Here is a 57671-nt window from a genome sequence, read left to right as displayed (position 1 = left end):
CTAAAGTTTCTGAATACCAATACAATGCAATGGTAGTGAAGCAAATTATATAAATAATAGATGATGATGTAATTATTGAAAAAGCTTCTTTCCTAGAGTTATCCGCTGCAAATTTTTGCATCAACTTATTGTATTTATCAGGATCAGTTTTTTCAATTTCAGAAAGCTTGTAGGTGTTGGTCCAGTCAACTTCAGGCATTGGAAGTTGCATTAGGCTAACGAGCCATGTAAATAAAATGGACGTAATTGCAAATACCACAACAAATAAATTTATATATTTTGATGTAGATGGATTCATAACTACATCGTAAATGACCATAATTTGAATAAAGAAAGAGCCTGCTAGCAACGTTATGATTAATAGTAAAAGTGTAAAGCCAAACAAAACGGTAATTAAATTAACTGAACCGTGCCAATGGGTAGATTTTTCATAACTGCGACTTGTTAAACCATCGAAGTAATCATCAATAAATGTGAATGAATAGAACTTTCTTACGCTAGCATCTGGAACAATCTTTTTTAGGCACTCTTTTCTTAATGCATCGATGTATTTTTGGTATGCAAGCAAAATTGCAGTTATGGGGGATATAGTTACAGCGAGAAACAAAAGTAATTCTTTATATGCTCCTATGTTTTTAAAACCGTATCCAAATATTTCAAAATCTGATTGATTAGAGTTAAGAGAAGCAAATAAAGACAGCATCAATAATGAATATATAATTCCAAGTTTGACGACAAACTTTGTTATATTCTGTGACTTATTTGTTAAATTTTCTACATAACTTTTGCTAAAGTATTCTTCAAATATTCTGTCGTTTTGAATTATTTTTGAAAACTCTTGAACCCTATTGGATAGATGTGTTTTCCATCTAATCTCCCGTAATGATTCTATTTCTTTTTTTGTCGTTTCGTTTGGCATCACAAGTCTGCTTTCTTATTAAATATTTATAGGCAGTACGCAATTCTAACACGAGGGTTAAAATTTATTAATTTTTAGAGTTATAACTACTTTTGATAAAGAAATATGGAGGTTATTAGATTATAGAAAAAAGAGGGCTTAATTTTATAAAAAACAAATAAGATTTGTTTCAATGTATAGGATTTTTTCGGATAGGGGGCTCACGATCCAGGGTACATTGTATTAAATGGTTATAAATTGGTCTTAGTGGTTCAGAATGGTTGAGGGTGTTGTTAAGTTGTTGATATTATTGAAATAAGTGGCTGTTAATTCGTATATCCCTGGTTCGAGTCCAGGTTGGGGAGCCAAATTCTAAAGCCCTAGTCGCAAGACTGGGGCTTTTTTGTTTCTGTCTAGTTTGTTTTAAAGCTTATAAAGCTTTTGTCTTTATTTTACCAGGCCTGGTAAATCTGAATATAAATCTACAATCAATATATAACAAAAGAAAAGTATATAAATACTTAATACTTTACACAGGTGCAACTTACACACATCTTGCAATTTTTAAGGCTTTTATAGGAATAAGGGTGTTTTAAGATGTCACTTAAGATAAGTGATTGGTACGACCGAGTGGATTCGAACCACCGACCCCCACCATGTCAAGGTGGTGCTCTAACCAACTGAGCTACGGTCGTACAATAGAGAGGTACAAGTAAATGTGGTACCAGTGGGCGGACTCGAACCGCCACGCTATCACTAGCAACGGATTTTGAATCCGTCATGTCTACCAATTTCATCACACTGGCATTAACTTGTGGTCGCGAATTATAGGGCGTTACACCAGGCCTGTCAAATTTAAATATGGGCTTGAGTGTGTATTTAGATTCTTAATTGTTACTGTTAATAATCTATTCTGTGTAAAACGTTTTTTATCTTGTAGTGTTAAAAATACGCTTAGAAGTGGTGGTGTTATAGTAACTGGATAATATTAGGCATTTGTATTTTTATGTGCTAGATAAAAAAAGCTGTTTTGACGTGGTAATAAGAATAATTGATACTCAGCCCCCATATAAATTTATCAACAGGTGTTATTACGTGAATAGAGTCTTTAGACGAGAAGATGCCGTTAAACAATTAGTTCGATCGTTATCGTGGTCTATAGTGATACTTTTAATTTACGTATTAGCGGATTTTGCGGCAACAAAAGCTATGCTACATGGCTTTGATTGGCTACTTCCTATATTTGCTTCAATTGTAATTGGGGTAGGTTTTGCTTTTTTAGTAAAGTATTTACGTATCAGGTTTCATGAGCATAATATTTTTAAGGCTGTGGTTGATTTATCTCTAGAGTTTACCTATGTGAGATCTTTGGCGGGTCATTATGAGTATGTGTCACCTGCAGTATTGCCTCTTACGGGTTATACACCACAAGATTTTTATACTACTCCCAATTTTATGGACGCGATTATTCATCCAGAGGATAAGGCTAACTGGATACATCACGTGCATTTAGTGAATGACGATGGTGCTCCAGAAAAGGTTGAGTTTAGAATTATAACTAAGCAAGGTGAAGTACGTTGGTTGGAGCATTTGTGCGGCCCTTTTCACGATAAAAATGGCAAGAATATCGGAGTTAGGTCAATCAATATTGATATTACTGAGCGTAAAATGGCGGCTCAAAAAGCTGAAGACCTGGCTTTGTATGATCCCTTAACGAATTTGCCTAATCGACGTTATCTTAACGACTATATGAATAAGCTGATTAAACAGAGTCATATTAGGGAAGGGGAAGAGAGTTTTGCCGTCTTTTTTATTGATTTGAATCGTTTTAAATATGTGAATGATGCACACGGTCACACCGTTGGTGATGAGTTGCTTAAAGAGGTGGCGAGGCGTTTTAAATCAAGCTGTATGGACTCTAAAATGGCGATGATTTCTCGCTTTGGGGGTGATGAATTTGTTGTTGTAACTCGTAATAGTGTTACCACAGAATCGGTACAAGATTGTGTATTGCACATGAACCATCTATTGGAAAAGCCATTTAGAATTCATGGGCATCGTTTAAGTATTGGTGTTACCGCAGGGGTGGCACTTTATCCGCGTGATGGATTAACGCCAGAAGTACTGATTAAAAATGCCGATGCAGCCATGTTTAAGGCCAAAAGCCAAGGGTTGAGTATGGAGTTTTTTTCTCATGAAATGACGGCTCATGCAACAGAGATGGTTGACTTACAAAGTCGTTTACGTGGGGCATTGACACAAGGGTTAATTAAGCCTTATTACCAACCTTTGGTTGATTTAAAAACAGGTAAAACAATGGGGGTTGAGGTGCTTGCTCGTTGGAAGACTAAGGACGGCAGTGATGCACCATCGCCAGCGGTATTTATTCCAGTTTCAGAAGAGACAGGGCTGATTTGGGCGTTAAGTGAATCCATGATTAATCAGGCAGGCCAGGATATTGTTGCATGGCAAAAACAGGGTATTCAAATGAAATACTCTATTAATGTCTCTGCACGCCAGTTTGCGGATGATAACTTTTGTAGCCAAGCAATTGCTCAATTTGAGCAACTTGGGGTTGACCCTGGAACAGTTCAAATCGAGTTAACTGAGAGTGTGTTGCTTAATAATACGCAACGTAGTTTAGCAAAGATTCAGGAATTAAAATCGAGAGGCTTTATGATTGCCCTTGATGATTTTGGAACGGGGTTTGCCTCTTTGCATTATTTAACCTTGTTTCCATTTGATACTTTAAAAGTAGACCGTGCTTTTGTGATTAATATTATTGAAGATAAACGTCAATTTGCGATTGCAAAATCGATCATTAATTTAGCTCATGACTTAGATTTGGTAGTGGTCGCAGAAGGTATTGAAACAGAAGAGCAACGCCAAGTTTTATTTGAATTAGGTTGTGATATTGGCCAGGGTTATCTGTTTAGTCGTCCTGTTGCACCTGCTAGCATAGCGGCTTTGATGGTTGCCTAACACTCAATAAGACTAAATAGGTTGTTTATTATTGCAGGCTTATTGCTAGGTTCTGTAATATAACAGCTTGAAAATAAAGACACAATCAGCGAAAATAGCGCCCCTTTATTCTATGGATAAATGGGCGTTTTTTGTTAGTGCTATTCAAGAAAACCGCTGATTTAATAAATTTGTGAAACGACAAGACTTCTTTTTTGACCTGCCAGAAAATTTAATTGCTCAACAACCACCTAAAAAAAGGCGGGATAGCCGATTGTTGGTAATGTCTGATGCTTCATTAGACCATCAGTTGATTGATGCCAAATTTCCAGACTTACTCTCTTATTTACAGCCTAACGATTTGCTGGTTTTTAATAATACCAAAGTGATTCCTGCTCGTTTGTTTGGTCAAAAAGCCTCTGGAGGCAAAGTGGAGTTGTTAATTGAACGGGTGGTTGATAATAAAACTTTATTGACCCATATTCGTTCTAGCCGTTCTCCAAAGCCAGGTACGATCTTAACCATTGAAGATGCGTTTGATGTTGAAGTAATAGGGCGTCAAGATGCGCTATTTATTGTGAAAGTTTTGGCTGAACAAACCGCATTAGAATTGGTAGAAGAGCATGGGCATATGCCTTTGCCGCCTTATATTGAGCGTAAAGAAGATGAAGAGGCGGATAAAGAACGCTATCAAACCGTGTATTCTCAAAAACCGGGTGCCGTCGCCGCACCAACCGCAGGGCTGCACTTTGATAATGAATTGATGGCCGATATTAAAGCTAAAGGTGTTGATATTGGTTTTGTTACCTTACACGTTGGAGCAGGCACTTTTAAACCCGTTCAGGTGGATGATATTGCAGAGCATGTTATGCACTCTGAGTATTTAGAGGTTTTACCAGGCCTGGTAAAACAAGTTGAAACAGCACGTAAAAAAGGTGGCAGAGTCATTGCAGTGGGTACCACCTCTGTGCGTTGTTTAGAGAGTGCGGCTAAATTTAGTGATACCGGTAAAATAGCTCCTTATCAAGGTGAAACCGATATTTTTATTACTCCAGGTTATGAGTTTAAAGAAGTGGATGTATTATTAACCAACTTCCACTTGCCAGAATCCACCTTGATTATGTTGGTTTCTGCATTAGCGGGTTATGAAAGAACAATGGCGGCTTACCAGCATGCGGTGGAAAATGAATATCGCTTTTTTAGTTATGGTGACGCGATGTTGGTGTTTCCACAGAACAAACAATAACTTTAGACAGAATCAAAAATTAGACAGAATCAAATAGGAACAATAATGGAATTTGAATTAGATAATACCGATGGTCGAGCACGCAGAGGGCGTTTAAAGTTTAAACGCGGTGTGGTTGAAACACCTGCATTTATGCCAGTAGGTACTTATGGTTCTGTAAAAGGTATGACGCCTGAAGAAGTGAAAGAGACCGGTGCTCAAATCATTTTAGGTAACACGTTTCATTTAGCATTACGCCCAGGAACAGACATTATTGAACTACACGGTGATTTGCATGATTTTACCCATTGGGATGGTCCAATTTTGACTGATTCGGGTGGCTTTCAGGTTTTTAGCCTAGGAAAGATGCGCAAGATTAAAGAAGAAGGCGTTACTTTTAATAGCCCTGTAAATGGTGCCAAAATCTTTTTGGGACCAGAAGAGTCTATGGAAATTCAGCGTAAGTTAGGATCGGATATTGTGATGATATTTGATGAGTGTACGCCATACCCAGCAGATCATAAAACCGCACGTGAATCGATGGAGCTATCCATGCGTTGGGCCAAACGTTCAAAAGATGCTCATGGCGATAGTCCATCTGCCTTATTTGGAATTGTGCAAGGCGGCATGTATGAGGATTTGAGAATTCAATCCATTGAAGGTTTAAAAGAGATTGGTTTTGATGGTTATGCCATTGGCGGTTTGTCAGTAGGTGAGCCAAAAGATGAAATGATGGCAACCCTTGATTTTACTGAACCTCATATGCCAAAAGACAAACCTCGTTATTTAATGGGGGTAGGTAAGCCAGAAGATTTGGTTGAAGCTGTTCGCCGTGGTATTGATATGTTTGACTGCGTTATGCCTACTCGTAATGCACGTAATGGCTTTTTGTTTTCAAGACAAGGCGTGGTTAAGCTACGTAATGCAAAACATAAGGTGAGCTTAGACCCTATTGATAAAGAGTGCAGTTGTTATACCTGTCAAAACTACACCTTATCTTATTTGCATCATTTAGATAAATGTAGAGAGATCCAAGGGGCACGTTTAAATACCATCCATAATTTGCACTATTACCAAGATATTATGCAAAGTATGCGTGATGCTATTGCCGAAAATAGGTTAGAAGAATATGTTAAAGAATTCTACGATGGTATTGGGCACCCAGTACCCCCTTTAGATTAAAGTAGATTAAAGTAAATTAAAGTGGATTAAAGCTAGAAGTAGTCTGTTTTATAGTAAATAACTGAGTGCAAAATTAGATAAATAGAAAAATACCCTGTGCTCATAAAATATAGCTGGCCACAGGGCATACCAGGCCTGGTAAATTACCAATTTAATAACTAATTGGCTTAATATGGCAAAGACAAATATATTGAATCTTGATTCAATCGTTACATAATCGTTACTTAATCAATATTTAGGCGTATTTAGCTTAGATTTTTTATTCTAGCTGTGCCAAAATACCTTGATTAAATTTTTTTGATATTAGGAGTTACAACTATGAGTTTTTTTATTAGTGATGCAATGGCAGAAGGTACGGCAGCGGCACAAGGCGGTGGATGGGAAGGTATTATCCCGTTAGTTCTTCTATTTGTTGTATTCTACTTTTTACTAATTCGTCCACAACAGAAAAAAGTAAAAGAGCACAAAGCTTTGGTAGAAGCTATCAAGAAAGGCGATGAAGTCGTGACTTATGGTGGTCTTGCAGGAAAAATTCGTGAAATGAATGACAACTTCTGTGATGTTGAAATTGCAGATAACGTTATTGTAAAAGTTGAACGTCAAAATATTTCACGTTTACTACCAAAAGGTACTCTTAAAGGCGAATAAATCGCGTTTAATTGGAAAGCAAAGTAAATTGCTTTCCTCAAGGGGTAATTAGAACCAGTTAAGGTTTTAATGCCCCTTTTGTGCTTCTAGGAGAGGTGCATTTACCTCTCATTGAATTCTTTTTACCAAAGACTGTTTGGTAAAAAGGATTCACACAATTTCAGAAAATTGGAATCGAACTTATGTTTCAAACTCAACAAAAGCTCATAGCAAACCGTTATCCAACATGGAAATACCTATTGTTAGTTGTGGTCACGGTAATTGGTATAACCTTTGCCATGCCAAACTTATTTGGCGATGATCCTGCTGTTCAAATCTCTCCAGCCAAGTCGGTCACTTTTGATTCAGAGACTCAAACCCAAGTAGCCAATGTACTTGATAAAGCGGGTCTAAAAGTTAAGTCATCGGTTTTTGAAAACGGGGCATTTCTAATTCGTTTTAACGACACCGAAGATCAGCTAAAAGCTAAGTCTTTATTAAAAGAGAGCTTAGGGCGTCAAGCGGTAGTGGCATTAAACTTAGCACCAGCAACACCTATGTTTTTAAGAGATTTGCATGCCGCTCCAATGTATCTTGGTTTAGATTTACGTGGTGGGGTTCATTTCTTAATGGATGTTGATATGGAGGCGGCAGTCTCTAAAGCCTACTTACGTTATGTGGATGAGATTAAAGCATCATTACGTCAAGATAAAATTCGTTATCTTTCAGTTGAGGTAGAAAACGGGGTTTTAGATATTCAATTTAAAGACAAGCCTACTTTAGAAGCAGGCCTGGCAAAATTAAATGAACAATATGGTAATCGTTTTACTATTACCAGCGATGACACGACTTCGGCTCCTAAAGCGGTTTTGACTTTATCTAAAAAGACAATCGCTGAAACCCAAAAGTATGCTTTACAACAAAACATTACCACTCTGCGTAACCGTATTAACGAACTAGGTGTTGCCGAACCAGTTATTCAGCAACAAGGTGAACGCCGTATTGTTGTAGAGCTACCTGGTGTTCAAGATACCGCTCGTGCTAAAGAGATTCTTGGTGCAACGGCTACTTTAGAGTTCCGTTTGGTAGAAGAAAAGGGTGACGCTTACCGTGCAGAAAAAACGGGTTATGCTCCTCATGGCTCAATTATTTATCACTTCCGTGATGGGCGTCCTATCTTATTACAACGCCGTATTATTGTAAGTGGTGATAATGTTATCAACGCCCAGTCAGGAATTGATTCTCAGCATGGTTCAGCCATGGTTAACGTTACCTTAGACGGTGCAGGTGGTCGCAAAATGCTAGAAACCACCAAGCAAAACGTGGGTAATCGTATGGCTGTAGTCTATATCGAAAACCGCGTAGAAACGGTTGAAGAAAACGGGCAAAAAGTCAAAAAACGCATAATTACCAAAGATGTTATAAACGCTGCGGTTATCCGTGGGCAATTTGCTAATCGTTTTCAAATTACAGGTTTAGATTCACCACAAGAAGCACAAGATTTAGCTTTGCTATTACGTGCAGGGGCTTTGGCCGCTCCAATGGAGATTGTTGAAGAACGTACCGTTGGTCCAAGCTTAGGGCAAGATAATATCAACCAAGGATTTATGTCTGTTGTGGTTGGTTTCCTATTAGTGCTGGTCATTATGGCTTGGCGTTATAAGGTCTTTGGAATGGTAGCCAATGTGGCTTTATTACTAAACCTAATCATCATTGTTGCTGTGCTTTCTATGTTGCAAGCCACGTTAACGCTACCAGGTATTGCGGGGATTGTATTAACCGTAGGTATGGCGGTAGATGCTAACGTGCTGATATTTGAGCGAATACGTGAAGAGATGCGAACCAGCTCAATTCAATCGGCAATTTATGCGGGTTATGAAAAAGCTTTTGTAACCATTGCGGATGCCAATATCACCACCTTATTGGCGGCGATTGTACTGTTTAGCTTTGGTACAGGGCCAATTAAAGGCTTTGCAATTACGCTAACGATTGGGATTATCACCTCAATGTTCACTGCGATTCTTGGAACTCGTGCGATTATTAACCTGCTGTATGGCAATAAGCGTGTTGAGAAGATCTCAATTTAAGGTGACCCCATGAGTAATATGAGTAAAGAAATGCAAACAACAAATATAAACTTTATGGGGCAACGCGGCATCGCTGTGGCGTTCTCTATTTTTATGATCATTGGTTCTTTTGCTGGTTTATGGATGAAAGGATTAAATTTTGGTATCGACTTTACCGGTGGAACCATTATTGAACTTTCCTACCCAAGCCCAGTTGATTTAAAAGAGTTACGTAGTGATTTAACCAAAGCCAATTATGGTGAAGCGGTTGCTCAGCATTTTGGGTCAGCAGAAGATGTGTTGATTCGAATTGCTCCTCGTGAAGGCTTAAATTCAGCACAGTTAAGTAACCAAGTTTTAGATGCTTTAAAAGCCTCTGGAGAAGATGATATTACTTTACGTCGTGTTGAATTTGTTGGCCCACAGGTGGGTGACGAGCTTACCCAAGATGGTGCTTTAGCGGTACTTTATGCTCTATTTGGTATTTTGATTTACGTAGCTTTACGTTTTGAGTGGCGTTTTTCTGTGGGTTCAGTACTGGCTTTGGTACACGATGTTATTATCACCGTTGGGGTCTTTGCTTGGACTCAAATGCAGTTTGATTTAACCGTTTTGGCTGCCATATTGGCGGTTATAGGTTATTCATTAAACGATACCATTGTTGTGTTTGACCGTGTACGTGAAAACTTTAGAACCATGCGAGATACAGACCCTGTTGATGTGACTAATGCGGCGGTTAACCAAATGTTAGCTCGTACCATTATGACGTCAATGACTACCTTGGTCGTATTGCTGGCTCTGTTCTTCTTGGGTGGAGAAATTATTCACGGCTTTGCTGCGGCATTGATTGTGGGTATTTTTGTAGGTACTTTTTCATCTACTTACGTAGCCAGTGCAATTGCATTATGGTTAGGTGTTTCTAAAGAAGACTTAATGAAAGCACCATCTGAAGGCGTTGATCGTGAAGCTCAAGAAGCCGAGCTACAACGTGCCTTTTTAGAAGCCGAAGCCAAGCGTGAAGCTAAGTTAGCTAAGCAAGGTAAAAAATTAGACGAAGACGAACTTTAGTTCTTTTCAATAAAATAATCTGGCTGGTTTTTTAATTTACCAGGCCTGGTTATTCTTTTAAGCCAGCGTAATGCTGGCTTTTTAGTTTATGGCTTTTATTTTGCTGATGGATTTCTGAAAAAGCTTTAATTGCGATTGGATCAAGTGAGAAAAATACAAATAAGAGAAGTAGAAAAAAGCTCTAATGGAAGAGAAATCCGCCCAATGAGAGTGAGCGGATTAAAGATTTAGTTACCATAATATATGTCTAGCAATAACAAAAGTGACATACACCTCAATAGCTAAATCGGGCTGGTAACCAGGAAATGAAGCAAACCTTTTATACCAGGCTGGAATTTAACGTTTAAGCGAACAAAAAATATTTAATTCCAGCAATATTAGAATAATGCGATCGTCGATATTTGTCTAATCAATTAAATTGAACAAGTTGATAGTTTTTAACTAATTAATTTTGGACGTTTTTTCACTTGAAAATTACAACCTCTCTCTACTTGGTTTTTTGCGTTAACAGCACACAGCTTGTATAATCGCCCCACATTTTAACGAGATTACTTGGACAGTTATGTCATTACAACTTGAAAGCAGCAAACGCCGCACATTTGCGATTATCTCCCACCCGGATGCCGGTAAAACCACGGTAACTGAAAAGCTCCTTTTATACGGTGGTGCCATTCAGATGGCTGGTGCGGTTAAAAGCCGAAAAACCGATCGCGGAGCCACTTCTGACTGGATGAAAATGGAGCAAGAACGTGGTATCTCGGTTGCCTCATCGGTGATGCAGTTTCCATATAAAGATGTGATGATTAACCTATTGGATACTCCAGGGCACGAAGACTTCTCTGAAGATACTTACCGTACTTTAACAGCGGTAGATTCGGCTTTAATGGTTATTGATGTGGCAAAAGGGGTAGAGGACAGAACCATTAAGTTAATGGAAGTATGTCGTTTACGTACTACACCAATTTTAACGTTTATCAACAAGTTAGACCGCGAAGGCCGTGACCCAATTGATTTAATGGATGAAGTTGAAAGCGTGCTTAAAATCGATTGTGCTCCAATGACTTGGCCGATTGGTATGGGTAAACGCTTTAAAGGGATTTATCATTTATACAATGACACGATTCGTCTATTTGCTGTAGCAGATGGTCAAAATGCCTCTGCTGGTGAGTTGATTGAAGGTATTAATAATCCTCGTCTAGACGAGTTAATTGGTGACCAAGCAGAAGAGTTACGTGAAGAGATTGAGTTGGTTCAAGGGGCTAGTCACGAATTTGATTTGGATGCTTTCTTGGCAGGTAAATTAACTCCTGTGTTTTTTGGCTCAGCGGTCAATAACTTTGGTTTGCAAGAACTGCTAGACGGCTTTGCTAAATATGCACCTACTCCGATGAGTCGTGAAACTGAAACGCGTACTGTTAAGCCAGATGAAACCAACTTAACTGGTTTTATTTTTAAGATTCAAGCTAATATGGACCCCGCTCACCGTGACCGTGTAGCTTTTATGCGAATTGTCTCTGGTAAATATGAGAAAGGCATGAAGCTAAAACACGTACGTATTGGTAAAGAAGTTAAAATCGCAAAAGCGATTACTTTCTTAGCTAATCGTCGTGACCAAGCAGAAGAAGCTTATCCAGGTGATATCATTGGTTTGCATAACCACGGAACCATTAAAATTGGTGACACCTTTACCCAAGGCGAAGAGCTTAAATTTACTGGGATTCCAAACTTCGCACCAGAGCTTTTCCGTCGTGCACAGCTAAAAGATCCAATGAAAATGAAAGCATTGCAAAAGGGGTTAACGCAGTTATCAGAAGAGGGGGCAACTCAGTTGTTTCGTCCTGTAAATAACAATGATTTAATTCTAGGTGCGGTAGGGATTCTTCAGTTTGAGGTAGTAGCGCAACGTCTTAAAGATGAGTACAACGTAACCTGTATGTTTGAACCTGTTAACGTAAATACCGCGCGTTGGGTGATTGGCGACAAAGCTGAGATTGAAAAGTTTACCTCTAAGGTTCGTGAAAACGTTGCTTATGATGCGGCTGATCAGTTGGTTTATATTGCACCAACTCGCGTTAACTTGGCATTAACAGAAGAGCGTTGGCCAAACTTACAATTTGTTGCGACTCGTGAGCACTAATTTTTAAATTTAGTTATTTCTTTATCATTAAGTTTAAAGCAAAAAAGCCAAGCAATGTTAATTGCTTGGCTTTTTTATTGGCTAAATTTTTAGCGGTATCTTTAATGCTGTAATTTTTTGTTTTCAAAATTACCAGGCCTGGCAAATAATGATTTTGCAGGCCTGGTAATATTAAAACTATTACATTTCGCTAATTAAGAATGTCACGCGACGGTTTAAACGTTTGCCTTCAGCTGTTTGATTGCTTGCAATAGGACGCTCTTCACCATAGCCGTAAGTCACGATTCGGCTAGATGCAATTCCGTTATCTATTAAATAAAGGGCTACATTCTTGGCACGGTTCTCAGACAGTTGTTGGTTGTACGCTTTGGTACCATCTGAATCGGTGTGACCTTCAACATACACCTTAGTGTTTGGGTGACGACTCATTGTATCTAAAACAGGTTTTAGACGACTTAATTCATAAGGTTCTAATTGTGCTGAGCCTGAACGGAAGTTAACGTCTTTAACCTGTACCTGAACGTATTCTTGATCACCAATTTTAACTGCAGAAACATCTGTGTTTGGATCATTAGCAGTTCCCGCTTTTACATCACCATAAACCTGCCGAGCTGTATAACCTGCTAAAGCCCCAACCGCGACTTTACCTAAGTTGTTATCAACTCCCATCGCATTAGCAGCTAAAGCCCCAGCAACGGCAGCAATACCAGTAATAACATTACGTTCTTGTTCACGCTCTTCAGTAGGGCGGCTTGGATCATTGGTACAACCTGCTGTTATAGAAATAAGTGAGGCTGTTGCAATGGCGGCAATAAATTTTCTATTCATGATTCCATCTCCAATAGAGGGATTAGTTATTGTTAATTGTAGAGTACACATGAAATATGGAAAAAAAAAGGAAGATTTAAAAATGACGTTTAATTTTTTATTTTGATGGTATCTCTTTTGAGATAGATCAAATTCAATCTGCTTTTAACCATAATTGACTTTAAAAGGTCATTTATATCACTGACTCTACTTTAGTAAATTTGTTTTATTATTAGGTTAGTTATAGTGGATATTGTTTAGACTTTCAAGTAGGTCGATGGTTAAGCAAGTATATTTTCATTGTGTGTATATGGGTAGTTTGGCTATGTTTGATTTAGTCTATGCTTAAATAAAATAGATATCCACAGGATATACCCAGGCCTGGTAAAAAAGAAAATAAATTAGATATGAATAAGGAATCAATAAGCTTAAGAGGCAATAGACTAAAGGAGAACAATAGTTGCCAGACCAAGGAAAACAAAGAAACCTAAGGAGTCGGTAACCGTAGTGAGCATGAGTCCAGAAGCTAAAGCGGGATCAATTTTTAAGCGCTGCAACATAATCGGTATCATTGCTCCTGCAAATGCAGCGGCTAATAAATTAATCATCATTGCGAAAGCAAAAATCAAGCTTAACTCTGTATCGTCAAACCAAAAAAGTACCCCAATACCAGTTAATACCGCCCAAATTAGGCCGTTGAATAAACCAACAGTCGTTTCTTTAATTAACAGTGAGCGACTGTTGCTGCGAGCCAGTTTACCAGTAGCTAACGCCCTAATCACAATGGTGGCCGTTTGAGTACCTGCAATACCACCCATGCTGGCAATAATTGGCATTAATACAGCTAAGGCCACGACTTTTTCTATTGAGGAGTCAAATAGGTTGATTACTAAAGAGGCAAAAATAGCGGTAAGTAAATTAATTCCTAGCCAAAATGTACGGCGTTTAGCTGCACGTTTTGCAGGTGCGAAAATATCTTCATCTTCATCAAGACCGGCACTTGCCATTTGAGCATGCTCGGCTTCTTCACGAATAATATCAACCACGTCATCAATGGTTACACGGCCAAGTATTTGGTTGTTTTCATTCACAACTGCAGCAGATAAAAGGTCATTTTTTTCAAATATGTGTGCCACTTCTTTGGCTGAAGTTAAGGCTCTGATACCTGGAATACGAGAATCTAAAACATCTTGTACTAGAGTGTCTTCATCATGCGTCAGTAAAACGGTTAGTTTTAAAATACCAACAAACTTACTTTCACGGTCTCTAACAAATAGTTCTGCGGTTGATTCTGGTAAGGCTCCTAATGAACGAAGATAACGTAACACTACGTCTAGAGTAACGTCTGCACGAATGGTGATTAAATCGGTACTCATTAAACCACCAGCCGTATTTTCGGCATAGGTCAGTGCTGTTTCAACAGCGGCACGGTTTTCTTCACCTAATGAGGCAAGTAGAGCTTGTTGATCTGATGAGTCTAACGATTGGGCAATGTCGGCAATATCATCGGTTTCTAGATCTTCGGTAATATTGACAATTTCGTGCGTTTTTAATGATTCAAGTAGGTTAGCGGTTACTTCGTCATTGGTATGGGTAAGGATTTCACCCTGACGATCTTTATCAATTGATTGCCATAAAATTAGACGCTCTTTAATCGGCGTCGATTCTAAGATTTCGGCAATTTCTTCGGCAACTAAATGAGAAAACAGCTCATTGATTTGAGCATGATTTTCAGATTCAACGGCGGCAAGTAGCTGGTCGATTAGCTTGGCTTTATCAATGGCAGAATGGTTTTGTGTCATAGCCATCTCCTTGCAGCTGATGAGAAAATCTAAAAATGATTGAATCTATTTATTTGAGGTTGCATTAACGGATTGTGATTATTCGCTTATTTTGAGAATACAAAACGAAATTTACTTAAGAACCTATGAAAGATATTGTAGCAGTAGATTTTTAAAATTTGGGTTTAAAAGATGCTTTTTTCAGGCACAAAAAAACGCCCTGAACTGACGTTAGGGCGTTTTATATAATTAGCAATCTAGATTAAGCTTCTTCAGCAGGCATGCTTTTTACTCCGCCAGACTTTCTATTATGGTCGCTAATTTTTTCTTTGTGTTTCACAATTTGACGATCTAGCTTATCTATCAGGCCATCGATTGATGCATACATATCTTCAGTGTCATGCTGGGCAAATAAATCTGTACCTGCACAGTGAACAGTGGCTTCAGCTTTTTGAGACTGTTTTTCTACTGTTAAGATTACATGAGTATTTGTTACATGGTCAAAATGTCTAGAAAGTTTACTCATTTTTTCTGAAACATAATTACGAAGAGCATCAGTAAGATCGATGTGGTGGCCAGTAATATTAATTTGCATAGTATCGCTCCTTTATATTGTGTCATTGCGATTCTGTTCAGGTTTGGGCTGGGTAATTTCATTGCCTGTGAATGAATTTTAGAGGTTAACTTTAGCTAAAATTCCCTGAACTCGATTTCAGTATAACATCAAGATTTTAAAATGGGAGTAGGTAATGATTAAGAAATTTTGAAGAAAGTAAATAAAATGAATAGATACAAATAGATGGCATTTAAAAATTTTTTTTTATAGTTTTTAAACTCGGTTGCAAAGGGGCGTCTTGTCTAAAACTTAGGTAAAGTCTTCACCCAGATAGACACGTTTTACTTCTTTGTGAGCTAAAACTTCTACAGGCGTGCCTGCCGCTAATATAGTCCCTGCATGCAGAATGTAGGCATAATCACACACACCAAGAGTTTCTCTCACATTGTGGTCGGTAATTAACACTCCAATGCCTTTATCTTTAAGATGAATAATGATGTTTTGTATGTCTTTTACTGAGATAGGGTCAACGCCAGCAAAGGGTTCATCTAATAAAATAAAACTGGGTTCCATTGCCAAGGCTCTAGCTATTTCTACCCTACGGCGTTCTCCGCCGGAAAGGGCTTGGCCTGGTTGCTCAAGAATGTGCCCAATTTGTAAGTCATCAATCAGGTTTTCAAATAAGATATTTCGTTGGTCGGTGGATAACTCAGGACGCATCTCTAAGATGGCCATAATGTTTTCAGTTACGGTCAGTTTTCTAAAAACGGAGGCTTCTTGTGGTAGGTAACCTATACCAAGTTTAGCTCTTTCGTGAATTGCGAGATTTGAGATTTCTTTATCATCTAAAAATATTTGACCATCGTCATTTTTTACCAGGCCTGTCATCATGTAAAAAGTGGTGGTTTTACCGGCACCGTTTGGCCCAAGTAACCCGACTACTTGACCGCTGTGAACATCAATGTCTACCGAGGTAACTACGTGGCGTTTTTTATAGCTTTTAGCTAGTTTGCGAGCATAAAAATGAGCCATTTTTTACGGAGCCTGCTTTTTAGATGGAGTTGAGCTATTAGCCGGTTTGTCTTTTTCTTTTACTGTTGCAGGATTAAGTGTAACGGAAATGCGTTTCTTTTCAGTGTCACTGCTTTGTGCTTTTAAGGTTTGCTGTTCAATATTGTAAAACAGTTTTGGCCCCGAAATTACGTGTTTGCCAGGTTGTTCGACCAATGCGTCACCCACCAAAAGTACGGTTTTATTAAGGGCGTTGTATTCGATTTTTTGAGCTCTACCTTTTAACCACGCCTGGTCAACTTGGCTATAACGTTTAAAGGTTGCGGGGTTGCCTGTGGCAATTACTGTTGTAAGCTGATTCTTTGGATGGGAAATATCGACGGTTTCGCCTTTTAGAGTTAAGCTGCCTTGGGTAATAATAACGTTGCCTTTATATATGCTCTTACCTGTTTTTTCACTAGCAATAAGGCTGTCAGCACTTATATTGACTGGCTGTTGCTCGTCTGGCAGGTTTGATTGTGTTTGGCAAATAGCTTGATTTGAAATCATCAAGCTTGTTAAGCCAAGTAGAGTCAATGTGATTAGGCGTAAAAAGTTATGTTGCATGCTATTCATTATAGGCTATGGCTCTTTTGCTTGAATGTCGTTGGGTTGCATTTTTTGCGGGTAATAGGTGCTTTTAACATCGGAGAGTAATTCTAAGTCAGTCGTTTTTAAATTGGCTTTTAATCCTGTTCCGGTTGTTTGGCCATTGTATTGTTTAATGGTCACTTTTGCATCTGTTGAAAGTTGATTTGTTTGTAAATTGTAACTTATAAAGTCAGTGGTCAGAGTGAACGTGTTGTGCGGTTTGCTGTCTGTTTTGTTATCTGTTTTATTTGCTTGTGAGATTGAATCTGCTGTTGTGTTGGCTCTTTGAGTAATAACGACGTTATTTTTAAAGTTTAAAACGTTGTCTTCTTGGCTGTCACCTGATTCACTTTGTAAAGTTGAGATGGTTTTTTTATCCATAAGCTCAACGCGAGGCTGTAAGTATTCGCTCTTTTTTTCAAAATCTTTATAGAGAATGCTTTTTGCTTGAATAATGGATTGTTTTTCAGGTTCCGCAGGATTGAGATTCCAAACGGTTGTTTGAATAGCTTGCCAGCTATAGCTTAGTGGTTTTTTAGCTTGCTGAGAGAGGATGTCTGAAGTGGCAGGTTGCTGATTAGTAATCCACAAGGCAATCGCACCAAGAACAAGTGCAAAAAGTAAGATGCGTATTCGTGCAAGACTCATGAATCAACACCGCCAACCAAAATTAGTTTAGGTCTCGTAAGAAAAAGTCCATATGCTGCTGCCAGGTATTTTGAGAACGCATAATGATTTCACAGACTTCTCTAACGCAGCCTTGACCACCACCATGTTGCGAAATATAGTGAACTCTTGATTTGACTTCATTATCGCCATCGGCAGGTGTAACCGCTAGCCCTATACGCATCAGTATTGGCAAGTCTAATATGTCATCACCAATGTAGGCAATTTCATCCAACTCAAGATTTAAGTCGTCAACCAGTTTTAAAAAAGTTGGTAGCTTATCAGGAACACCCTGAAACACGTGTTTAACTTTTAAATCATTCATTCTATTGGTAACAAGTTGGGATTTACGCCCAGTGATAATACCAATTTCTACTTGGCTCTTTTGTAGAAGAACCATGCCATGACCATCACGTGTGTTAAATGATTTGTACTCAATACCATCATCACTATAGAACAAGCGATTATCTGTCATTACACCATCAACATCTAAAATAAGAAGTTTGATTTTTTGAGCTTTTGCGATGATATGTTCAGGGATATTCATTATAAGCCTTTTGTATAACTCCAAGAGCAGGATAGCTGTCTCTTAGAGTGAGATGAAAGTTTGGCTTATACTTTAAACACCTGCGGAGCGGAAGTAAAGCGTAACGAGGTAGGTAATAAACAGAACAACTAGGAGTAGGCCTCGTGATTTGCTGATTACAGCCACACCGTTTCTTGGTAGAGCCATCAATAACATCAGGAATGTAAAGCCAAGCATAATAGGTAGGTCTATGGTCAACATGTCTCTGTCTAAAATAGACGGAGCTAAAAGCCCAGGCACGGCGAATACTGCAAGTATGTTAAATAAGTTAGAGCCCACAATATTACCAATCATAAGATCAGCTTCATTTTTACGAGCGGCGGCTATGGCCGCTGCTAGTTCAGGTAAACTGGTACCAATGGCAATAATGGTTAAACCAATAATGACATCAGGTACTTCAAAATAGTGAGCAATGCTTTCAGCACCCGAAACCATCATTTTGGCACTTAGCATTAATATGACTAAACCCCCAAATAGATAAACCAACGCTTTTTCTTTAGATAGATCTGGTATCTCATCAATTTCATGTTGAGTTTCCGCGGCGATGGGATCATCTTTGCTGATGGTTTTATTGGCTTTAATCATCCATGTCATGACGAAAACAAGTGCCACGATAAGAATTGATCCATCTACGAATGATAAACGACCATCAAGAACCAAAAGGTAGGCACCAATTGATATAGCAACAAGGATGGGGAGTTCTCTTTTAATAATTGAAGATTTAACCGTGATAGGGACTAAAAGGGCGGTTACCCCTAAAACTAAACCGATGTTAGCTATGTTTGAACCAACGGCATTACCAATTGCTAGGCCAGGACTGTTGTCTAAAGACGCTAGAACGGCTACAACCACTTCAGGCATTGAAGTACCAAAACCAAGTACAACCACCCCAATGACTAGAGGCGAAATTGAATGGTGTTTTGCTGTGCTTGCCGCACCTTCTATAAAGATATCAGAACTCCAAACGAGGAATGCTAATCCAATAATGAGAAGGATACTTGGAAGCAATAGTGCTGTAAACATTACCAATCTGCCTTTTTATGTATTCGTCAAAAAATTGAGGAGGGATTATAACCAAAATCATTGTGGAAATAAACTTTGTTTATGGTTCTCTAGTTGCTTGATTTTATAACAAAAACCTTTCGAGGTTTATTTTGATTGGGCGTTTTAAGGGAAAATAAGCAAAAGTATTAAGATTTTAAAGCCCATTAGTTACTCAGAAAATCCATAAACAAGATAAAATAATTAAATGTCTTTTTTAATTTAGAAATGAAGGTTTTGTTGTAAATGGATAATCTACAAATTGGAACATTTGGCTGGCAGTATGAATCTTGGAAGGGCGATTTTTATCCTGATGGTATGCCAGAAGAGTGGATGCTGGATTATTACAGTAACGGCTATAGAACCGTTATGGTTCCGCAAGAAGATTGGTTAACTTGGAATGAGGAACAAATTGAAGAAATCAACGATGCGGTAGAGGGAAATTTTAGTTTCTATTTTGAGGTGCTTAATGAGTGTGATGATGTCAAGCTTAAGCAGCTGCAAAACATCGTAGGGGAACTAAAAGAACGAGCCGCTGGTGTCATTGTTTTTACTGAAAAGCCAGTTGAAGATAAAAGCTGCCTAGGTTTGCCTATTACTTTGGTTTCTAAAACACAACTTATAAATGGTTGGAAGTGGCAGATTGGAGATGTGGTTTGTTCAGGTGCGGTTTGTGGTGTTGTTCCCCAATTAACAGAGGACGCTAAAGAGCAAACTGCTCTATTACAAAGTTTTGTGAAGGCTTTGCCTGATAAAATATTGGGAGCACCTCTTTTTATAAAGACTAATCCAATTAGTATGAAACAGGTATACAACCTCAAAACAATTAGTGAATTACTGGGCTATTAGTAGGATTACAAAATCTATTTAGCTGTTTAAAAAGGGTGTTCTTAGATATAAAACCTTGAAATTTATAGTTCAGCGTTTAAATGTTCAAAGTTTTGTCATGTTTTAATAATGATTTACATAACGAATTAAATAATGATTTAAATAGATGAAACTATCTACATGACTCAGTCATAATTAAGGTCTTGTCATAAGATTGTCACAGCAAGTAATTTATGAGTATAGACTCTGATACAGAGTTTTCTCTATCTTTATAATTTACAGCCAAACTAAATGCGATAAAATACCAGGCCTGGTAAATTAACAAAACGCATTTAAATAACCGTAACGGAATTGTCATTAGGGCAATAAACATGCAAAAGCAGATATGCAGAATCAGACATTAATTGAAATTAAAAACCTAACCTTTTCGCGCGGCGAGAGAGTGATCTTTAATGACATCTCTTTAAACATTCCTAAAGGTAAAGTTACGGCCATTATGGGACCGAGTGGAACAGGTAAAACTACTCTGTTGAAGCTCATCGCGGGTCAACTACAACCTGATTCGGGTACGATTATGGTTGAAGGGCAAAATGTACATAAATTACCCCGTAAAAAACTCTATCAATTAAGAAGAAAGATGGGCATGCTGTTTCAAAGTGGTGCTTTATTAACCGATTTGAATGTGTTTGATAATGTAGCTTTTCCTTTAAGAGAGCATACAAAACTGCCTGAGTCGGTGATTTATCCATTAGTGTTAATGAAACTACAAGCAGTGGGTTTACGAGGTGCAAAAGATTTAATGCCTTCCGAGCTGTCAGGTGGTATGGCCAGAAGAGTGGCATTAGCTCGTGGTATTGCTCTTGATCCAGAAATGATTTTTTACGACGAACCGTTTGTAGGGCAAGATCCGATTACGATGGGTGTGCTGGTTGAACTAATTCGTAAACTCAATGATAGTTTAGACTTAACCAGTGTGGTGGTTTCTCATGATGTAAATGAGGTTTTATCGATTGCAGATTATGTATGTGTCATCTCAGAAGGTAAAATTATTGCTCAAGGAACCAAAAAAGAATTGTTAGAAGAGAAGACCGGTTATGTAAATCAATTTATTAATGGATTACCTGATGGTCCTGTACCGTTTCACTATTCAGATGATTCGTATTTGAATGACATGCCTTCAAGTAAACAAGCTAAAAATGTGTAAAAAGAAATGAGTCAACAACAGAATAAGCAATCAATGATGAGTTTAGGCTTTTTACAAAAGCTTGGACAAAATAGCATGTCAATATTGAGCTCGTTTGGTCGCGGAGCTTTCTTTTTAATCTCTTTGATTCCAGCAATACCTTATTCATTATGGCGAATAGATTTATTATCAAAACAAGTTTATCAAGCGGGTGTTTTATCTTTACCAATCATACTCACAGCGGGTTTGTTTGTGGGAATGGTTTTGAGTTTGCAAGGGTATAATGTTCTTGTTGATTACAACTCAGAAGAGGCTGTTGGTACTATGACTGCACTCTCTTTATTAAGAGAGTTAGGTCCGGTGGTGGCGGCATTATTATTTGCCGGCCGTGCTGGTTCAGCTTTAACTGCAGAAATTGGATTAATGCGTTCAACAGAACAAATATCCGCATTAGAAATGATGGCAATTGACCCTCTTAAATACATTTATGCTCCTCGTTTAATGGCGGCTATTATTGCGTTACCTCTGTTGACCTTGTTATTTACTGCCTTGGGTATTATAGGTGGTTATTTAGTTGCAGTAGGTTGGTTGGGTGTAGACGAAGGTTCTTTTTGGTCACAGATGAACAGTCACGTTGACTGGAATGAAGATGTAATAAATGGCATTATTAAGTCTGTAGCATTTGCGGTTTTGATTGCCATTATTGCCCTTTTTCAAGGTTTTGATGCAATACCAACTTCTGAGGGCGTGAGTAATGCCACAACTAGAACAGTGGTGCATAGTTCACTAGGTGTTCTTGGATTAGACTTTATTCTAACAACGTTAATGTTTAATTAGGCATGGCTGTTTAATTAACCACGCACAAAATAAATCGCATATTTAAGGAAAACAGATGAAACGACAGGCAAAAATTGAAATTTGGGTAGGAGCGTTTGTTTTAATGAGCATTCTTGCCTTAGTGATGATTGCTTTTCAAGTGAGTAACTTTAGCTCTTTTAAAGAAAAGCCTAGCTATCAAGTGAGTGCACTGTTTGACAATATTGGTGGCTTAAAAGTAAGAGCACCAGTAAAAATAAGTGGCGTGGTAATTGGCCGTGTAACTAATATAACTGTTGACCCACGATCATTTAAAGCACGGGTTAGCATGAAAATTGACAAAACTTATAATGATTTACCAATGGATTCATCAGCCTCAATTTTAACGTCTGGCCTTTTGGGTGATCAATATGTTGGCATTGATATCGGCGGTGAAGAAGAAGTGCTAAAAAATGGCAGTGAGATTGAATTAACTCAATCGGCCTTAGTGTTAGAAAACTTAATTAGTCAGTTTTTAGTTAAGTTTAGCGATAGTGGAGATAAATAAGATGCGTACTGCAACTTTACATAATACGTCTTTAGTAAATTCAAAAAGCCTAAAGCTATTCTTAGCTATGTTGTTTGCATTACTGTTTAGCAGTTTTGTCTCAGCAAATGACTCTGTTATTAAGCAAGATGACCCACAAACAATGGTCTTGGATTTATCTAATAAAGTCATCTCAGAATTAAACGCGAACAGAGAAGCTTTGGAAAGTGATCCTGCAAAAATCAAAGAGTTTGCGATGGCTTATGTTTTGCCTTACATAGACACTGATAAGATGGCACGTTATGTCATGGGAAAACATTGGCGAACTGCAAGTGATAAACAGCAAACAGAGTTTGTAGATGCCTTCACCAATACATTGATTCGCTCTTATTCACAGAGCTTACTCAAGTTAAATATTGACTCGGTTGATGTTAAGAATGCTCAAGAAGAAAAGCCAGGTCGAGTAACGGTAGCATCGAGCGTTTTGCAATCGGATGGTAATCGTTCTGATGTGGTTTATCGTCTTTATCTAAATAAACACACCAAAAAATGGATGTTATACGATATTTCTGTGGAAGGGATTAGCATGTTGCTGAGTTACCGCAAAGCCTATGATTCAGATATTTCTAAAAAAGGTTTGGATGCAGTGATTACTGAGATGCAAACCAAAAACGCTGAATTTAACGGAAAAGCATAAACGTGGCTACAGATAATAACAACTTAGCTGAATGCTGGAATGAATCAGAATCTAAGTTGGTTTTACCAGAGCAACTTTCTATCGACCTTTTAGCGGAGTTGCTAAAACAAAATAGTTGGCTGGCGTTGCCTGTTAAACAAGTCGATTTTACTCATGTTATTAAGGCAGATAGTGCTATTTTTGCTGTATTGTTAGTGTGGGCTGCAAATCTTGACGAGAAGTTACAGGTAATAAAATTACCAGAAGAGTTAACAACCCTAATTAAGCTTTATGATTTAGAGGATGTAGTCGCTTTAGTTTAATTTTGTGTGTTTGAATTAAGAGTAAATGCCGCACTATTAGCAATAGATTAAATTATTTGGCAGGTATTAAATCTAAAAAATATTGATTGAAAGGATTGTTTAGAATTCAATCTAGAGTTTATTTTATATAGGGCTTTTGAGGCCCTATTTTCATTTTGAAGAAAAAGGATTTTGCATGACATTGGCAGTTCAATTTAACAATGTGGTTAAGGATTATGCCGATTTACAAGCTCTCAAAGGCGTCTCGTTTGATGTTGAAGAAGGGGCTTTTTTTGGTTTGTTAGGGCCAAATGGAGCGGGTAAATCAACCTTAATTAATGCTATGTCAGGTTTGGTGGTACCAACCTCGGGTCATATTAATGTTCATGGTTATGATGTTATTCATGATTATCGTCAAACTCGTCGTCTATTGGGTTTAGTTCCACAAGAGTTGATTGCAGATCCTTTCTTTTCCATTAAAGAGTTACTTGAGTTGCAGTCTGGCTATTTTGGAGTAAAAGGTCCGCAACAAAAAAAATGGATTAATGAGCTATTAGAAAGATTAGCCCTGGCCGATAAAGCCAATGCGAATACAAGTCAACTCTCGGGCGGAATGAAACGTCGTGTATTAATTGCAATGGCATTGGTGCACAAGCCTAAAGTATTGGTTTTGGATGAGCCTACAGCGGGGGTGGATGTTGATTTACGTCGTACTCTTTGGGACTTTACCAAAGAGCTTCATCATCAAGGTCATACCATTATTTTAACCACTCATTATTTAGAAGAAGCTGAGGCTTTATGCGATAAAGTTGCCATTATGCAAAATGGGCAAATTAAAGCGTTGGATAATACTCAAAAACTGCTTTCAAAACATCCATATCGTTATCTTCGAGTAAACGTCTCTAAAATAGCAGATCAATTACATGGCCCTTTAGCCAAGCTTTTAGTTGAGCAAGAGCATAATGGTTATGTGTTTCAAATAGATAAAGAGAGTTCAATGACAGAAGTATTGGGGTTGATTGACAAACAAGGATTAGATGTTACCGATGTGAGTAGTCGTGATGCCACTTTAGAAGAGGTGTTTTTAGATTTAACCGCAGAGGGAGTTAAGTGATGTTGGCTATGTTTAGTTTTAACTTTACCGGTTTTTGGGCTCTTTTTGTTAAAGAGATTCGCCGTTTTTATTCTGTGGTTGTGCAAACTGTTTTTGCTCCAGTGGTTTCTACGCTGTTGTATTTATTGGTCTTTGGTCAGGTTATTGATTCGCAAATCGAGATTTATTCAGGTCTGTCTTATAGTCAGTTTTTAATACCAGGCCTGGTAATGATGGCGGTATTGCAAAATGCGTTTTCAAATACATCGTCGAGTTTAATTCAGTCAAAAATGCATGGTAATCTTACCTTTGTGTTGTTAAGCCCCATTTCTCCTTTTGAACTCTATTTAGCTTTTGTGGCAGCATCTATTGTGCGTGGTTTAGCGGTAGGACTTGGTATCTTAGTTGTTGGTATTATGTGGTTTGACTTAACTTGGTTACAGCCATTGTGGATTATTGTTTTTGCAATTTTAAGTGCGGCAATGATGGGAGGATTGGGCATGATGGCTGGGATTATTTCTGAAAAATATGACCATTTAGCCGCTTTCCAAAACTTTATTATTATGCCGTTGACGTTTTTGAGTGGGGTGTTTTATTCTATTCACGCCTTGCCTGATGTTTGGCAGCAAGCCTCTCATTTTAATCCGTTCTTTTATATGGTTGACGGTTTTAGGTATGGTTTTTTTGAGCAGTCAGATGTATCTGTTTACTTGAGTTTAGCAGTAACCAGCTTTTTTGTGGTTTTGGTTTCTGCGATAAATCTGATTTTATTGAATAAAGGCGTTAAAATACGCCAATAAAAAATTTGAGAGAAAGTTTAAATATGTCTCCAGAACAGATCAAAACAATGATTGAAGCCGAGATTCCAGGTGCAATTGTTGAATTAAGCGGAGAAGATTGTACTTCTTCAATTACGGTGATTAGTGATGCCTTTGAGGGTAAAAGCCCTATTCAACGCCATCGTATGGTGAATGATATTTTCAAAGATCAGTTTGCGACAGGTGAACTGCATGCTTTATCAATAAAAGCTAAAACGCCCTAAGAGTATAAAGCTCAAGACACAACATTTTAGTCAAACCAAAACGGTTTATCTAAAATACAAAGTAGACAAAAGAAAAGCAGTATCGAATGGATAAACTTGTAATTGAAAACCGGGGTCAACTCTCTGGCAGTGTAGAAATATCAGGTGCTAAAAATGCCGCACTCCCAATCTTAATGGGCTGTTTATTAGCGGAAACGCCTGTAAAACTGTCAAATGTTCCGCATTTAATGGATGTGACAACCACCATTCAGTTATTGGCTTCGATGGGTGTTGAAATCATGTTTGATGAAGAATTAAACATAGAAATTGACGCATCAAACGTAACCAGTAAAGAAGCTCCTTATGATCTTGTCACTACAATGCGTGCCTCTATATTGGTTTTAGGTCCATTGTTGGGTCGTTTTGGTGAAGCAAAAGTTTCTCTACCGGGTGGCTGTGCCATTGGTTCTCGTCCAGTCAATATACACATTAGTGGTATGGAAAAGATGGGGGCTGAAATTCAGGTTGAGCAAGGTTATATTATTGCTAAGTCTAATGGTCGTCTTAAAGGGGCGGATATCAATATGGAGCCTGTTACGGTAACGGGTACTGAAAACTTATTGATGGCTGCCGTATTGGCAGAAGGGGTTACCACATTACGTAACGCCGCTCGTGAACCTGAGGTAACAGATTTAGCTTCATTTTTAGTAAAAATGGGTGCAAAAATCAGTGGTATTGGTACCGATACTTTAGTCATTGAAGGCGTTGAGCGTCTTCTTGGCGTAAATTACGAAGTGATTCCTGATCGAATTGAAGCAGGCACTTATCTAGCCGCTGCGGCCGTTACGCAAAGCAAAATTACGGTGACTAAAGTAAACCCAAGTCATTTAGGTGCTGTGCTAGAAAAGTTTAAAGAAGCGGGTGCCGAAGTTACTACAACAGCTAATACGATTACGTTAGATATGCGTGATAGAAAACTACAGCCTGTTAATATTGTTACTGATCCATATCCTTTGTTTCCAACAGATATGCAGGCTCAGTTTTTAGTCATGAATGCCTTGGCAGATGGTGAATCGACCATTGAAGAAACGATTTTTGAAAACCGTTTTATGCATGTGTCTGAATTAGCACGTATGGGAGCCGATATTCGTGTAGAAGGCAATACAGCCCATATTAAAGGTGTAGAAAAATTGTATGGTGCACCAGTTATGGCTACAGATTTACGTGCTTCTGCAAGTTTAATTTTAGCAGGCCTGGTCGCTGAAGGCGAAACGGTTGTAAATCGTGTTTATCATATCGATCGCGGTTATGAATTAATTGAAGAGAAGTTCCATAAATTGGGTGCTCATATTTACCGTTTGTCTAACTAAACAAACTGCTAAAACTAACAATAGAGACCTTTGCACGAGACCATAAACAGTAAAATTTTTCCTTATTTTTTTGTCCATGGCTCGTACAAAGGTCTCAATAATACAAAATTTACTAGAGTGAATTTGCTTAAGCTAAACAAGTTATGATTTTTCACTCTACAATAACCTTATTTAAATTGAATAAAAAGTTTACCGAGTTATGAATAACCAGTTAACCATAGCCCTTTCAAAGGGTCGTATTTACAAAGATACTTTGCCACTTCTTGAAGCGGCAGGCATTGAGCCTTTAGAAGATCCAAGTAAAAGCCGTAAGTTAATCTTACCTACCAACCAAAAAAACGTACGTTTACTGATTGTACGTGCTACCGATGCTCCAACTTATGTGGCACATGGTGCTGCAGATATTGGTGTGGCAGGTAAAGATGTTTTAATGGAAGCGCCAAGTGATAACTTGTATGAGCTTTTAGATTTACATATTGCCAAATGTAAATTGATGGTAGCTGGGCCAGAAATTGAAAAGCCTCATGGCCACCGTTTAAAAATTGCCACAAAATATCTTAAATCAGCCCAGGCTTATTACGCTGAAAAAGGCGAGCAGGTAGATTTGATCAAGCTTTATGGTTCAATGGAGATTGCTCCATTAATTGATTTGGCAGACAGAATCGTAGATTTGGTTGATACTGGTAATACGCTAAAAGCAAATGGTTTAGTGCCAATGGAACATATAGCTGATATCAGTTCGCGTTTGATTGTCAATCAGCACGCTTATAAGACTAAATTTGATCAAATCAATACTATTATTCAACAGTTTAAAACAGTGATAGAGAAAGAAAATGCTTAATATTCGTCGTTTATCTGCTAATGCAGAAGGTTTTAGAGAGGAATTAGATCGTTTACTAGCATGGGAAACGGTCTCTAATGATTCAGTTAACGATATCGTTAAAGAAGTGGTTAATAATGTTCGTACAAAGGGTGATGCCGCTCTTTTAGAATACACGGCACGTTTTGACCGTTTAACCTTAAATTCTGGTGCTGAATTAGAAATTTCTAAAGAGCGTTTACATGCAGCTTTAGAAAGGATTCCGGCAGAACAGCGTGAAGCTTTACAGTTATCTGCTGACCGTGTTCGTGACTATCATGAAAAGCAAGTACAAAATTCTTGGGCATATGAAGAAGCTGATGGCACTATGTTAGGTCAGCAGGTGACTCCTTTAGATAGTGTTGGACTTTATGTGCCTGGTGGAAAAGCGGCTTATCCTTCATCAGTTATTATGAATGCCATTCCGGCAAAAGTAGCAGGTGTTGAAACGCTTATTATGGTTGTGCCTACACCTGATGGTGAAGTTAACGATATGGTGTTAGCGGCGGCTGCTATTTGTGATGTAGATGCAGTATTTACTCTAGGTGGAGCACAAGCCGTTGCTGCTTTAGCTTATGGAACTGAAACCGTACCTGCGGTAGATAAAATTGTAGGGCCTGGTAATATTTTTGTGGCAACTGCTAAACGTATGGTGTTTGGTACGGTTGGTATAGACATGATTGCTGGACCATCTGAAATCTTAGTGTATTGTGATGGTAAAACTGATCCTGACTGGATTGCTGTTGATTTGTTTTCACAGGCCGAGCATGATGAAGATGCACAATCGATTCTAGTTACTCAAGATGCTGATTTTGCAGAAAAAGTTTACCAAAGCATGGATCGTTTGTTACCAACTATGCCGCGTGAAAAAATTATTCGTACTGCATTACAAGACCGCGGTGCGATTATTGTAGTTGATAACGAAGAACAAGCACTTGAGATGATTAACGTCATTGCTCCTGAGCACTTAGAGTTATCGGTTGATGATCCTAAAGCCTTGTTACCAAAAATTCGTCATGCTGGTGCCATCTTTATGGGACGTTATACAGCTGAAGCTCTTGGTGACTATTGTGCTGGGCCAAACCATGTGTTGCCTACTTCACGTACCGCTCGTTTCTCATCGCCATTAGGTGTATACGATTTCCAAAAACGTTCGAGCTTAATTATGTGCTCACCTGAAGGCTCAAATGTTTTAGGTAAAGTTGCTGGAATTTTGGCAGATGGTGAAGGTTTACAAGCTCACGCTATGTCAGCTCGTTACCGTGTACAGGACTAAGATTTAAGCTTTTAAATCAATCCCAAAAGTTCTAATTAAGCCACCATTGCCTTTACCAGGCCTGGTGGCTTTTTTATGGTTTAAGAATCGGGCGACAACATCAGTAAAATGGAGTCTAGTGTATGTTACGTGCAGAGTTACAGAGCTATTTAAATGATTATCTAAAAGTAGCTGAGTTTAAAGATTATGCTCCTAACGGATTGCAAATTGAAGGCTGTGAGCAAATAAATACGATTGTCACAGGCGTGACAGCATGCCAAGCCCTGATTGATGAAGCTATTAAGTTAAATGCTGATGCAATTTTGGTTCATCATGGTTATTTCTGGAAAAGTGAGCCAGAAGTGATTACGGGTTTTAAACAAAAACGCATTAAAAGCTTACTGCTTAATGACATTAATCTTTTTGGTTACCACTTGCCTTTAGATGCTCATGAAGAGCTAGGAAATAATGCTCTTTTAGGTAAGTTATGGAGCCTACAAGACATTACCCCTATACCAGGCCTGGTAAAATTGGGTCAGCTTTCAGAGTCGGTTTCTATTGATGACTTTAAAAAGATGGTTTCGACCAGTTTAAATAGAGAAGTTTTGCACTTACCAGGGGGACCATCATCTGTTAAAACCATTGCTTGGTGCAGTGGTGGGGCTCAAGGTTATATTGACCAAGCAATTGAATGGCAAGCAGATGTGTATATTAGTGGAGAGGTTTCAGAGCAAACCACGCACTTAGCTAAAGAGTGCGGTATACATTATTTAGCGGCTGGACATCATGCAACTGAGCGTGTTGGTATTAAAGCTTTGGGCGAACATTTAGCGCAAAAGTTTGATTTGCAGTGTTATTTTGTCGATATTGATAATCCAGTATAAATAAATTTAATTTTTTTTATGGATTTTTTTATCAAAATAACTTGTTGAAATAAAAGGTAAATAAAATAATTTATGACCTGTCATAAGCAATTATTTATAGCGGTATGAGAAGATACTGATTTAAGTTGAACGCAAGGTTAGGTAAAATAATCAGAATTTGCTTGCATATAAAGGGAAGACAAACCTATGTCGACAGAAGAACAAAAAGCATCTAGTGTAAATCTCCAGCGCCGTAAAATTTTGACCGGTGCAACGGGAGTGGTTGGTGCAACGGGAGCTACTTTCTTAGCTGTACCGTTTGTAAGCTCATGGCAGCCAAGTGAAAAAGCTAAGGCTGCGGGTGCACCTGTGAATGCCGATGTGAGCCAGCTACTGCCTGGACAGATGATGACCATAGCGTGGCGTGGAAAGCCAGTGTGGATTGTACGCCGTACAGAAGCCATGGTTGATGGTTTACCAGGTTTAGATAAGGAGTTGAGAGATCCTCACTCAAAAGAATCTGAACAACCAGAATATTGCCAGAATGAAGACCGTTCAATCAAAAGTGAATATTTGGTTGTTGTAGGTGTGTGTACACACCTAGGCTGTGCTCCTCTTTATCGCCCAGCAATTGGTTCGCCAGACGTGGGTGCTGATTGGCAAGGTGGGTTTTTCTGCCCATGCCACGGTTCAAGATTTGATTTGGCAGGAAGAGTATTCCAGTCGGTTCCGGCTCCAACCAATCTAGTAATTCCGCCTCATCATTATCTGTCTGATACACTGATTCGAGTTGGTGAAGATCCTAAGGAAGGGGTGGCATAATGTCTGAAAATAATATGAATGATTTAGATACTAAACAGCCAAAAAAGGGAACTTTACTTGGTTGGTTTGATGCTCGTTATCCATTAGTAAGTACATGGAACGAACATGTTGGTGAATACTATGCACCTAAAAACTTTAACTTTTGGTACTTTTTTGGTTCTTTAGCGTTATTGGTTTTGGTAAACCAATTGGTAACCGGTATTTGGTTAACCATGAGCTATAAGCCAAGTGCCGCAGAAGCTTTTAACTCTATTGAGTACATTATGCGTGATGTTGATTGGGGTTGGCTTATTCGATATATGCACTCAACCGGTGCTTCAGCATTCTTTATTGTGGTTTATCTACATATGATGCGCGGTCTTCTCTATGGTTCTTACAAAGAACCACGTGAGTTAGTGTGGATTATTGGGATGCTACTTTTCTTAGTATTAATGGCCGAAGCCTTTATGGGTTACCTGCTTCCTTGGGGACAAATGTCATATTGGGGTGCTCAGGTAATTATTTCGCTATTTGGTGCTATACCTGTTGTTGGCCCTGATTTAGCATTGTGGGTACGTGGTGATTTTGTTATCTCAGATGCCACTCTAAACCGCTTCTTTGCATTGCATGTTATTGCTTTGCCATTGGTTCTATTGATTTTAGTCTTTATGCACATAGTCGCTCTTCACCAAGTTGGTTCTAACAACCCAGATGGTGTAGAGATTAAGAAAGTTAAAAATGACAAAGGGCTACCAATGGATGGTATTCCATTCCACCCTTATTACTCGGTTAAAGACTCAATGGGTGCGGTATTCTTTATTACCTTATTTGCGATTGTAATGTTCTATATGCCAGAAGGTGGTGGTTACTTCCTTGAGCCGCCTAACTTTGAACCAGCAAACCCGCTAAAAACCCCTGAGCATATCGCTCCGGTTTGGTACTTCACGCCATTCTATGCCATCTTAAGAGCTATCCCAGATAAGTTCTTAGGGGTTGTAGCAATGGGTGGAGCGATAGCTGTGCTATTTGCAATGCCTTGGTTAGACCGTTGTAAGGTGAAGTCAATCCGTTATCGTGGCATATCGTTTAAGGTTTTATTGACTATGTTTATAGTGAGTTTTGTCGTTTTAGGTTGGTTAGGTACTCAGCCAGCTACGCCAGAACTGACAAAGTTAGCTCAAATATTTACAGCTTTGTATTTTATGTTCTTCTTGGTGCTTCCATTTACCTCGAAACATGAAAAAACTAAGCCAGTTCCAGAGAGGGTGCAATAAATGAAAAAGTTACTTACTGTATTTAGCTTAATGTTATTGCCTTTCGTTTCACCTGTGCAAGCAGCAGGTGGGCACGGAATTGAACTAAAACCGGCTGAAAATAATCTACGCGATCAAGATTCATTAAAACGTGGTGCAATCTTATTCTCAAACTACTGTATGGCGTGTCATTCAGTTAAATATATGCGTTATAACCGCATTGCCCGAGACATTGGTTGGACTGATGATGAGATTGTTCAAAAAATGACTTACGGTCAAAATAAAGTTGTAGATACTGTACAAACTCGTATGGTTGATGGCGTAGCTGAAGAAGTTTTGGGAACGGTTCCTCCTGATTTATCTCTAATGGCTCGTTTAAAAGGTACGGATTATATTTATACTTTTTTAACAGACTACTATCAAAATGAGAAAGGCGAATGGGATAACAAGGTACTTAAAGGTACTTCAATGCCAAACGTTTTAGAGGGGATCCAACGCCACTCAACACCTGAAGAATATAAGCAGGCTGCACGTGATATCTCTAACTTTTTAGAATATGTTGGTGAGCCAGCTAAACTAGAACGTTTAGATTTAGGTTGGAAGGTTATTGCTTTCTTATTAGTGTTATTGCTATTAACCTACTTGCTTAAAAAAGAATACTGGCGAGATATTAAACACTAATTTCTTGTTATTCTGTTTTAAAACCCGCAGTTGCGGGTTTTTTTATAGCTACTAAGAATGGATTAAGAAAGACTAAGCAATAAAACAAATCTGCTTTTTGGGATTAAAATCTTTAAAATCTATGCATTCTCATTAACGATAAATTAAGAAAAAACCTATGGCAAAAAATAAATCAGCCTATGTTTGTACCGAATGTGGTGCTGAACATTCTCAATGGCAAGGACAATGCCAAGCATGTCACGCCTGGAACACTTTAAAAGAATTTAAGTTATCGCCCGCTAAAAAAACGGCATCTACTGGTTCAAAAGGTTATGCCGGCACTACCGAAAATAAAGTGCAATCCATTAATGACGTTGATTTATCGGTTGTCCCGCGTATTACCTCAGGGATGTCTGAGCTTGATAGAGTTTTAGGTGGTGGAATTGTACCTGGCTCAGTCGTCTTAATTGGTGGAGATCCAGGAGTAGGTAAGTCGTCGATCCTTTTGCAAGTAATGTGTTATTTAAGTACCCAGCAAAAAGTGCTTTATGTCACTGGTGAGGAATCACTACAGCAAGTGGCACAAAGAGCTAAACGCATGCAATTGCCTGATGAAGATTTAAGACTGTTTACTGAAACGGATGTAGAGGCAATTACCATTGCCTCAGAAAACGAAAAACCAAAAGTAATGGTGGTGGATTCTATTCAAACCATGCAGTTGGCCGAAATCAGTGGTGGTGCTGGTGGGGTTTCACAAGTTAGAGAGAGTGCCGCTTATTTAACTCGTTATGCCAAGAAAAATAATGTGGCTATCTTTCTGGTTGGGCATGTGACTAAGTCGGGTGAGGTTGCGGGGCCACGAGTGCTAGAACATATTGTTGATACCGTTGTGTTTTTAGAGGGGCAATCAGACAGCCGTTTTAGAACTTTAAGAGCCATTAAAAATCGTTTTGGTGCTGTGAATGAACTGGGTGTATTTGCTATGACTGAAAAGGGGATGAAGCAAATCAAAAACCCTTCAGCTATATTTTTATCTCGCGGTGAGGATGCGGCACCAGGCTCTGTGGTGATGGTAGTGTGGGAAGGATCTCGTCCTTTATTGGTTGAAATCCAGGCTTTAGTTGATGATTCTCCTTACGGAGCACCCAAAAGAGTAACGGTGGGGTTAGACCAAAACCGAATGGCCATGTTGCTTGCTGTAATGCATCGCCATGGAGGCATCCAAGCGAGTGATCAAGATGTGTATGTCAATGTGGTTGGTGGCGTTAAAGTGTCGGAAACCAGTGCAGATTTAGCCGTATTATGCTCAATTTTATCCAGTATGCGTAACCAACCCCTGTCTCAAGAACTCATTATTTTTGGAGAAGTAGGTTTAGCTGGAGAAATACGCCCAGTGCCGAGTGGGCAAGAGCGAATAATTGAAGCGGCTAAACACGGCTTTAAGCGTGCCATTGTGCCAATTGGAAATGTACCAAAACAGGCTATTCCAGGTATGGAAATAGTGGGGGTTAAAAGTTTACAGCAAGCATTAGATGTTTTATGAATCCTTATACATAAATTACCAGGCCTGGTAATTTAATTTACTTATCACAGTACTTGTTATTTTGAATTATCAGCATGTAAACAGTGGTGTTAAAATGACGGATATCTATAAGTAATTAAAAAATAATATAAAAATAAATAGTATGAAAAAGTAGGAGAAAGCATGACATTAAATAAACTTACAGGTGCGGTATTGTTGGCACTTGCTTCACAAGCTGCAAACGCATCGGGTTTTGCATTAATTGAACAAAGTGCAAGTGGGCAAGGTAATGCCTATGCGGGTGCCGCAGCCAATGCAGAAGATGCCAGTGTTATGTGGTTTAACCCAGCAGGCTTAACTGAGATACAAGGCAGTCAGGCAATTATTGGTGCTCATGTTATTTCTCCAAAGGCTAAGTTTAGTAATGACGGCTCTTATTTAGTGGTTCCTGGTAATAATTTACAAGGAAGTGATGATGATGGTGCTACTGTTGGACTTGTACCTAATATTTACTGGAAAGGTAAAGCTGGAGATTACGATATTGGTTTAGGTATCAATGTGCCTTTTGGTCAGCATATTTCTTATGATGATAAGTGGGTTGGTCGTTACCAAGCTACTGAAACAAATTTAAAAACCATTAATATAAATCCTGCTATTGCAGGAAAGATAAACGATAAACTTTCATTTGGTTTTGGTTTAAACGCACAATATGTCGATTTGATTTTAGAACAACAGGCAAATTTAGGTTCAAGCACAAGTACGGCGGGCGATGAGAAAGTATCTGTAAAAGCCGATAGTTGGGGCTTTGGCTATAACTTTGGTTTCTTATGGAAGCCTCTAGAAAAAACACGTGTTGGTTTTGCTTATCGCTCAACGGTTACCCAAAATGCAAAAGGTACAATTGATTATCCAGCAGCATTGTCTGCACTTGGATTAGTGGATACTAATGTTTCATCTACAGTTGACCTACCTGCATCCGCTACTTTAAGTGCTTCGCAAGTTTATGGAAAATTAACACTTTTAACTGGTGCAACTTGGACTAAATGGAGTGATTACGGTTCTTTGACAATACAGAATGGTGCGGGTACTACGGTTTCAGACTCTAATCAAGACTTTAAAGACAGCTGGCGTTTATCTCTAGGTGGTACTTATCAACTAAATGATAAATTAAAATTAAGAACAGGTGTAGCTTTTGACCAAACGCCTGTTTCTAATGAAACTCATCGAAGCCCACGTACACCAGACTCTGATCGTAAATGGATTGCTTTAGGTTTTGGTTATAAATTAACCCCAGGCATGGATTTAGATGTTGGTTATAGTCATCTTTTATCAGATAAATCAAAAGTGAATTATTCGTCAGATAATGGAGTAACGCATTTAGTGGGGTCTTACAATCCTACAGTTGATATTTTTAGTGCTCAATTAGTTTGGAAATACTAAGTGAAAAAGTAAAAAAGTTTGACCAGGCCTCCTAAAATGCAATTTTGGTCTGTTTAACTTGAATACAACGAAAGGCCTGTTGCATAGTAATTTATGTAACAGGCCTTTTTTGATTGTATATCTGCGTTTTTTTATGAATTAACATGTTGTATTGCTTGTGGTTTTGATTGGTTGATTTTATTGTTAAAAAATAACTCAAATAAATCTTCACACCCTCAAAACAATCAATAGAATAGAGTAAAAGTTCAAAAAGAGTTCTATCCATTTATGCACCAGTTTCAACAGCAAGTACAAGACCTTTATCTTTCGTTACCCGTCGCCACCGCTTTATTTGAAAGAGATGAGGATGGAATTTGGCAAAGGTTATGGCAAAATCCGGCTGCTCATTCTCTTTGGGGGGATTTTAATTTAGCTCAGAATCCTCGTTTTAAACTTGAGTTAATGGATTCACTCTCTCAAATTGCGCCATCTTTTTTTGATTACCAAGTTCCAGGTGCTATTGAAACATTTCGTTTTATTGCCACTCCATATAAAGAATCGGTATTAGTTCAATTTTTAGCCTCTACTAAAGAAAAGTCTTACTCAGAAACCGTCACAGAAAAAAGTTCAGATATTAATTCTTTAATTATAGATTCAGCAAAATTTGGTATTTACGACTGGAATCTAGAAAAGGATTTTATTCAGTTTAACCAAAAAGGCTATGAGGTCTTTGGGGTTAGTGGTAGTGATATTGGATCTACTTATGAAAGATTGTTTTCAAGAGTCTATGTGAAAGACCAAGAGACTGTTGCTAATGCGATTGAGGACCATTTAGTTCATAAATGGCCCTTAAATATTGAGTTTAGAATGCTTAATATTCATGATCAATATGAATGGATTAACATGACGGGACAAGCAATTTGGAAGGAAGGTAAAGCTGTACGCTTAGCGGGGGTTTTACATAATATTTCAGACCGAAAATACGCAGAAACTCAGTTAAAACAACGTGAAATATTAATTGAGCAAATGATTGATGTTTTACCTATCAGTATTTATGTAAAAGACGCTCAAGGTTGTTATCGTTTCTTTAATAAAAAGGCTGAAACCATCTCAGGAAGATTAAAAGGCCAGGTAATTGGTCGTACTGATTTTGAAGTTTTTCCTATAGAGATTGCCTCTATTCAAGCAAGTAAAGACAAAGAGATACAAAGTTCTGAAAAGGTAGTGGTTTATGAAAAAGAAGTCACTGTCAATGATCAAGTTCTTTGGATGTATCACGGTAAATCTCCAATGCATGTTAAGCAACTTGATGGTAGTTATGAGACTTGGTTGTTAAGTTTTTCTTTAGATATTACTAAGCGTAAACAAGCGGAAGAAGAGTTAAAAACGGCACACAATATTGCTGAGCAAGCGGCTAAGGCTAAGTCGGATTTTTTATCAGTAATGAGTCATGAAATTAGAACACCTTTAAATGCTGTCATTGGTAATGCAAGTTTGTTATTAAGTGAAGATTTGGATGAGTATTTAGCGAAACATATAGAGATGATTAAACGTTCTGGTGATCATTTATTGTATTTAATTAATGATATCTTAGATTTTAATAAGCTTGAGGCTGGTAAGGTTGAGCTTGAGCAGAAGCCGTTTAATATGCTGCAACAAATTAAAACCGTTGTAGAGATGTCGGTTATTAATGCTAAGTTAAAACATATAGGTTTAGACTTTACGATTGCTGATAACGTTAAACCCTATTACTTAGGTGACGAGGGTCGTTTAAGGCAGATACTTTTAAATCTCGTGGGTAATGCCATTAAATTTACGTCAGAAGGCGAGGTGCAAATACGTCTTATTAAAGCCCCAAATTCTAGTTTTTCTAAATCATCACAATCTGTTGGTCAAACGGTTCTAAGATTTGAGGTAACAGATACAGGTATTGGTATTTCTGAAGAAAATATCCCTAAGTTGTTTACCGAGTTTGCTCAGGCGGATGCGTCAACATCGCGCAAATTTGGCGGCACCGGATTAGGTTTATCGATCAGTAAAAAACTGGTTGAAGCAATGGGCGGTCAAATAGGTATTTTAAGTGAAGAAGGAGTAGGAAGTACTTTTTGGTTTGAAGTACCTTTTGAAGAAGCGCCAGAGTTTGAAGTTACCAGTGAACAAATCGCACAGCCTCAAAGTAAAGTAAAACCACTTAAAATTTTGGTTGCCGAAGATAATGAGTCAAATCAGTTTTTAGTTAAGACGATTTTGACTAAATTAGGACATTCTGTTGAAATTGCTAATAACGGTTTAGAAGCCTTTGAAATGGTTCAAGAAAATGATGCGTGTTTTGATTTAGTGTTAATGGATATGCAAATGCCAGAATTAAGTGGCATAGAAGCTACACAGCAAATTAGAATGCTCGATTCTAGTGTTAGTCATATTCCTATTATTGCTTTATCTGCCAACAGTTATGAAGAGGGTAGTGAGGCTGTTTTAGCGGCAGGAATGAACGACTATTTGAGTAAGCCGATTGACATAGGTGCGTTAAAAGCAGCTTTGCAGAAATGGTCTTAATGATTAGTTTTAAAACTGTTTTATTGGCAAGATGCATGGCTATAAAAAGCCTGATGTTATGACAAGCTTTTTTAACTTAGCCCATAACCGTTAAATTTCTAAAAACGCTTGCCACTCAGTAAATAAATTTTGAGTTGTTGCCGCTACCGCAGAACGTTTTTCAACCTTGGGAATAACCACACATTCATTATCTAAGGTTGAGCTGTAACCACCGGCTTCATTTAAAATTAACCAACCTGCAGCATAGTCCCAAATGTTTTGTGCACCGTGCAAATAAATCTGACCACGCCCAGCCGCAATCCAACACCAATCCAAACAAACAGATCCAAAACTACGTTGTGAAGAGTATGGGCACTGAGTTGCCAGCTTTGTTGCCAACGGTGCGGCAAGTCTCTTAAAGTCGATAATGCCGCTGCATTGCTTTAGAGCTTGCTTTGGTGTTTTGGCAATTAACAGTTTGTCATTAAGGTAAGCACCTTGTCCAATGCGAGCAGAGAACATCTCATTGCGACTTGGATCATATACCAGGCCTGCTAATAATGTACCTTTAACCATTAACGCTAAAGACACAGAATATACCGGTATGCCTATTGCAAAGTTGCTTGTGCCATCAACGGGATCAAGTATCCAACAACCCGAATCGCTATTCATAGCCGCTTCTTGTTCTTGTTGTGAAGATTCTTCACCTAAAAAGGCGTATTGAGGCCAGTTTTTTTCTAGAAAAGCTTGGGTCTTTTTTTGCATTTCAGTGTCAGCTTCGGTTAACAGTGAACCATCCGCTTTTTCTTCTGCAGAGACTTGTTCAAATCTCGCTAACACTTCTGTTTTAGCCATCTCTGTTATGCCTGAAAGCAGCTTTTGCCATTCTGTTTCATTACTAAAAGGATGAGAGGTTTCAGCTGTATTAGTCATGACTTACCTTTTTTTTATTTTTCTTAGCGGTGTAAATTGAAAGTTTAACTGCTTCAATGGCATTGGTAGAGGTCTCTACAACTTCTAAAACGTAGTTTTCAATTTTGATACAGGTGCCTGGAGACGGCAGTTCTTCTAATACTTCTTGAATTAAACCATTTAGCGTTTTAGGGCCATTTGTTGGTAACTCTAATTCGTAAGTTTTGTTAAGGTCTCGTATAAATTCAGAGGCATCAATAGTCATACTGCCATCATCATGCAGTGCAACGGTCTCTTCTATTGGTTTAGCTTTAGCATCGGTAGAAAGTTTGCCAACAATTTCCTCTAGCAAGTCTTCCATGGTTAATAGGCCTTGCAGGTCACCGTATTCATCTACAATCAAAGCCATTCTGCGTTTGTTTTTATTAAACTTACTGAGTTGTACACTTAAAGAGGTGGTTTCTGGCACAAAATAGGCCGGACGAACAATTTTAATAATATCCTTAAGAGTCACTTCATTGCGCATTAAAATCGGTAAGGCACGACGTAAGTTTAAAACGCCTATTAGATCTTCATCTAAAGATGAGCGATAAATGGGCACACGCGTGTAGGGAGATTTTTGAATTGCTTTTAAAATCTTCTCAATAGGTTGATCAACATCAACCGCATACATATCTTGTTTAGGAATCATCACGTCTTCAACGGTGACGGTTTCTAAAGACAAAACACTAGATAACATTGAACGGTATTGCGTAGGCAGTTGGCTAGTGGCTTCATTAATAAGCGTTTGTAACTCTTCATGAGATAGAGCATGAGCATCTTCAACGTTTTTAATGTTAACACCAAATAGTTTTAAAAAGCCGTTAGCAAAAAAGTTTACAAACCAAACTATGGGTGAAAATAGCTTAAGTAAAGGCGTTAATACATAGGCCGCTGGGTAAGCAATTTTTTCTGGGTAAAGTGCTGCTAGGGTTTTGGGAGCAACTTCTGCAAAAATTAACACTACCATCGTAAGTAAACCCGCGGCAATGGCAATTCCTGCTTCGCCCATTAACTGCATGGCGATAATTGTGGCAATGGATGAAGCAAAAATATTTACAAAGTTATTACCCAGTAATATTACCCCTAACAAGCGGTCAGGTGATTTGAGTAAGTTTTTGGCGAGTTTAGCACCTTTATGACCCGATTTAGCATGATGTTTCAAGCGATAGCGGTTGAGTGCCATCATGCTCGTTTCTGAGCTAGAGAATAAAGCGGAAAGAATAATAAGAAGGGCTAAAATCCCAAAAAGGATAGGAATATCTAAAGAATTCAATGTCTTTCTGTTGTGTTATGAGTGAAATGGAATTATACCTTTTCAATATCTTTTGCACCAAGTAAAGATTTAGTAAAGTGATAAAACTTATTTAAAAAAGATAAAAAAATGAATTTACCAGGCCTGGTAAATTCATTTTTGAATTAAATAGAAAGAAATTAAAAGAGTGGTTGATTAAGAGTTAATAAACTCTAAAACAATGGTTGTGCCTATGTAACTTAATATAAGTAAAAAATATGCCCAGACAGTATATCTGGCGGCTGTTTGGCCACGCCAACCATATTTGGCATGTCCAAATAAAAATACGCCATAGACCAGCCACGCTAAAATCGCAAAAAAGGTTTTGTGGATAAGGTGTTGCTCAAAAAGATTTTCTACGAAAAAAGCACCACTAATAAGAGCAAAAGTTAGAAAGATAAAGCCAATTTTAACTAACTGTAATAGGGTGCTTTCCATGACTTGTAACGGTGGTAAGGCTTTCATCAGTTTTGTTAAACGTTTGGCCTTAAAGTTACGTTCTTGTACGCCATATAAAATAGCTTGTGCAGTGGCTAATCCCATAATGCTATAAGCTGCGATGGATATAAGTACATGACTTCCTAACTCAAGTGGTAGTTGCATACGTTCATCAATCATCAGTGGTAACAGTGTGCTGATAGCGGCAATAGGGTAAATAAAGATGCCCAATGTTTCTGTGGGTTTATTTAGATGCGTGGTCAGTAAGATCATTGAGGCCAGCAGCATAACTAGTGATAAGCCGTTACCAATATCAAAATAAATACTAGAGTTTACCCAAATAGACCTACTTAAAATAAGTAAGTGGAGCACAATCGCTGCCGCAACAATTTTTATGATGGTTGGGCGGATATTTTTTTGAGTAGGAGACTGAATATTTTTCCAGATAATCACACTAGCAAAAAGATAGAGTGAGCTGGCTAATATTGCACTGAATCCGGTTAATGACATTGAGAATGAACCTTATGTGTAATCTTTTGGTTAATAAGATGTTTTTAATTAAAGATCTTAAATACGTTTAAGCTATTGTAACTCAGTGAATACGTAAATAAACTGTCTAAAGAAAGATTGGTTAAATATTTTATTATAATATCAACGATTAAATATACCAGGCCTGGTTGTTTTGCATAATCAATAGAGTCAAAGCAGACTCTTAATTCTATTTCCGCTATAATACCCTGATTCTTTTTTCGTTTTACACAAGACGACTTCTTTAATGCTCTCAATGAATGAGTTAGAGGTTTGTCTTAGGAGTTCTCATGTTTGACAATTTATCGGATCGTCTAAATAAAACCTTTAAAGCCATTCGTGGTCAAGGGCGTTTGACTGAAGCAAATATTAAGGACGCATTACGTGATGTTCGTCGTGCCTTATTAGAGGCAGATGTTGCTCTCCCTGTTGTCAAAAGCTTTATTGATCAAGTTCAAGAGCGAGCCATTGGGCAAGAAGTCTCTACTAGTTTAAACCCAGGCCAAGCATTCATTAAAATAGTGCGTGAACAGCTTACCGATGTAATGGGTAAAGAGGCTGAACCACTTAATTTTAATGTAGAACCACCTGCAGTAATTATGGTTGCGGGTTTACAAGGTGCAGGTAAAACTACCTCTGTTGCTAAGTTAGCTAAATGGCTAAAAGAGCGTGAAAAGAAAAAGGTTATGGTGGTTTCTGCCGATGTATATCGTCCAGCAGCGATTAAACAGTTAGAGACCTTAGCTGAACAGGTTGATGTACTTTTTTTCCCGTCAACGGCCGACCAAGACCCTATTTCTATTGCTAAAAATGCTCATGCAGAGGCTAAAAAGCAATTTGCTGATGTTTTAATCTTAGATACAGCAGGTCGCTTGCACATCGATGATGAAATGATGCAAGAAGTGCAAAAACTTCATGCCGGCATTAAACCATGCGAAACCTTGTTTGTTGTAGATTCCATGACAGGGCAGGATGCAGCAAATACTGCGAAAGCCTTTAATGATGCATTGCCGTTAACGGGTGTCATTTTGACCAAAACAGACGGTGATGCTCGCGGTGGTGCGGCATTATCGATTCGTGAAATTACTGGCAAGCCAATCAAGTTTATTGGTGCAGGTGAAAAAACTGATGCCTTAGAACCATTTCACCCAGACCGTATGGCTGGTCGTATTTTGGGTATGGGCGATGTTTTAGGTTTAATTGAAGAAGCCGAAGCCAAAATTGATCATAAAAAGGCTCAAAAGTTTGCTCAAAAAATTCAAAAGTCGGGTGACTTTGATTTAGAAGATTTCTTAGAGCAGCTCCAGCAAATCAATAGCATGGGTGGTGTTGGTGGTTTAATGGGTAAATTACCAGGAATGGGACAGCTTAAAGGCCAAGTTGATGAAGACGTTGCTGCTAAAGAGTTTAAGCGTTTAGAAGCCATTATTCACTCAATGACCAAAAAAGAACGCCGTTTCCCAGCTGTTATTAAAGGTTCTCGTAAACGTCGTATTGCAAATGGTTCTGGTACTTCAGTACAAGATGTAAATAAATTGCTAAAACAATTTACCCAAATGCAAAAGATGATGAAAAAAATGAAAGGCGGCGGCATGAAGAATATGATGCGAGGCCTTGCTGGAAAATTACCACCAGGAATGGGTGGAATGGGCGGTTTACCTCCAGGAATGCGTTAGGCATTATAAAGTTAGATATAAATAACCAGGCCTGGTTGTTTGGTAAGTTAAGTGATTAAGCTCTTGTTTATATATAACAAGGGCTTTTTTAGTTTTAGACAATGGAATAAACGCAATTGTAAAACAGTAAAAAAAGTGTAAATCGTCATCAATTACTGGCAAGTTAATACGGCAGATTTAAACGTCATTAATTAGATGTATATTAGAGAGCGTTAAATGTTTGAAATAAAAAAGTTTATTCTGTATAATTCCGCTTCTCATTCTTTTTGAATGAAAAAAAGATAAAGAAATCAAAGAGATTTCTTAATAGAAGAAATTGTTGAAGAGAGTTCTCTTCATCGCCTGATTAAATATTGGAGAAAAAAATGGTTGTTATCCGTTTAGCCCGTGGTGGCTCTAAAAAGCGTCCTTTCTATAAAATGGTTGTAGCTGATCAGCGTAACTCAGCAACTGGTCGTTTTATTGAGCAAGTAGGTTTCTTTAACCCAGTTGCAAGAGGTCAAGAAGAAGCTGTTCGTATTGATCAGGCGAGAATTGATCACTGGGTAGCTCAAGGTGCTCAAATGAGTCCTCGTGTAAAAAGCATCATTAAAAACGCTTAATTTAATTTAACCGGCAACTGAGGCTAGATTGATGTCTACAGAAAAATTGATTGTCGGTTCGATAAACGGTGTTTTTGGTGTAAATGGGTGGGTGAAGATTTTTTCTCATACCGACCCACGCGAAAATATTCTTAGCTACTCACCTTGGTGGATTAAATGCAAAGGTGAATGGCGACAAGTCAGCATTGTTGACTCAAAGGTACAGCAAGGTGGAAAAACCTTGGTGGCCAAACTAGATAAAGTAGATGACCGAGATGTCGCCCGTGAATATATGGGGTGTGAAATTGCGATTGAAGAATCACAATTAAAAAACCGCAAAGATTCACTTTATTGGATTGATTTAATCGGCTGCCAAGTGCTGTTAGAAGATGGCACTGTAATTGGTACGGTTAAGGATTTAATAGAAACAGGTGTGCATGATGTTTTGCGTGTCGCTGGCAAACAAGAAGAGTTGATTCCATTTGTTATGGATCAATTCATCTTAAGTGTTGATACCGATAAAAAACAGATTGTGGTTGACTGGGAATTGGAAGCCGACGGTGAGATTTGATGTGATTACCCTGTTTCCGGAAATGTTTAGTGCATTAACGGAATCAGGTGTCAGTCGTAGAGCAAATCAATCTGGACTCTACCAGCTTAAAACCTGGAACCCTCGTCAATTTACTTTAGATAAACATAAAACGGTTGATGATCGTCCTTACGGGGGCGGGCCAGGAATGGTCATGATGTATCAGCCGTTAAAAGACTCACTGATGGCAATTGAAGCAGAGTGTGAGGTTGATACTGAGACTGGTGAAAATGCCAAGCCTCATGTGGTGTACTTATCACCTCAAGGTCAGCCTCTTACTCAGCAAAAAGTAGCAGAGTTAACTCAATACAAAAATATTACCTTGCTTTGTGGACGTTATGAAGGCGTTGATGAAAGATTGATTGAATCATCAGTTGATGAGGAAATCAGTATTGGTGACTTTGTAGTGAGTGGGGGAGAACTCCCTGCCATGATGTTGATGGATGCGGTTATTAGACTGATTCCTGGTGCATTAGGGCATAACCAGTCAGCAGAGCAAGATTCTTTTTCTGACGGTTTGTTAGATTGTCCGCATTACACTCGGCCTGAAGAGGTTGATGGAATGACGGTTCCTTCAGTTTTACTTGAAGGCAATCACGCTAAAATTGATGCTTGGCGACAAGAACAAAAATTAGCAAGAACACAAAAGCGTCGGCCAGATTTACTCTCTGGTAAAAAATTGTAAAAATTCGGATTCAACCTCTGGCTAACAGAGTTAGTTATTGTTGGATAAAAATAAAATTCAGAAAGAAAACTTTCTGATTTGGAGTAGTTTTAAAATGAAAAACGATATTATTCAGCGCATTGAATCAGAGCAAATGACTAAGGAAGTTCCTGAGTTTGCACCTGGTGATACAGTAGTAGTTCAGGTTAAAGTAGTAGAAGGTAAAAACGAACGTCTTCAGGCATATGAAGGTGTTGTAATTGCTAAGAAAAACCGTGGTATTAACTCTAACTTTATCGTGCGCAAAATCTCACACGGTGTTGGTGTTGAGCGTACTTTCCAAACTTATAGCCCATTAGTTGACAGCATTGCTGTTAAGCGTAAAGGTGCTGTACGTCGTGCGAAACTATACTACCTACGTGACCTATCTGGTAAAGCAGCACGTATTAAAGAAAAAGTATAATCGTTTAGAAGTTTTACTTCGAAGTCGATCCAAGATTTTTCTTGTACTAAAAACGCCTCGTAATCTTTTGATTACGAGGCGTTTTTTGTTTATATTGATTAATAAGTCTTAAATCGATGTTTGATACTTTAGATATCTGGAAAATATAGTTCCTATCAATCTAATACTTAGAAGCAATTATCGATACTGCAGGTGTTACGTAGCAAAGCCGTCTCAGCTATACTACTCTTCATGATAAAATCAAAACCACCAAAAATAGAAATAGTGTTGCACACAAGAATGACTGAATTTCTGAGTTATCTTGCTCTTTCAGAAGGGTTAAGTAGCAATACCATTTCAGCCTACCAAACGGATTTAAAGCTTTACCAGGCCTGGTTAAATAATATTCAGCATTCTACGGTTGAACAAATCTCTACCGAAGGTATAGAGAGTTTTATGCTCTATTTACAGTCTGAAGGCCGTAAAGAGAAAAGTAATGCCCGTTTACTTTCTACCTTAAAGCGTTTTTATCAGTGGGCTACCAGCAATGAATATTTTAGTGCTGATCCTACGGCATTAGTTAAATCTCCTAAATTACCTAAAAGTATTCCTAAAACAATTACTGAAGCTCAGGTAGAAGCTTTGTTGTATTCTCCAAGTGAATATACGCCATTAGGTATCCGTGATAGGGCGATTCTAGAATTGATGTATGCCAGTGGTTTGCGAGTCTCAGAAGTGGTCGAATTGCCATTTGAACAAATCAATTTGTCAGCTGGTTTAGTCCAGGTGACTGGTAAGGGTAATAAAGAGCGAATTGTGCCAATTGGTGAGTTAGCAATTGAATGGATTGAAAAGTACATTAAAGAAGCACGTCCTAGTTTGGTTAAAAAGAAGTGGGTTCATACTTTGTTTGTATCTCGCATTGGTCGTCCTATGACGCGTCAGACATTGTGGCACAGGGTAATCAATTTAGCCTTTGATGCTGGAATTCATACTAAACTTTCTCCGCACACACTTCGTCATGCTTTTGCTACACATTTAATTAATCACGGTGCAGATTTAAGAACAGTGCAATTATTGTTAGGGCATAGCGATCTATCAACCACCCAAATTTATACTCATGTGGCTAAAGAGCGATTGCATAAGCTGCATCAACAACATCACCCACGTGGTTAAGTTTTTATAGCAATGTTATGTATTCTTAATATTAGAGTAAGAGTTATGTCTTGGCAGTGTTGTATTATGCGTTAAATAAAAGAAGATATAAGAAAGGTAAATTTGATGATTCACACAATAAAAAAGAATATATGGGTAGGTTTATTGGCAAGTACGGTTTTATTGTCTGCAGCACCAGCTACTCAAGCAGCTGATGATTACGCTGCTATTAAACAGCGTTTACAAACCATTATTCCTACAAATGCAAACAATGCAGTCATTACCAAATCAGCAATACCAGGCTTGTACCAAATTCAGTTAGGGATGACCGTTGTGTATATGTCTAAAGACGGTAAATTTTTAGTTAATGGTAGTATGGTAGATTTAGATACACAAACCAATTTAACTAGAAAGGCTCAAGCTGAAGCTCGTAAGATTGCATTAAAAGCGATACCAGAAGAGACCATGATTATTTATCCTGGTAAAGAAGGTAAAAAACAGCACACCATTACCGTATTCTCAGATATTGATTGCCCTTATTGTGTGAAATTGCACAAAGAAATTCCACAATTAAATGAGGCTGGAGTTACTGTTAGATATATTTCATATCCACGTGCAGGAGTTAATTCACCTTCTTATAAAAAAGCGGTATCAGTTTGGTGTGCGGACGATAAAAAGAAAGCAATGGATGAGGCTATGTCTGGTAAAACACCAGCAAGCAAAACGTGTAAAAATCCTGTAAAAGAGCATATTATGCAGGCTGAAATATTTGAAGTGAATGGTACTCCAAATATCATTTTAGAAGATGGCAATATCTTGCCAGGTTATGTTCCTGCTAAAAAGCTTATTCAGATGTTAAACGCTTCTTAGTGAATTATTTTTAAGTGGTTCAAATAGTAAAAAAAACCGGCTATATGGCCGGTTTTTTGATTTTGAATATTACGTTCTATTTGAATATCGACAATGTCCGAGTCTAGCTAAGATATTTATCAACCCAAAGCAAGGTTGATAGCAACGTTATATAGGGATATGTAAATATTCTAGTTAACTTCAAATTGTTTAAATATCAGAATGGTAAACCTTCTTCAATTGGAAGTGCTGGATCTTGTGACCATTCGTTCCATGAACCAAAATACATTTTAACGTTTTTAATGCCAGCTGATTTAAGGGCAACAAAAGTGTTTGATGCACGCGCTCCTTTAAAACAATACAGGTAAACAGGTGTGTCTTTATCAATGCCAACTGTTTTACACTCAGCTAATATTTCATCTGGAGATTTAAACATAGGTACTGCGCCAGGTTTCATCATTCTATACCATTCAATCCAGACTGCTCCAGGCAAACGTCCTTTTCTTGGGCTAAAATCTTTACCGTAAGGTGAAGAACTTTCTGCAATCCATTCATCTACATCACGAACATCAAGTAGAGCAATGTCACTGTCTAAAGCTTCTAGAACCTCTTCTTTATTAACCATAAATTCATTAGCAGTGTCTCTAAGAGGAAATTTCTTTGGCTCTGGAGTGGCAGGTTCTTTACTGATAGTTAAGCCTTCTGCGATCCAACTTTGGTAGCCACCTTGTAAGATATTGATTTTTTCATATCCTAGGTATTTAAGTAAAAAATAGCCTCTACAAGATTGCCCAAAACCGGTATCAAGTGAATCTTCATAAAGAACGGCGGTTTCATAACCAGATAATCCGGCAGCACCAAAGATATCTGCAAATTTGTTTTTGAGTTCTTCAACTCCTTCAGGGGTCGAGCTGGCCAAGAATGTAAAAATATCATGTATATTTACGGCATTTGGAATGTGACCAACCGAAAATGCTTCTGGTGATCGAGTGTCTATGATAACAACCTCATCTTTAAGGTTCATTTGAGCTAAGTGTGAGGCATTAATTAACAACGAATCTTGCATGGCTATATCCTTTTGTTTAAGAAATAATTGGTTATGTGACATCGTTGTCTGGTTAACCTTAAGGGTGTTGTTATATCTATTTGGAGAGATAAAAAGCGTAGAATTTATCAATAACTTGCAGTATTTAAACCAGTTAAATTTAATTCAGTAAAATCAATTGGTTAAGGGGTTTTTGTCTAATTAATGACGATGAGATGGTATTTTTTGTGTAGAAAATTGTTCTTAAATGTAGCATAAGTCATACAAAATTGAACAATACCACTCAGTGACGTTGAGTAGTATTTTTTGGGAGGGGGAGTAACAAAAAACCTGCATAAAGCAGGTTTTAAGTGTGAGGAGTTATCCGTTTGGGATTATAGCTCACCCCATTTTTTTCGTTTGCTTGGTGGTCTAAAGAAACGACCTAGAATTAAGCCAAGTAGTAAAACTCCACCACCTGTTAAGAACCATTGACGTTTCACAGAGTCATCCGACTCATCGATCTGTTCTTTCATAATTGCATTTTGATTTTCAAGCTGGCTTAAACGCATTTTCATTTCTTGGTTTTGTTTATCAAGCTCAACGGCATTGGTTGAAATTGCTTTTAGATGATCAAGCTCTTTACCTAATTCAAACTTTTCTTGTTTGATGCTCGAAAGTTCACTATCAGTTTCAGTGTAACGAGTTTTTAAGGTATCTAACTCTTGCTGAAGTGCGTTAAATTTTTCTTCTACTTCAGTTGTTTTTTTGATTTGTGCAGCAAGGCGGTCTTTTGCAACGGGCTGGCTTTGTAATAAAATTGAAGGTAACCAACCGATGTAGGTTTTACCTCCTGTTTTATATTGAACTTGTGCCCATCCACTTTTATCAACTTCTAAGATTTTGACAGGCTCTCCAGATTTAAGCATTCGAGAAATCTTATATTTATAACCTGCACCACGACGCATAGGGACGTCTATAGAGTCACTAATATAGTTAATGTAGCCTTTCTCTGCTGCTAGGGGTGCTGATACTGGTGCGGCTAAACCAATGGCGGCAATTAAAGCTAGGCCAAGAGTGGTTTGGTGAAACGAATTATAGCTGCTGAATTTTTTCATTTTGAGCCTCTAGGTTTTTAAGTGCGGTTTCATAGTCGCTTAGTTTTTTGCGTTCATTGGCAACAACTTCTTCTGGAGCCTTGGCAACGAATCCGGCGTTATTTAGTTTGCCGCTTAAACGTTTGATTTCGCCTTGAAGTTTGCCCATTTCTTTACTTAAACGAGCCAGTTCTGCGTCTTTATCAATTAAGCCAGCCATTGGAATTAATACTTTCATTTCGCCTACAAGGGCAACAGCAGACTCTGGAGCATCGGCTTCATTCTCTAAAACCGTAATGGTTTCTAGCTTAGCTAATGACTGAAGGTATACTTGGTTATTATTTAACCAGGCCTGGTCATTTTCATTTAATCCAGCAAGCAGAACATCTAGTGCTTTGCTTGGTGCAATGTCCATCTCTGAACGAATTTTACGCACGCCAACAATAAATTGTTTAACCCATTCTAGTTCAGCAACCGCTTCTCTATCAATTTTGCTTTCATCTGCTTGTGGGTAAGCCTCAAGCATAATTGTCTCGCCATGTTGCCCCGCTAAAGGTGCAACCGCTTGCCATGCTTCTTCAGTGATGAAAGGAATAATTGGATGAAGCAAACGTAGCATCGCTTCTAAAACACGTACCAAGGTTTTGCGTGTACCGCGTTTAGCGGCATCTGAGCTGTCTTTATTTAGGATTGGTTTTGCTAGTTCTAAATACCAGTCACAGTATTCATTCCATGTAAATTCATATAGCGTTGTTGCGGCTAAATCAAAACGGTATGTAGCAAAGTGTTTTGCTACTTCTGATTCAACTTCTTGTAAACGAGAGGTTATCCAACGATCGGCTAAAGAAAGTTCCACCTCAAGTGATTCGTCAACGCCTGTATCAAAACCTTCTGTGTTCATTAGAACGTAGCGAGTTGCATTCCATAATTTATTACAGAAGTTGCGATAACCTTCGGCACGATTTAAATCAAAGCGAATATCTCGGCCTGTTGAAGCTAAAGAGGCAAAAGTAAAACGAATCGCATCGGTACCAAAAGCAGGGATTCCGTCTGCAAATTGCTTGCGAGTAGCCTTCTCAATTTGAGCAGCTTTTTCTGGTTGCATCATGCCATAGGTACGCTTTTTAACTAGGTCTTCAAGCTCAATACCATCAATTAAGTCAATAGGATCTAAAACGTTACCTTTTGATTTAGACATTTTTTGGCCTTCGCCATCACGTACTAAACCGTGTACATAAATTTGTTTAAATGGTACTTCACCAGTAAATTTTAAGCCCATCATAATCATTCTGGCTACCCAGAAGAAGATGATGTCAAAACCGGTAACTAATACTGATGTTGGATGAAACTTTTCTAATTCAGGTGTCTTTTCTGGCCAGCCTAAAGTAGAGAATGTCCATAGAGCAGAACTAAACCAAGTATCTAAAACGTCATTGTCTTGGCTAAGTTCAATCTCTGCACCGAGATTATGTTTTGCACGTACTTCAGCTTCGTCACGACCCACATAAACTTTGCCATTATTGTCATACCAAGCAGGGATGCGGTGCCCCCACCAAATTTGACGAGAGATACACCAATCCTGGATGTTATTCATCCATTCAAAATAGGTGTTTTCCCAGTTTTTTGGTACAAATTCAATATCGCCATTTTTAACCGCATCAATTGCAGGTTTGGCTAAAGATTCAACCGCTACATACCATTGATCTGTTAAGAAAGGTTCAATAACTGCATGTGAACGGTCGCCACGTGGAACCATTAAAGTATGTGGTTTAATGTCTTCCATTAAATCGAGTGCTTCAAGGTCGGCAATAATTTGCTTACGAGCTTCATAACGGTCAAGTCCCTGGTATTTTTCTGGGGCTTCTTCATTAATAGCGGCATCGATTGTGAAGATATTAAGCATATGTAGGTTGTGACGTTTACCCATCTCGTAGTCATTAAAGTCGTGAGCAGGAGTGATTTTTACACAACCAGTTCCAAATTCTAGATCTACATAGTCATCGGCAATAATCGGAATTTCACGCCCAACGAGTGGCAGGGTAATGGTTTTACCTACCAAATGTTGATAACGATCGTCTTCAGGGTTGACCGCTACGGCTTGGTCACCAAGCATGGTTTCAGGACGAGTAGTAGCAACCACTAAATGCCCTGAACCATCGGTAAGCGGATAACGCATGTGCCAAAGGTTACCTTGTTCTTCTTCTGAGATAACCTCTAAATCTGAAACCGCTGTGTGAAGAATTGGATCCCAGTTTACAAGACGTTTACCGCGGTAAATTAGATCTTCTTCATAGAGTTTTACAAAAACTTCTTTTACGGCATCAGATAAACCATCATCCATGGTAAAGCGTTCACGACTCCAGTCAGGAGAAGCACCCATTCGGCGAAGCTGTTTAGTAATTGTGCCACCTGACTCTTCTTTCCATTCCCAGATTTTTTCAATGAACTTATCACGACCTAAATCATGACGAGTTAAACCTTGGGAAGCTAATTGGCGTTCAACCACCATTTGCGTGGCAATACCAGCATGGTCTGTACCTGGTTGCCAAAGGGTGTCATTGCCTTTCATTCGGTTATAACGGATTAAGGTATCCATAATGGTATCTTGGAAAGCATGCCCCATATGTAGGCTACCCGTGACATTAGGTGGCGGAATCATAATGCTATAAGGGGCGGCATCTGGGCTTTGCGGTTTAAAATAACCTTTGTTTTCCCAGGTTTGGTACCATTTTGTCTCGATTGTATTGGGGTCGAAATGCTTTTCCATAGAACTCTTAATCTGCTTGTAATTTTTTATAAATAATAATCGAAGGATTATAGCAACCGATAAGGCTATTGTGTTAACTAACTGAATAGAATTATGTGATTTTTTTACTTTAAACGAATCTGTAAACAAGTAAGTTGATGATTATCGATCACTGAATGAAACCTACGCTTACAAATCTTTATTGCCATGTGCGGTATACCAGGCCTGGTAAAAGTTAATAGGATTCTTTAAAGAGGGTGATTTGTTTTTATCTGACATAAAAAACGGCAGATAATCTGCCGTAAATTCATCTTATAGCTAAATGAAGATGATATTAACTATTGAGTAGTTGCAATACTGAAGCACGTGACTGGTTAGTTTGTGCTTGCATCGCAATTGCACTGTCTTGCATGATATTTTGTTTAACTTGTTCGGTAGCCGCTTTGGCATAATTAGTATCGTTAATTTGGCTACGTGCCGCATTGCTGTTGATATTTTGAGTTTGAGTGCTATCTATATAAGAACTTAATCCATTCTGTTGGGCCCCAAACTGGCTTCTTTGGCTACTTACTTGGTCAATAGCTAACCCAAGGTTTTGTATGGCGGTTGTAGCATTTGCTGGGTTGCTAATATCTAAACCAGAAATGGATAAACCATCTGTAGTCATTGTAGGCAAGTTTAGCGTGGTGCTTGAATCGCCCAATGCAAGGCTAATAGAACTCATATCGCCATTTAGAAGTGTTTGATTGTTGAATGAAGTGGACTCTGTAATTTGGTTAATAGCCTGTAGGTTTTGCTGAAATTCTTGATTAAGGCTATTTTGTTGCCCACTGTTCAACGTACCATTTGATGCTTGAATTGCGAGTTCATTCATTCGCTGTAAGTAATTGTTAATAGAATTACTTGCACCATCGGCTGTTTGCAATAAAGAAATACCCATATTGGCATTTTGTACACCAATGTCTTGTGTGTTTATTTGTGTGCTAAAAGCCGTTGTTATAGCTTGTCCAGCAGCGTCGTCAGCAGTTTGATTAATACGTTGACCACTTGTTAGGCTTTGAGAGACTGCACTGACACTAGGTGTATACATGTTTGAAGAAATTGAAGAATAACCATTAATTGCCATGATAAAATCTCCTTTCAATAATTCGTTATTTATAAATTTAGTTTACGCTTTTTACCCAATTAAGGAAAGAGAAATGTCTTGTTGTTCAGGCGGTTACTGCCAATTTAGCTTTCCAGAAGGCCCGCCATTAGTTGATAATGCTGTGTCTAATTTAAATGCCACTTATCAGTTTTTACCCTATGGAACTTTGTTGGAATCTGGAGAAACGGTAAGGATTTGGATGGAAAGTGGTAAGGCAAAACCCGTTTTTCTAGAGGAAAAAATCCCCTTGAAATTTACGGAAAAAGGTCCAGAGCCACTAGATAAAAATAATCAAAATAACTATCCGTGGCAAATCATCGCCTTTGATAGTGGTTTTGATTATGATGATTTGCTCTCTTGGAAAAATCATCCTTTATACAGTGAAAATGAAACTCCTGTTTTATTACGCTATAACCATCCAATAGAGGTAAAGCCTTCGTTAAAAATGATATTTTTAAAATGGCTTTATAAGATTAGGACTTTATAGCTTATCGCTAAAGATTTACCAGGCCTGGTAAATTAATTCTTGTAATTAATTACACATAACAAAGCCCTAGATGTTTTATCTGGGGCTTTTTTGTTTTTTATCAAAATGCAGGTTACTTGTAAAAGTAACTCGCTTTGCTTTAAGTCTATTAAACCTATTTTAGAGAAGTTGTTACGAATAAAATTTAGGTATAAAAAAACCCCGCTGGGGGCGGGGTTTAAACTAAACTCTATGAGGAGGTTGTGTTTTCTAGATAAACACTATTTAGTTTTAAGACTTTATTAAATATTGAATGTTATTTTGTAAACTCTGGGTAAGCTTCCATTCCACATTCAGATTGGTCAACACCTTCGTACTCTTCTTCTTCAGTAACGCGGATGCCCATAACTGCTTTGATAACACCCCAAACAATTAAGCTTGTTACGAATACCCATGCAAAGATCACACCGATACCAGTTAACTGTGCAACGATAGTCGCATCTGGGTTTGTGAACGTTACAGCAATTAGACCAAAGATACCAACTACACCGTGAACTGAGATAGCACCTACTGGATCATCAATTTTTAGTTTAGAGTCGATGAATAGGATAGCTAATACTACGATGATACCACCAACAAGACCAATTAACGTTGACTCCATAGCTGTTGGAGTTAGAGGTTCTGCAGTGATTGCTACAAGACCAGCTAAAGCACCGTTTAACATCATAGTTAAATCAGCTTTTCCAAACTTGATTTTAGACATTAGTAACGCACCGATTACACCACCAGCAGCAGCCATAAGTGTGTTAACAAAAACCATAGCTACAGCATTTGCTTCATCAACGTTTGAGATTTTAAGCTCAGAACCACCGTTGAAACCAAACCAACCTAACCATAGGATAAATGTACCTAAAGTTGCAAGTGGAAGGTTAGCACCAGGGATTGCACGAGACTCACCGTTTGGACCATATTTACCTTTACGAGCACCTAGTAGTAATACACCAGCTAAAGCGGCAGATGCACCAGCCATGTGAACAACACCAGAACCAGCGAAGTCAAGGAAACCTAAACCATCTAGGAAACCACCCCCCCATTTCCAGAAACCTTGCATTGGGTAAATGAAAGCTGTGAATACGATAGCGAAAACAAAGAATGACATTAACTTCATACGTTCAGCAACAGCACCAGATACAACAGACATAGCTGTTGCAACAAATACTACTTGGAAGAAGAAGTCAGACATACCTGAGTAATAAGGAGCATCATCACCGCCAGCAACAACGTCAGCAACTGCGTTATCACCACCAATAAGGAAGCTAATACCAGGGAAGAAGCTATTTACGGCTTCACCAGGATACATAATGTTATAACCAACTAGCATGTACATAATACAAGCGATGGCAAAAAGACCTACGTTCTTAGCTAAGATTTCGGTTGTGTTTTTTGTACGTACTAGACCTGCTTCAAGCATCGCGAAACCGGCTGCCATCCACATAACTAATGCACCAGACATTAGAAAATAAAAGGTATCAAGTGCGTAACTTAATTGTGATATTTGTTCCATAATCAAATTCCTTTCTTAAAGAGCGATGTCGCCAGTTTCTTCTGTACGAATACGCACAGTTTGTTCTAGAGGCATAACAAAGATTTTGCCGTCTCCGATTTTTCCTGTTTTAGCTGACGAATTGATTGCTTCAATAACGCTATCTAGCTTTTCGTCACTTACAGCAATTTCTAAGCGGATTTTAGGAAGAAATTCAATCGCGTATTCAGCTCCACGATAGATTTCAGTGTGACCTTTTTGACGGCCAAAACCTTTAGACTCGGTTACTGTCATACCCTGCACATCAATGTCATGAAGTGCTTCACGTACGTCATCGAGTTTAAAAGGTTTGATAATTGCAACTACCAGTTTCATACTAACCCCTCGGATTAATTAATATTATATGTTCAGGGTGTTATAAACATTGGGCGTGCCATGAATTTAAAAGCCTCATAAAAACAATATGTTATATGTGTTTTTCGGTGGTTTTTTGGCATGTAAGTGCTTTTATTTTATTTTTACCGTTCCCTTTTAGTGCGTTTGTGTTTTTATTTGGTGCGGTTTGTTGAGGTGTGGGTTTGTATAAGTTTCCCAAGATATTTTTAGCGTTTTTAATACAGTTTGTTGTGCTGGTTTTTTTAGCTTTAGGTGTGTATTTGGCTCATTTTTTTATCATGCCTCCATACCCTTATTGGTTGTTGGTTTTGATTCAGGCTGTTGTCTCATCAGCTGTGAGTTGTAAATTCGGTTTACCTTGTTGGTGGCGTTGGATTCAATTCTTTTTACCCATAGGTCTCTATATTGGGGTGTTGATAGAATTTAACCCGATTTGGGCATTAATTTTATTTGTTTTAGTGTGGTTAATTTTTTCAAATGCGTTTAAAGAGAGAGTGCCTTTATATTTAACAAATAATACTACTCGTGAGGCATTAAAAACGTTAGTGAAACGAAAACGAAATATTCGATTTTTAGATTTAGGATGTGGCTTGGGCGGTAATGTTGCCTTTATGTCTCAACAAAAATCAGTGATTGAGTCTCACGGTGTTGAGACTGCTCCTGTGCCTTATATTATTTCTAAGTTTATTACCTCTTTTAGGGGAGGTAGGACTTTTGCAATGGATATATGGAAAACCGAACTTGCTTATTATGATGTTGTTTATGCTTTTTTATCACCAGAGCCGATGCCTAGGCTATGGGAAAAAGTTAAAGATGAAATGTTGCCAGGCTCTATTTTTGTAAGTAATAGCTTTGCTGTACCAAATATAGAACCCTCTGAGATTTGGGAGTTGTCTGATGAGCGTAAAACAATTTTATATATTTATATTTTATAAGCTGTTTTAGTGCTTGACCCTTAATGCTCGAGCCTTAATGATATAAGTGTTGATGTAAGACAAGTATGTTTACTTGTTTTATTTGTAAATTAAGTCAAATGTCGATTTGATGTTGTGGAGAAAAAATGAACTATTCAATTGCCCAAGCCTTGTCGTGGAGTCCATTTACAGAGCGTTTAACGCAAAAGTTCCCGGATTTGCTGGAGGAAGCGAATTATATTGAACAATGGCCGCAAGGTGAGCTTTATCAACAGGTTTATGCAGATGTCATTCAGGCTCAAGATGAAAAGGACTTGGTTAAACGTTTACGGATTCAACGTAACTGGCAGATGGGACGAATGGCATTACGAGACCTCATGGGTTTTTCAGAATTAGAAGAAGTGATGTTAGCTGCCTCTGAGCTGGCTGATGCCTTAGTTAATGCTTCATTAGACTGGAATTACCAACGTTTTTGCCAACGATATGGAACGCCTATGGGGGAAACGTCTAAAGAACAGCAGAAGATGATTGTTATTGGGATGGGAAAACTCGGTGGGCAAGAGCTTAACTTCTCATCCGATATTGATTTGATTTTTGCCTATCCTGAGCAAGGTAAAACCGAAGGGGCGACACGAAGTATCCCTAATGATCAATTTTTTACCAGGCTAGGGCAGGCCGTAAATAAATCATTGGTTGATTATACTGAAGATGGTTTTGTGTACCGTGTTGATATGCGATTACGACCATTTGGTGATGCGGGACCTTTGGCAATAAGTTTTGCAGGTTTAGAGCATTACTATGAACTTCATGGCCGAGCATGGGAGCGTTACGCTTTGGTTAAAGCTCGCGCAATGGCAGGTGATAAAAATGAGTGTAAGTACATGTTTAATATACTGCAGCCATTTGTGTACCGAAGATATGTTGATTTTAGTGCTATGGAATCATTG

The 57671-nt window shown here is 38.3% G+C and carries 54 protein-coding genes and 2 tRNA genes (2 of these 56 cut by a window edge); 36 read left to right on the top strand and 20 right to left on the bottom strand.

Annotated elements, in window-relative coordinates; all coding sequences use genetic code 11:
* The 3 genes from ACORJQ_RS11490 to ACORJQ_RS11480 form a co-directional block, all read right to left on the bottom strand.
* On the bottom strand, nucleotides 1-919 hold the 5' portion of the coding sequence (locus ACORJQ_RS11490; RefSeq protein ID WP_321324667.1) for a hypothetical protein. The gene continues 251 nt to the left of window position 1, outside the view; 919 of the gene's 1170 nt are visible here — the first part of the coding sequence; its start codon is at nucleotides 917-919; its stop codon lies off the left edge, out of view.
* A 597-nt stretch (nucleotides 920-1516) separates the two neighbouring features.
* Nucleotides 1517-1593, bottom strand: a tRNA-Val gene (locus tag ACORJQ_RS11485).
* A gap of 24 nt (nucleotides 1594-1617) precedes the next feature.
* A tRNA-Leu gene (locus tag ACORJQ_RS11480) sits at nucleotides 1618-1704 on the bottom strand.
* Between the two features lie 289 nt (nucleotides 1705-1993).
* Here ACORJQ_RS11480 and ACORJQ_RS11475 point away from each other — a divergent pair.
* The 7 genes from ACORJQ_RS11475 (at nucleotide 1994) to ACORJQ_RS11445 (ending at nucleotide 12164) form a co-directional block, all read left to right on the top strand.
* Complete coding sequence (locus ACORJQ_RS11475) at nucleotides 1994-3880, top strand: putative bifunctional diguanylate cyclase/phosphodiesterase (RefSeq protein WP_321324666.1); 1887 nt, start codon at nucleotides 1994-1996, stop codon at nucleotides 3878-3880.
* Nucleotides 3881-4052: 172 nt separating this feature from the next.
* A complete protein-coding gene (queA, locus tag ACORJQ_RS11470) occupies nucleotides 4053-5105 on the top strand; it encodes a tRNA preQ1(34) S-adenosylmethionine ribosyltransferase-isomerase QueA (protein WP_321324665.1) in 1053 nt (350 codons plus the stop codon).
* A gap of 45 nt (nucleotides 5106-5150) precedes the next feature.
* Nucleotides 5151-6266 carry a tRNA guanosine(34) transglycosylase Tgt gene (gene tgt, locus ACORJQ_RS11465; protein ID WP_321324664.1) on the top strand — a complete coding sequence of 372 codons (1116 nt, stop codon included), beginning with the start codon at nucleotides 5151-5153 and terminating at the stop codon, nucleotides 6264-6266.
* 318 nt (nucleotides 6267-6584) lie between these two features.
* Entirely contained in the window at nucleotides 6585-6914 is a 330-nt protein-coding gene (gene yajC, locus ACORJQ_RS11460; RefSeq protein ID WP_321324663.1) for a preprotein translocase subunit YajC, read from the top strand.
* A gap of 182 nt (nucleotides 6915-7096) precedes the next feature.
* Nucleotides 7097-8980 carry a protein translocase subunit SecD gene (secD, locus tag ACORJQ_RS11455; RefSeq protein ID WP_321324662.1) on the top strand — a complete coding sequence of 628 codons (1884 nt, stop codon included), beginning with the start codon at nucleotides 7097-7099 and terminating at the stop codon, nucleotides 8978-8980.
* A gap of 18 nt (nucleotides 8981-8998) precedes the next feature.
* Nucleotides 8999-10027 carry a protein translocase subunit SecF gene (gene secF, locus ACORJQ_RS11450; protein WP_321326885.1) on the top strand — a complete coding sequence of 343 codons (1029 nt, stop codon included), beginning with the start codon at nucleotides 8999-9001 and terminating at the stop codon, nucleotides 10025-10027.
* Between the two features lie 562 nt (nucleotides 10028-10589).
* Nucleotides 10590-12164, top strand: a complete 1575-nt coding sequence (locus ACORJQ_RS11445) for a peptide chain release factor 3 (RefSeq protein ID WP_321324660.1) — start codon at nucleotides 10590-10592, stop codon at nucleotides 12162-12164.
* 180 nt (nucleotides 12165-12344) lie between these two features.
* On the opposite strand, the gene ACORJQ_RS11440 is transcribed toward ACORJQ_RS11445, so the two are convergent.
* The 8 genes from ACORJQ_RS11440 to ACORJQ_RS11405 all read right to left on the bottom strand — a co-directional run bounded on the left by ACORJQ_RS11440 (nucleotide 12345) and on the right by ACORJQ_RS11405 (nucleotide 19224).
* Nucleotides 12345-12992: an OmpA family protein gene (locus ACORJQ_RS11440; protein WP_321324658.1), complete on the bottom strand. Its 648-nt coding sequence runs from the start codon at nucleotides 12990-12992 to the stop codon at nucleotides 12345-12347.
* A gap of 422 nt (nucleotides 12993-13414) precedes the next feature.
* The gene (mgtE, locus tag ACORJQ_RS11435; protein WP_321324656.1) at nucleotides 13415-14773 is read right to left on the bottom strand and encodes a magnesium transporter; all 1359 of its coding nucleotides are present in this window, start codon (nucleotides 14771-14773) and stop codon (nucleotides 13415-13417) included.
* A 241-nt stretch (nucleotides 14774-15014) separates the two neighbouring features.
* Entirely contained in the window at nucleotides 15015-15347 is a 333-nt protein-coding gene (hpf, locus tag ACORJQ_RS11430) for a ribosome hibernation-promoting factor, HPF/YfiA family (protein ID WP_321324655.1), read from the bottom strand.
* Between the two features lie 270 nt (nucleotides 15348-15617).
* On the bottom strand, nucleotides 15618-16340 hold the full coding sequence (gene lptB, locus ACORJQ_RS11425; RefSeq protein WP_321324653.1) for an LPS export ABC transporter ATP-binding protein: 723 nt from the start codon (nucleotides 16338-16340) through the stop codon (nucleotides 15618-15620).
* A 3-nt stretch (nucleotides 16341-16343) separates the two neighbouring features.
* Complete coding sequence (gene lptA, locus ACORJQ_RS11420; protein WP_321324652.1) at nucleotides 16344-16934, bottom strand: lipopolysaccharide transport periplasmic protein LptA; 591 nt, start codon at nucleotides 16932-16934, stop codon at nucleotides 16344-16346.
* 6 nt (nucleotides 16935-16940) lie between these two features.
* Nucleotides 16941-17597 (bottom strand): LPS export ABC transporter periplasmic protein LptC, encoded by a 657-nt coding sequence (lptC, locus tag ACORJQ_RS11415; RefSeq protein WP_321324650.1) that lies wholly within the window; start codon nucleotides 17595-17597, stop codon nucleotides 16941-16943.
* Nucleotides 17598-17619: 22 nt separating this feature from the next.
* Nucleotides 17620-18162 carry a KdsC family phosphatase gene (locus tag ACORJQ_RS11410; protein WP_321324649.1) on the bottom strand — a complete coding sequence of 181 codons (543 nt, stop codon included), beginning with the start codon at nucleotides 18160-18162 and terminating at the stop codon, nucleotides 17620-17622.
* A gap of 72 nt (nucleotides 18163-18234) precedes the next feature.
* Nucleotides 18235-19224 (bottom strand): calcium/sodium antiporter, encoded by a 990-nt coding sequence (locus ACORJQ_RS11405; RefSeq protein ID WP_321324647.1) that lies wholly within the window; start codon nucleotides 19222-19224, stop codon nucleotides 18235-18237.
* 264 nt (nucleotides 19225-19488) lie between these two features.
* On the opposite strand from ACORJQ_RS11405, the gene ACORJQ_RS11400 reads away from it, so the two are divergent.
* The 19 genes from ACORJQ_RS11400 to ACORJQ_RS11310 all read left to right on the top strand — a co-directional run bounded on the left by ACORJQ_RS11400 (nucleotide 19489) and on the right by ACORJQ_RS11310 (nucleotide 38245).
* Nucleotides 19489-20091: a DUF72 domain-containing protein gene (locus tag ACORJQ_RS11400; protein WP_321324644.1), complete on the top strand. Its 603-nt coding sequence runs from the start codon at nucleotides 19489-19491 to the stop codon at nucleotides 20089-20091.
* Between the two features lie 364 nt (nucleotides 20092-20455).
* Nucleotides 20456-21274: an ABC transporter ATP-binding protein gene (locus tag ACORJQ_RS11395; protein ID WP_321324642.1), complete on the top strand. Its 819-nt coding sequence runs from the start codon at nucleotides 20456-20458 to the stop codon at nucleotides 21272-21274.
* Nucleotides 21275-21280: 6 nt separating this feature from the next.
* Nucleotides 21281-22090, top strand: a complete 810-nt coding sequence (gene mlaE / locus ACORJQ_RS11390; RefSeq protein WP_321324640.1) for a lipid asymmetry maintenance ABC transporter permease subunit MlaE — start codon at nucleotides 21281-21283, stop codon at nucleotides 22088-22090.
* Nucleotides 22091-22145: 55 nt separating this feature from the next.
* Complete coding sequence (mlaD, locus tag ACORJQ_RS11385; RefSeq protein WP_321324638.1) at nucleotides 22146-22616, top strand: outer membrane lipid asymmetry maintenance protein MlaD; 471 nt, start codon at nucleotides 22146-22148, stop codon at nucleotides 22614-22616.
* A gap of 1 nt (nucleotide 22617) precedes the next feature.
* Nucleotides 22618-23292 (top strand): MlaC/ttg2D family ABC transporter substrate-binding protein, encoded by a 675-nt coding sequence (locus ACORJQ_RS11380; RefSeq protein WP_321324636.1) that lies wholly within the window; start codon nucleotides 22618-22620, stop codon nucleotides 23290-23292.
* A gap of 2 nt (nucleotides 23293-23294) precedes the next feature.
* Nucleotides 23295-23594 carry an STAS domain-containing protein gene (locus ACORJQ_RS11375; RefSeq protein ID WP_321324634.1) on the top strand — a complete coding sequence of 100 codons (300 nt, stop codon included), beginning with the start codon at nucleotides 23295-23297 and terminating at the stop codon, nucleotides 23592-23594.
* A 175-nt stretch (nucleotides 23595-23769) separates the two neighbouring features.
* Nucleotides 23770-24687: an ABC transporter ATP-binding protein gene (locus tag ACORJQ_RS11370; protein WP_321324633.1), complete on the top strand. Its 918-nt coding sequence runs from the start codon at nucleotides 23770-23772 to the stop codon at nucleotides 24685-24687.
* On the top strand, nucleotides 24687-25466 hold the full coding sequence (locus ACORJQ_RS11365; RefSeq protein WP_321324631.1) for an ABC transporter permease: 780 nt from the start codon (nucleotides 24687-24689) through the stop codon (nucleotides 25464-25466). Before ACORJQ_RS11370 ends, ACORJQ_RS11365 begins: the two co-directional genes overlap by 1 nt.
* A 23-nt stretch (nucleotides 25467-25489) precedes the next feature.
* Nucleotides 25490-25708, top strand: a complete 219-nt coding sequence (locus ACORJQ_RS11360) for a BolA family protein (protein ID WP_321324629.1) — start codon at nucleotides 25490-25492, stop codon at nucleotides 25706-25708.
* A gap of 86 nt (nucleotides 25709-25794) precedes the next feature.
* Nucleotides 25795-27057: a UDP-N-acetylglucosamine 1-carboxyvinyltransferase gene (gene murA / locus ACORJQ_RS11355; protein WP_321324627.1), complete on the top strand. Its 1263-nt coding sequence runs from the start codon at nucleotides 25795-25797 to the stop codon at nucleotides 27055-27057.
* Between the two features lie 199 nt (nucleotides 27058-27256).
* Entirely contained in the window at nucleotides 27257-27898 is a 642-nt protein-coding gene (gene hisG / locus ACORJQ_RS11350) for an ATP phosphoribosyltransferase (protein WP_321324626.1), read from the top strand.
* Entirely contained in the window at nucleotides 27891-29192 is a 1302-nt protein-coding gene (gene hisD / locus ACORJQ_RS11345; protein WP_321324624.1) for a histidinol dehydrogenase, read from the top strand. Before hisG ends, hisD begins: the two co-directional genes overlap by 8 nt.
* Before the next feature lie 122 nt (nucleotides 29193-29314).
* Nucleotides 29315-30055: a Nif3-like dinuclear metal center hexameric protein gene (locus ACORJQ_RS11340; protein WP_321324622.1), complete on the top strand. Its 741-nt coding sequence runs from the start codon at nucleotides 29315-29317 to the stop codon at nucleotides 30053-30055.
* A gap of 186 nt (nucleotides 30056-30241) precedes the next feature.
* The gene (gene petA / locus ACORJQ_RS11335; RefSeq protein ID WP_321324620.1) at nucleotides 30242-30856 is read left to right on the top strand and encodes a ubiquinol-cytochrome c reductase iron-sulfur subunit; all 615 of its coding nucleotides are present in this window, start codon (nucleotides 30242-30244) and stop codon (nucleotides 30854-30856) included.
* A complete protein-coding gene (locus ACORJQ_RS11330; protein ID WP_321324618.1) occupies nucleotides 30856-32109 on the top strand; it encodes a cytochrome b in 1254 nt (417 codons plus the stop codon). The genes petA and ACORJQ_RS11330 overlap by 1 nt, the downstream gene beginning before the upstream one ends.
* Nucleotides 32110-32769 carry a cytochrome c1 gene (locus ACORJQ_RS11325; RefSeq protein WP_321324615.1) on the top strand — a complete coding sequence of 220 codons (660 nt, stop codon included), beginning with the start codon at nucleotides 32110-32112 and terminating at the stop codon, nucleotides 32767-32769.
* A gap of 157 nt (nucleotides 32770-32926) precedes the next feature.
* A complete protein-coding gene (gene radA / locus ACORJQ_RS11320; protein WP_321324613.1) occupies nucleotides 32927-34291 on the top strand; it encodes a DNA repair protein RadA in 1365 nt (454 codons plus the stop codon).
* 162 nt (nucleotides 34292-34453) lie between these two features.
* Complete coding sequence (locus ACORJQ_RS11315; protein ID WP_321324611.1) at nucleotides 34454-35710, top strand: OmpP1/FadL family transporter; 1257 nt, start codon at nucleotides 34454-34456, stop codon at nucleotides 35708-35710.
* 267 nt (nucleotides 35711-35977) lie between these two features.
* Nucleotides 35978-38245: an ATP-binding protein gene (locus ACORJQ_RS11310; protein WP_321324610.1), complete on the top strand. Its 2268-nt coding sequence runs from the start codon at nucleotides 35978-35980 to the stop codon at nucleotides 38243-38245.
* A 90-nt stretch (nucleotides 38246-38335) separates the two neighbouring features.
* On the opposite strand, the gene ACORJQ_RS11305 is transcribed toward ACORJQ_RS11310, so the two are convergent.
* The 3 genes from ACORJQ_RS11305 to ACORJQ_RS11295 all read right to left on the bottom strand — a co-directional run bounded on the left by ACORJQ_RS11305 (nucleotide 38336) and on the right by ACORJQ_RS11295 (nucleotide 41417).
* Nucleotides 38336-39157 carry an inositol monophosphatase family protein gene (locus ACORJQ_RS11305; protein WP_321324608.1) on the bottom strand — a complete coding sequence of 274 codons (822 nt, stop codon included), beginning with the start codon at nucleotides 39155-39157 and terminating at the stop codon, nucleotides 38336-38338.
* Nucleotides 39150-40451, bottom strand: a complete 1302-nt coding sequence (locus tag ACORJQ_RS11300) for an HlyC/CorC family transporter (RefSeq protein ID WP_321324607.1) — start codon at nucleotides 40449-40451, stop codon at nucleotides 39150-39152. The genes ACORJQ_RS11305 and ACORJQ_RS11300 overlap by 8 nt, the downstream gene beginning before the upstream one ends.
* A gap of 174 nt (nucleotides 40452-40625) precedes the next feature.
* Nucleotides 40626-41417, bottom strand: coding sequence for a cytochrome C assembly family protein (locus tag ACORJQ_RS11295; RefSeq protein ID WP_321324605.1), 792 nt, complete (start codon nucleotides 41415-41417; stop codon nucleotides 40626-40628).
* Nucleotides 41418-41725: 308 nt separating this feature from the next.
* Here ACORJQ_RS11295 and ffh point away from each other — a divergent pair, with 308 nt between their 5' ends.
* The 7 genes from ffh to ACORJQ_RS11260 all read left to right on the top strand — a co-directional run bounded on the left by ffh (nucleotide 41726) and on the right by ACORJQ_RS11260 (nucleotide 47412).
* Nucleotides 41726-43111 (top strand): signal recognition particle protein, encoded by a 1386-nt coding sequence (gene ffh / locus ACORJQ_RS11290; protein WP_321324604.1) that lies wholly within the window; start codon nucleotides 41726-41728, stop codon nucleotides 43109-43111.
* Nucleotides 43112-43476: 365 nt separating this feature from the next.
* Nucleotides 43477-43713, top strand: coding sequence for a 30S ribosomal protein S16 (gene rpsP / locus ACORJQ_RS11285; RefSeq protein WP_321324603.1), 237 nt, complete (start codon nucleotides 43477-43479; stop codon nucleotides 43711-43713).
* 31 nt (nucleotides 43714-43744) lie between these two features.
* Nucleotides 43745-44263: a ribosome maturation factor RimM gene (rimM, locus tag ACORJQ_RS11280; RefSeq protein ID WP_321324601.1), complete on the top strand. Its 519-nt coding sequence runs from the start codon at nucleotides 43745-43747 to the stop codon at nucleotides 44261-44263.
* Nucleotides 44264-44285: 22 nt separating this feature from the next.
* Nucleotides 44286-44966, top strand: coding sequence for a tRNA (guanosine(37)-N1)-methyltransferase TrmD (gene trmD / locus ACORJQ_RS11275; RefSeq protein ID WP_321326884.1), 681 nt, complete (start codon nucleotides 44286-44288; stop codon nucleotides 44964-44966).
* Between the two features lie 94 nt (nucleotides 44967-45060).
* The gene (gene rplS, locus ACORJQ_RS11270; RefSeq protein ID WP_321324599.1) at nucleotides 45061-45408 is read left to right on the top strand and encodes a 50S ribosomal protein L19; all 348 of its coding nucleotides are present in this window, start codon (nucleotides 45061-45063) and stop codon (nucleotides 45406-45408) included.
* 267 nt (nucleotides 45409-45675) lie between these two features.
* Nucleotides 45676-46563 carry a site-specific tyrosine recombinase XerD gene (xerD, locus tag ACORJQ_RS11265; protein WP_420719582.1) on the top strand — a complete coding sequence of 296 codons (888 nt, stop codon included), beginning with the start codon at nucleotides 45676-45678 and terminating at the stop codon, nucleotides 46561-46563.
* A 105-nt stretch (nucleotides 46564-46668) separates the two neighbouring features.
* Nucleotides 46669-47412, top strand: a complete 744-nt coding sequence (locus tag ACORJQ_RS11260; RefSeq protein ID WP_321324596.1) for a DsbC family protein — start codon at nucleotides 46669-46671, stop codon at nucleotides 47410-47412.
* A 196-nt stretch (nucleotides 47413-47608) separates the two neighbouring features.
* Here ACORJQ_RS11260 and ACORJQ_RS11255 read toward each other — a convergent pair whose 3' ends face one another.
* From ACORJQ_RS11255 to ACORJQ_RS11240, 4 genes are all read right to left on the bottom strand, one after another.
* Entirely contained in the window at nucleotides 47609-48457 is an 849-nt protein-coding gene (locus tag ACORJQ_RS11255; RefSeq protein ID WP_321324595.1) for a sulfurtransferase, read from the bottom strand.
* A 353-nt stretch (nucleotides 48458-48810) separates the two neighbouring features.
* On the bottom strand, nucleotides 48811-49533 hold the full coding sequence (locus tag ACORJQ_RS11250; RefSeq protein ID WP_321324593.1) for a TIGR04211 family SH3 domain-containing protein: 723 nt from the start codon (nucleotides 49531-49533) through the stop codon (nucleotides 48811-48813).
* A complete protein-coding gene (locus ACORJQ_RS11245) occupies nucleotides 49511-52279 on the bottom strand; it encodes a valine--tRNA ligase (RefSeq protein WP_321324591.1) in 2769 nt (922 codons plus the stop codon). The genes ACORJQ_RS11250 and ACORJQ_RS11245 overlap by 23 nt, the downstream gene beginning before the upstream one ends.
* Nucleotides 52280-52592: 313 nt before the next feature.
* Entirely contained in the window at nucleotides 52593-53384 is a 792-nt protein-coding gene (locus tag ACORJQ_RS11240) for a flagellin N-terminal helical domain-containing protein (protein WP_321324590.1), read from the bottom strand.
* On the opposite strand from ACORJQ_RS11240, the gene ACORJQ_RS11235 reads away from it, so the two are divergent.
* Nucleotides 53383-53892: a hypothetical protein gene (locus ACORJQ_RS11235; protein ID WP_321324588.1), complete on the top strand. Its 510-nt coding sequence runs from the start codon at nucleotides 53383-53385 to the stop codon at nucleotides 53890-53892. The genes ACORJQ_RS11240 and ACORJQ_RS11235 overlap by 2 nt on opposite strands.
* Nucleotides 53893-54187: 295 nt before the next feature.
* Here the strand turns inward: ACORJQ_RS11235 and ACORJQ_RS11230 are convergent, their stop codons facing one another.
* Together ACORJQ_RS11230 and ACORJQ_RS11225 are read right to left on the bottom strand one after the other, a co-directional pair.
* A complete protein-coding gene (locus tag ACORJQ_RS11230; protein WP_321324586.1) occupies nucleotides 54188-55435 on the bottom strand; it encodes an ammonium transporter AmtB in 1248 nt (415 codons plus the stop codon).
* A gap of 15 nt (nucleotides 55436-55450) precedes the next feature.
* Entirely contained in the window at nucleotides 55451-55789 is a 339-nt protein-coding gene (locus ACORJQ_RS11225) for a P-II family nitrogen regulator (RefSeq protein ID WP_321324584.1), read from the bottom strand.
* A 275-nt stretch (nucleotides 55790-56064) separates the two neighbouring features.
* Between ACORJQ_RS11225 and ACORJQ_RS11220 the strand changes: the two genes are divergently transcribed.
* Nucleotides 56065-56745: a class I SAM-dependent methyltransferase gene (locus ACORJQ_RS11220; protein WP_321326882.1), complete on the top strand. Its 681-nt coding sequence runs from the start codon at nucleotides 56065-56067 to the stop codon at nucleotides 56743-56745.
* A gap of 125 nt (nucleotides 56746-56870) precedes the next feature.
* Nucleotides 56871-57671, top strand: partial view of a bifunctional [glutamate--ammonia ligase]-adenylyl-L-tyrosine phosphorylase/[glutamate--ammonia-ligase] adenylyltransferase gene (gene glnE, locus ACORJQ_RS11215; RefSeq protein ID WP_321324583.1) — the start only. 1935 nt of this gene lie beyond the right edge of the window; 801 of the gene's 2736 nt are visible here — the first part of the coding sequence; its start codon is at nucleotides 56871-56873; its stop codon lies beyond the right edge, outside the window.

It is taken from the genome of Thiomicrorhabdus sp. (genome assembly GCF_963662555.1).
Classification (GTDB): Bacteria; Pseudomonadota; Gammaproteobacteria; order Thiomicrospirales; family Thiomicrospiraceae; genus Thiomicrorhabdus.
The sequence above is the reverse complement of the archived record's forward strand: the minus strand, read 5'-3'. Positions and strand labels throughout refer to the sequence as shown.

Bases quoted from the DNA above. Each gene is read 5' to 3' on its own strand.
- tgt (WP_321324664.1), top strand. From the start codon at position 5,151: ATGGAATTTGAATTAGATAATACCGATGGTCGAGCACGCAGAGGGCGT.
- yajC (WP_321324663.1), top strand. From the start codon at position 6,585: ATGAGTTTTTTTATTAGTGATGCAATGGCAGAAGGTACGGCAGCGGCA.
- secD (WP_321324662.1), top strand. From the start codon at position 7,097: ATGTTTCAAACTCAACAAAAGCTCATAGCAAACCGTTATCCAACATGG.
- secF (WP_321326885.1), top strand. From the start codon at position 8,999: ATGAGTAAAGAAATGCAAACAACAAATATAAACTTTATGGGGCAACGC.
- ACORJQ_RS11445 (WP_321324660.1), top strand. From the start codon at position 10,590: ATGTCATTACAACTTGAAAGCAGCAAACGCCGCACATTTGCGATTATC.
- ACORJQ_RS11440 (WP_321324658.1), bottom strand. From the start codon at position 12,992: ATGAATAGAAAATTTATTGCCGCCATTGCAACAGCCTCACTTATTTCT.
- mgtE (WP_321324656.1), bottom strand. From the start codon at position 14,773: ATGACACAAAACCATTCTGCCATTGATAAAGCCAAGCTAATCGACCAG.
- hpf (WP_321324655.1), bottom strand. From the start codon at position 15,347: ATGCAAATTAATATTACTGGCCACCACATCGATCTTACTGATGCTCTT.
- lptB (WP_321324653.1), bottom strand. From the start codon at position 16,340: ATGGCTCATTTTTATGCTCGCAAACTAGCTAAAAGCTATAAAAAACGC.
- lptA (WP_321324652.1), bottom strand. From the start codon at position 16,934: ATGAATAGCATGCAACATAACTTTTTACGCCTAATCACATTGACTCTA.
- lptC (WP_321324650.1), bottom strand. From the start codon at position 17,597: ATGAGTCTTGCACGAATACGCATCTTACTTTTTGCACTTGTTCTTGGT.
- ACORJQ_RS11410 (WP_321324649.1), bottom strand. From the start codon at position 18,162: ATGAATATCCCTGAACATATCATCGCAAAAGCTCAAAAAATCAAACTT.
- ACORJQ_RS11405 (WP_321324647.1), bottom strand. From the start codon at position 19,224: ATGTTTACAGCACTATTGCTTCCAAGTATCCTTCTCATTATTGGATTA.
- ACORJQ_RS11400 (WP_321324644.1), top strand. From the start codon at position 19,489: ATGGATAATCTACAAATTGGAACATTTGGCTGGCAGTATGAATCTTGG.
- ACORJQ_RS11395 (WP_321324642.1), top strand. From the start codon at position 20,456: ATGCAGAATCAGACATTAATTGAAATTAAAAACCTAACCTTTTCGCGC.
- mlaE (WP_321324640.1), top strand. From the start codon at position 21,281: ATGAGTCAACAACAGAATAAGCAATCAATGATGAGTTTAGGCTTTTTA.
- mlaD (WP_321324638.1), top strand. From the start codon at position 22,146: ATGAAACGACAGGCAAAAATTGAAATTTGGGTAGGAGCGTTTGTTTTA.
- ACORJQ_RS11380 (WP_321324636.1), top strand. From the start codon at position 22,618: ATGCGTACTGCAACTTTACATAATACGTCTTTAGTAAATTCAAAAAGC.
- ACORJQ_RS11370 (WP_321324633.1), top strand. From the start codon at position 23,770: ATGACATTGGCAGTTCAATTTAACAATGTGGTTAAGGATTATGCCGAT.
- ACORJQ_RS11365 (WP_321324631.1), top strand. From the start codon at position 24,687: ATGTTGGCTATGTTTAGTTTTAACTTTACCGGTTTTTGGGCTCTTTTT.
- ACORJQ_RS11360 (WP_321324629.1), top strand. From the start codon at position 25,490: ATGTCTCCAGAACAGATCAAAACAATGATTGAAGCCGAGATTCCAGGT.
- murA (WP_321324627.1), top strand. From the start codon at position 25,795: ATGGATAAACTTGTAATTGAAAACCGGGGTCAACTCTCTGGCAGTGTA.
- hisG (WP_321324626.1), top strand. From the start codon at position 27,257: ATGAATAACCAGTTAACCATAGCCCTTTCAAAGGGTCGTATTTACAAA.
- hisD (WP_321324624.1), top strand. From the start codon at position 27,891: ATGCTTAATATTCGTCGTTTATCTGCTAATGCAGAAGGTTTTAGAGAG.
- ACORJQ_RS11340 (WP_321324622.1), top strand. From the start codon at position 29,315: ATGTTACGTGCAGAGTTACAGAGCTATTTAAATGATTATCTAAAAGTA.
- petA (WP_321324620.1), top strand. From the start codon at position 30,242: ATGTCGACAGAAGAACAAAAAGCATCTAGTGTAAATCTCCAGCGCCGT.
- ACORJQ_RS11330 (WP_321324618.1), top strand. From the start codon at position 30,856: ATGTCTGAAAATAATATGAATGATTTAGATACTAAACAGCCAAAAAAG.
- ACORJQ_RS11325 (WP_321324615.1), top strand. From the start codon at position 32,110: ATGAAAAAGTTACTTACTGTATTTAGCTTAATGTTATTGCCTTTCGTT.
- radA (WP_321324613.1), top strand. From the start codon at position 32,927: ATGGCAAAAAATAAATCAGCCTATGTTTGTACCGAATGTGGTGCTGAA.
- ACORJQ_RS11315 (WP_321324611.1), top strand. From the start codon at position 34,454: ATGACATTAAATAAACTTACAGGTGCGGTATTGTTGGCACTTGCTTCA.
- ACORJQ_RS11310 (WP_321324610.1), top strand. From the start codon at position 35,978: ATGCACCAGTTTCAACAGCAAGTACAAGACCTTTATCTTTCGTTACCC.
- ACORJQ_RS11305 (WP_321324608.1), bottom strand. From the start codon at position 39,157: ATGACTAATACAGCTGAAACCTCTCATCCTTTTAGTAATGAAACAGAA.
- ACORJQ_RS11295 (WP_321324605.1), bottom strand. From the start codon at position 41,417: ATGTCATTAACCGGATTCAGTGCAATATTAGCCAGCTCACTCTATCTT.
- ffh (WP_321324604.1), top strand. From the start codon at position 41,726: ATGTTTGACAATTTATCGGATCGTCTAAATAAAACCTTTAAAGCCATT.
- rpsP (WP_321324603.1), top strand. From the start codon at position 43,477: ATGGTTGTTATCCGTTTAGCCCGTGGTGGCTCTAAAAAGCGTCCTTTC.
- rimM (WP_321324601.1), top strand. From the start codon at position 43,745: ATGTCTACAGAAAAATTGATTGTCGGTTCGATAAACGGTGTTTTTGGT.
- trmD (WP_321326884.1), top strand. From the start codon at position 44,286: ATGTTTAGTGCATTAACGGAATCAGGTGTCAGTCGTAGAGCAAATCAA.
- rplS (WP_321324599.1), top strand. From the start codon at position 45,061: ATGAAAAACGATATTATTCAGCGCATTGAATCAGAGCAAATGACTAAG.
- ACORJQ_RS11260 (WP_321324596.1), top strand. From the start codon at position 46,669: ATGATTCACACAATAAAAAAGAATATATGGGTAGGTTTATTGGCAAGT.
- ACORJQ_RS11255 (WP_321324595.1), bottom strand. From the start codon at position 48,457: ATGCAAGATTCGTTGTTAATTAATGCCTCACACTTAGCTCAAATGAAC.
- ACORJQ_RS11250 (WP_321324593.1), bottom strand. From the start codon at position 49,533: ATGAAAAAATTCAGCAGCTATAATTCGTTTCACCAAACCACTCTTGGC.
- ACORJQ_RS11245 (WP_321324591.1), bottom strand. From the start codon at position 52,279: ATGGAAAAGCATTTCGACCCCAATACAATCGAGACAAAATGGTACCAA.
- ACORJQ_RS11235 (WP_321324588.1), top strand. From the start codon at position 53,383: ATGATAAAATCTCCTTTCAATAATTCGTTATTTATAAATTTAGTTTAC.
- ACORJQ_RS11240 (WP_321324590.1), bottom strand. From the start codon at position 53,384: ATGGCAATTAATGGTTATTCTTCAATTTCTTCAAACATGTATACACCT.
- ACORJQ_RS11230 (WP_321324586.1), bottom strand. From the start codon at position 55,435: ATGGAACAAATATCACAATTAAGTTACGCACTTGATACCTTTTATTTT.
- ACORJQ_RS11225 (WP_321324584.1), bottom strand. From the start codon at position 55,789: ATGAAACTGGTAGTTGCAATTATCAAACCTTTTAAACTCGATGACGTA.